47 protein-coding genes and 2 tRNA genes (1 of these 49 running past the window's edge) are annotated in these 57,671 nt (G+C 60.2%); 31 read left to right on the top strand and 18 right to left on the bottom strand.

Going from position 1 to position 57,671, the window contains the following annotated elements; translation table 11 throughout:
• Together ABNT42_RS03640 and ABNT42_RS03635 are read right to left on the bottom strand one after the other, a co-directional pair.
• Positions 1 to 206, bottom strand: the 5' end (the start) of a protein-coding gene (locus ABNT42_RS03640; RefSeq protein WP_348694145.1) for an ROK family protein. 736 nt of this gene lie to the left of the window's left edge; only the first 206 of its 942 coding nucleotides appear in the window; it begins with the start codon at positions 204 to 206; the stop codon falls past the left edge of the window.
• Positions 193 to 1,329: an SIS domain-containing protein gene (locus ABNT42_RS03635; RefSeq protein WP_348694143.1), complete on the bottom strand. Its 1,137-nt coding sequence runs from the start codon at positions 1,327 to 1,329 to the stop codon at positions 193 to 195. Before ABNT42_RS03635 ends, ABNT42_RS03640 begins: the two co-directional genes overlap by 14 nt.
• 270 nt (positions 1,330 to 1,599) lie before the next feature.
• On the opposite strand from ABNT42_RS03635, the gene ABNT42_RS03630 reads away from it, so the two are divergent.
• The 12 genes from ABNT42_RS03630 (at position 1,600) to ABNT42_RS03575 (ending at position 20,181) form a co-directional block, all read left to right on the top strand.
• Positions 1,600 to 4,956: a TIM-barrel domain-containing protein gene (locus ABNT42_RS03630; RefSeq protein ID WP_348694140.1), complete on the top strand. Its 3,357-nt coding sequence runs from the start codon at positions 1,600 to 1,602 to the stop codon at positions 4,954 to 4,956.
• A 101-nt stretch (positions 4,957 to 5,057) separates the two neighbouring features.
• Positions 5,058 to 8,039 carry a TonB-dependent receptor gene (locus ABNT42_RS03625; RefSeq protein WP_348694137.1) on the top strand — a complete coding sequence of 994 codons (2,982 nt, stop codon included), beginning with the start codon at positions 5,058 to 5,060 and terminating at the stop codon, positions 8,037 to 8,039.
• Between the two features lie 77 nt (positions 8,040 to 8,116).
• The gene (locus ABNT42_RS03620; protein WP_348694134.1) at positions 8,117 to 9,418 is read left to right on the top strand and encodes a DUF5077 domain-containing protein; all 1,302 of its coding nucleotides are present in this window, start codon (positions 8,117 to 8,119) and stop codon (positions 9,416 to 9,418) included.
• Between the two features lie 22 nt (positions 9,419 to 9,440).
• On the top strand, positions 9,441 to 10,736 hold the full coding sequence (locus ABNT42_RS03615) for a DUF5077 domain-containing protein (protein ID WP_348694131.1): 1,296 nt from the start codon (positions 9,441 to 9,443) through the stop codon (positions 10,734 to 10,736).
• Positions 10,737 to 10,753: 17 nt separating this feature from the next.
• Positions 10,754 to 12,115: a Gfo/Idh/MocA family oxidoreductase gene (locus ABNT42_RS03610; protein WP_348694128.1), complete on the top strand. Its 1,362-nt coding sequence runs from the start codon at positions 10,754 to 10,756 to the stop codon at positions 12,113 to 12,115.
• Between the two features lie 81 nt (positions 12,116 to 12,196).
• Positions 12,197 to 13,120, top strand: coding sequence for a patatin-like phospholipase family protein (locus ABNT42_RS03605; RefSeq protein ID WP_348694125.1), 924 nt, complete (start codon positions 12,197 to 12,199; stop codon positions 13,118 to 13,120).
• A 43-nt stretch (positions 13,121 to 13,163) separates the two neighbouring features.
• On the top strand, positions 13,164 to 13,574 hold the full coding sequence (locus ABNT42_RS03600) for a heme-binding protein (RefSeq protein WP_348694123.1): 411 nt from the start codon (positions 13,164 to 13,166) through the stop codon (positions 13,572 to 13,574).
• A 177-nt stretch (positions 13,575 to 13,751) separates the two neighbouring features.
• Positions 13,752 to 14,444, top strand: coding sequence for a LamG-like jellyroll fold domain-containing protein (locus ABNT42_RS03595; protein WP_348694120.1), 693 nt, complete (start codon positions 13,752 to 13,754; stop codon positions 14,442 to 14,444).
• Positions 14,445 to 14,702: 258 nt separating this feature from the next.
• Complete coding sequence (gene carA / locus ABNT42_RS03590) at positions 14,703 to 15,866, top strand: glutamine-hydrolyzing carbamoyl-phosphate synthase small subunit (protein ID WP_348694117.1); 1,164 nt, start codon at positions 14,703 to 14,705, stop codon at positions 15,864 to 15,866.
• On the top strand, positions 15,867 to 19,097 hold the full coding sequence (gene carB / locus ABNT42_RS03585) for a carbamoyl-phosphate synthase large subunit (protein ID WP_348694114.1): 3,231 nt from the start codon (positions 15,867 to 15,869) through the stop codon (positions 19,095 to 19,097). It abuts the gene before it with no gap.
• A 125-nt stretch (positions 19,098 to 19,222) separates the two neighbouring features.
• Entirely contained in the window at positions 19,223 to 19,699 is a 477-nt protein-coding gene (greA, locus tag ABNT42_RS03580; protein ID WP_155433667.1) for a transcription elongation factor GreA, read from the top strand.
• Positions 19,699 to 20,181 carry a DUF4149 domain-containing protein gene (locus ABNT42_RS03575; RefSeq protein WP_348694110.1) on the top strand — a complete coding sequence of 161 codons (483 nt, stop codon included), beginning with the start codon at positions 19,699 to 19,701 and terminating at the stop codon, positions 20,179 to 20,181. The genes greA and ABNT42_RS03575 overlap by 1 nt, the downstream gene beginning before the upstream one ends.
• Positions 20,182 to 20,375: 194 nt before the next feature.
• Here ABNT42_RS03575 and yhbY read toward each other — a convergent pair whose 3' ends face one another.
• A complete protein-coding gene (yhbY, locus tag ABNT42_RS03570) occupies positions 20,376 to 20,840 on the bottom strand; it encodes a ribosome assembly RNA-binding protein YhbY (RefSeq protein ID WP_348694107.1) in 465 nt (154 codons plus the stop codon).
• 45 nt (positions 20,841 to 20,885) lie between these two features.
• Here yhbY and ABNT42_RS03565 point away from each other — a divergent pair, with 45 nt between their 5' ends.
• The 6 genes from ABNT42_RS03565 to ABNT42_RS03540 all read left to right on the top strand — a co-directional run bounded on the left by ABNT42_RS03565 (position 20,886) and on the right by ABNT42_RS03540 (position 26,264).
• Entirely contained in the window at positions 20,886 to 21,587 is a 702-nt protein-coding gene (locus tag ABNT42_RS03565; protein ID WP_348694104.1) for an RlmE family RNA methyltransferase, read from the top strand.
• A 200-nt stretch (positions 21,588 to 21,787) separates the two neighbouring features.
• Entirely contained in the window at positions 21,788 to 23,671 is a 1,884-nt protein-coding gene (gene ftsH / locus ABNT42_RS03560) for an ATP-dependent zinc metalloprotease FtsH (RefSeq protein WP_348694101.1), read from the top strand.
• 84 nt (positions 23,672 to 23,755) lie between these two features.
• Positions 23,756 to 24,601, top strand: coding sequence for a dihydropteroate synthase (gene folP, locus ABNT42_RS03555; protein WP_348694099.1), 846 nt, complete (start codon positions 23,756 to 23,758; stop codon positions 24,599 to 24,601).
• Positions 24,602 to 24,618: 17 nt separating this feature from the next.
• On the top strand, positions 24,619 to 25,956 hold the full coding sequence (gene glmM, locus ABNT42_RS03550) for a phosphoglucosamine mutase (RefSeq protein ID WP_348694097.1): 1,338 nt from the start codon (positions 24,619 to 24,621) through the stop codon (positions 25,954 to 25,956).
• An 82-nt stretch (positions 25,957 to 26,038) separates the two neighbouring features.
• Positions 26,039 to 26,115: transfer RNA gene (locus ABNT42_RS03545), tRNA-Pro, on the top strand.
• Between the two features lie 72 nt (positions 26,116 to 26,187).
• Positions 26,188 to 26,264: transfer RNA gene (locus ABNT42_RS03540), tRNA-Arg, on the top strand.
• Positions 26,265 to 26,429: 165 nt separating this feature from the next.
• Here the strand turns inward: ABNT42_RS03540 and ABNT42_RS03535 are convergent.
• Positions 26,430 to 26,960 carry a hypothetical protein gene (locus ABNT42_RS03535; protein ID WP_348694095.1) on the bottom strand — a complete coding sequence of 177 codons (531 nt, stop codon included), beginning with the start codon at positions 26,958 to 26,960 and terminating at the stop codon, positions 26,430 to 26,432.
• A gap of 598 nt (positions 26,961 to 27,558) precedes the next feature.
• On the opposite strand from ABNT42_RS03535, the gene galA reads away from it, so the two are divergent.
• The 3 genes from galA to ABNT42_RS03520 all read left to right on the top strand — a co-directional run bounded on the left by galA (position 27,559) and on the right by ABNT42_RS03520 (position 32,128).
• Positions 27,559 to 30,396 (top strand): beta-galactosidase GalA, encoded by a 2,838-nt coding sequence (galA, locus tag ABNT42_RS03530; RefSeq protein ID WP_348694094.1) that lies wholly within the window; start codon positions 27,559 to 27,561, stop codon positions 30,394 to 30,396.
• 119 nt (positions 30,397 to 30,515) lie between these two features.
• Positions 30,516 to 31,142, top strand: a complete 627-nt coding sequence (locus ABNT42_RS03525) for a hypothetical protein (RefSeq protein ID WP_348694091.1) — start codon at positions 30,516 to 30,518, stop codon at positions 31,140 to 31,142.
• A gap of 17 nt (positions 31,143 to 31,159) precedes the next feature.
• Positions 31,160 to 32,128 (top strand): hypothetical protein, encoded by a 969-nt coding sequence (locus tag ABNT42_RS03520; RefSeq protein WP_348694088.1) that lies wholly within the window; start codon positions 31,160 to 31,162, stop codon positions 32,126 to 32,128.
• An 84-nt stretch (positions 32,129 to 32,212) separates the two neighbouring features.
• Here the strand turns inward: ABNT42_RS03520 and ABNT42_RS03515 are convergent, their stop codons facing one another.
• The 5 genes from ABNT42_RS03515 to ABNT42_RS03495 form a co-directional block, all read right to left on the bottom strand.
• Positions 32,213 to 33,430, bottom strand: coding sequence for a YncE family protein (locus tag ABNT42_RS03515; RefSeq protein ID WP_348694438.1), 1,218 nt, complete (start codon positions 33,428 to 33,430; stop codon positions 32,213 to 32,215).
• Positions 33,431 to 33,473: 43 nt separating this feature from the next.
• Positions 33,474 to 34,541, bottom strand: a complete 1,068-nt coding sequence (locus ABNT42_RS03510; protein WP_348694085.1) for a creatininase family protein — start codon at positions 34,539 to 34,541, stop codon at positions 33,474 to 33,476.
• A 245-nt stretch (positions 34,542 to 34,786) separates the two neighbouring features.
• Positions 34,787 to 36,739, bottom strand: coding sequence for a CocE/NonD family hydrolase (locus tag ABNT42_RS03505; protein ID WP_348694082.1), 1,953 nt, complete (start codon positions 36,737 to 36,739; stop codon positions 34,787 to 34,789).
• A gap of 169 nt (positions 36,740 to 36,908) precedes the next feature.
• Complete coding sequence (locus ABNT42_RS03500) at positions 36,909 to 38,375, bottom strand: aldehyde dehydrogenase family protein (protein WP_348694079.1); 1,467 nt, start codon at positions 38,373 to 38,375, stop codon at positions 36,909 to 36,911.
• Positions 38,376 to 38,458: 83 nt separating this feature from the next.
• Positions 38,459 to 39,202 (bottom strand): transporter substrate-binding domain-containing protein, encoded by a 744-nt coding sequence (locus tag ABNT42_RS03495; protein ID WP_348694077.1) that lies wholly within the window; start codon positions 39,200 to 39,202, stop codon positions 38,459 to 38,461.
• A 78-nt stretch (positions 39,203 to 39,280) separates the two neighbouring features.
• Here ABNT42_RS03495 and ABNT42_RS03490 point away from each other — a divergent pair, with 78 nt between their 5' ends.
• Positions 39,281 to 39,913 (top strand): flavin reductase family protein, encoded by a 633-nt coding sequence (locus ABNT42_RS03490; protein ID WP_348694075.1) that lies wholly within the window; start codon positions 39,281 to 39,283, stop codon positions 39,911 to 39,913.
• A 33-nt stretch (positions 39,914 to 39,946) separates the two neighbouring features.
• Here the strand turns inward: ABNT42_RS03490 and ABNT42_RS03485 are convergent, their stop codons facing one another.
• A complete protein-coding gene (locus ABNT42_RS03485; protein WP_348694435.1) occupies positions 39,947 to 40,972 on the bottom strand; it encodes a type II asparaginase in 1,026 nt (341 codons plus the stop codon).
• Between the two features lie 193 nt (positions 40,973 to 41,165).
• Between ABNT42_RS03485 and ABNT42_RS03480 the strand changes: the two genes are divergently transcribed.
• On the top strand, positions 41,166 to 41,516 hold the full coding sequence (locus ABNT42_RS03480) for a hypothetical protein (RefSeq protein WP_348694074.1): 351 nt from the start codon (positions 41,166 to 41,168) through the stop codon (positions 41,514 to 41,516).
• A gap of 22 nt (positions 41,517 to 41,538) precedes the next feature.
• Here the strand turns inward: ABNT42_RS03480 and ABNT42_RS03475 are convergent, their stop codons facing one another.
• Complete coding sequence (locus ABNT42_RS03475; protein WP_348694071.1) at positions 41,539 to 42,681, bottom strand: patatin-like phospholipase family protein; 1,143 nt, start codon at positions 42,679 to 42,681, stop codon at positions 41,539 to 41,541.
• A 247-nt stretch (positions 42,682 to 42,928) separates the two neighbouring features.
• Between ABNT42_RS03475 and ABNT42_RS03470 the strand changes: the two genes are divergently transcribed.
• The 7 genes from ABNT42_RS03470 to ABNT42_RS03440 all read left to right on the top strand — a co-directional run bounded on the left by ABNT42_RS03470 (position 42,929) and on the right by ABNT42_RS03440 (position 47,747).
• Positions 42,929 to 43,546, top strand: a complete 618-nt coding sequence (locus ABNT42_RS03470) for a hemolysin III family protein (protein ID WP_348694068.1) — start codon at positions 42,929 to 42,931, stop codon at positions 43,544 to 43,546.
• A gap of 40 nt (positions 43,547 to 43,586) precedes the next feature.
• On the top strand, positions 43,587 to 44,468 hold the full coding sequence (locus ABNT42_RS03465; RefSeq protein WP_348694066.1) for a LysR family transcriptional regulator: 882 nt from the start codon (positions 43,587 to 43,589) through the stop codon (positions 44,466 to 44,468).
• Between the two features lie 102 nt (positions 44,469 to 44,570).
• Positions 44,571 to 44,948, top strand: coding sequence for a DUF5668 domain-containing protein (locus tag ABNT42_RS03460; RefSeq protein WP_348694064.1), 378 nt, complete (start codon positions 44,571 to 44,573; stop codon positions 44,946 to 44,948).
• Positions 44,945 to 45,652, top strand: coding sequence for a DUF5668 domain-containing protein (locus ABNT42_RS03455; protein ID WP_348694063.1), 708 nt, complete (start codon positions 44,945 to 44,947; stop codon positions 45,650 to 45,652). Before ABNT42_RS03460 ends, ABNT42_RS03455 begins: the two co-directional genes overlap by 4 nt.
• A 2-nt stretch (positions 45,653 to 45,654) precedes the next feature.
• On the top strand, positions 45,655 to 46,731 hold the full coding sequence (locus tag ABNT42_RS03450) for a histidine kinase (protein ID WP_348694061.1): 1,077 nt from the start codon (positions 45,655 to 45,657) through the stop codon (positions 46,729 to 46,731).
• A 6-nt stretch (positions 46,732 to 46,737) separates the two neighbouring features.
• The gene (locus ABNT42_RS03445) at positions 46,738 to 47,481 is read left to right on the top strand and encodes a LytTR family DNA-binding domain-containing protein (RefSeq protein WP_348694058.1); all 744 of its coding nucleotides are present in this window, start codon (positions 46,738 to 46,740) and stop codon (positions 47,479 to 47,481) included.
• A 35-nt stretch (positions 47,482 to 47,516) separates the two neighbouring features.
• The gene (locus ABNT42_RS03440) at positions 47,517 to 47,747 is read left to right on the top strand and encodes a hypothetical protein (RefSeq protein ID WP_348694055.1); all 231 of its coding nucleotides are present in this window, start codon (positions 47,517 to 47,519) and stop codon (positions 47,745 to 47,747) included.
• A gap of 11 nt (positions 47,748 to 47,758) precedes the next feature.
• On the opposite strand, the gene ABNT42_RS03435 is transcribed toward ABNT42_RS03440, so the two are convergent.
• From ABNT42_RS03435 to ABNT42_RS03405, 7 genes are all read right to left on the bottom strand, one after another.
• Positions 47,759 to 50,050 (bottom strand): ATP-dependent DNA helicase, encoded by a 2,292-nt coding sequence (locus ABNT42_RS03435; protein ID WP_348694053.1) that lies wholly within the window; start codon positions 50,048 to 50,050, stop codon positions 47,759 to 47,761.
• Positions 50,047 to 51,687, bottom strand: a complete 1,641-nt coding sequence (locus ABNT42_RS03430; protein WP_348694051.1) for a VRR-NUC domain-containing protein — start codon at positions 51,685 to 51,687, stop codon at positions 50,047 to 50,049. The genes ABNT42_RS03435 and ABNT42_RS03430 overlap by 4 nt, the downstream gene beginning before the upstream one ends.
• A 128-nt stretch (positions 51,688 to 51,815) precedes the next feature.
• Positions 51,816 to 52,394, bottom strand: a complete 579-nt coding sequence (locus ABNT42_RS03425; RefSeq protein WP_348694049.1) for a phasin family protein — start codon at positions 52,392 to 52,394, stop codon at positions 51,816 to 51,818.
• 108 nt (positions 52,395 to 52,502) lie between these two features.
• On the bottom strand, positions 52,503 to 52,712 hold the full coding sequence (locus tag ABNT42_RS03420) for a hypothetical protein (protein ID WP_348694046.1): 210 nt from the start codon (positions 52,710 to 52,712) through the stop codon (positions 52,503 to 52,505).
• Positions 52,713 to 52,715: 3 nt separating this feature from the next.
• Positions 52,716 to 53,870 (bottom strand): GGDEF domain-containing protein, encoded by a 1,155-nt coding sequence (locus ABNT42_RS03415; RefSeq protein ID WP_348694043.1) that lies wholly within the window; start codon positions 53,868 to 53,870, stop codon positions 52,716 to 52,718.
• 97 nt (positions 53,871 to 53,967) lie between these two features.
• The gene (locus ABNT42_RS03410) at positions 53,968 to 56,082 is read right to left on the bottom strand and encodes an ATP-binding protein (RefSeq protein WP_348694040.1); all 2,115 of its coding nucleotides are present in this window, start codon (positions 56,080 to 56,082) and stop codon (positions 53,968 to 53,970) included.
• 68 nt (positions 56,083 to 56,150) lie between these two features.
• On the bottom strand, positions 56,151 to 56,570 hold the full coding sequence (locus ABNT42_RS03405; protein ID WP_348694037.1) for a helix-turn-helix domain-containing protein: 420 nt from the start codon (positions 56,568 to 56,570) through the stop codon (positions 56,151 to 56,153).
• Positions 56,571 to 56,706: 136 nt separating this feature from the next.
• Here ABNT42_RS03405 and ABNT42_RS03400 point away from each other — a divergent pair, with 136 nt between their 5' ends.
• Entirely contained in the window at positions 56,707 to 57,558 is an 852-nt protein-coding gene (locus ABNT42_RS03400; RefSeq protein WP_348694034.1) for an NAD(P)H-binding protein, read from the top strand.
• Positions 57,559 to 57,671: the final 113 nt, after the last annotated feature.

Raw genomic sequence — 57,671 nt, 5'->3', positions numbered from 1 at the left:
GCGGCGCGCATATCCAGCTCCACATCGGCGCGTGCTACCAGCGCCTGCATAGACTCGACGAATTCCGCAAAGTCGGTGCCGGGCGTGGGGATGCGCTCGCGGTGTACTTCGCGCAGACCCTGCTCGTCATCGAGAAAGGCCACCAGCTCGATCTTGGTGCCGCCGATATCGATGCCGTGGTAGCCGCGTATCTTAGAACGCATCATGACGGTAGATGGTCACGCCCTGTACCACACGGTTGACGGTGCCACTGGCGAAAGGATTATCGGGACGCAGCTGCAGACGGGCCGACTGGTGCAGCGCAAACTGCTGCGCCATCAGCAGCCACAGGGGCGCCAGCCATGCGTCAGCCCAGGCCGGCGCGTCGATGCCAAAATCGCCACCGCTGCCTATCGTCAGACAGCCCGCGGCAATCTGATCGCGCTGCAGTTCGGCCAGCAGATCGCCTTCGTAGCGGCGCGCTACCGGATCGGAGCTACGGAACATCAGCACCAGCGTTTCGCTGTTGACCATGGCTTTCGGGCCGTGGCGGAAACCCAGTGCGCTGTTGGCCACTGCCAGCACATCGCCCGCCGTCAGTTCGAGAATTTTCAGTGCGGCTTCCTTGGCCAGCGATTCCAGCGGGCCGCTGCCCAGATACACCACGCGTTTGACCGGTTTTGCGGCCAGTGCGGCCACTGGCGCCGACCAGCTGGCCAGTGCCTGCTCGCCCAGTTGCGCCAGCGTTTCGATCTGCGCCGTCTGGAAGTCTGGATCGAGCACGGACAGTGCGGCCAGCAGCATGCAGGTAAAGCTGCTGGTCATGGCGAATGCGCGGTCGCAACTGGCGGCCGGCATCAGCAGGTTGTAGGTGGCCTTATCCCCAGCGCCCTGTCTGGCCAGATCGCCTTCGGCATTGCAGGTGATATTCAGGAAGCGTGCGTGCGGCACCATGTCGCGCACCAACTGGACGGCGGCCGTGCTTTCCGGGCTGTTGCCACTGCGGGCAAACGAGATCACCAGCGTAGGGCGTTCGCGGCGCAGATACAGGGCCGGATGGGTCAGCAGGCTGGTGGTGGAAATGGCGCGTACCTGACAAGGCCAGGCCGCATTGATTTCATCGGCAATGATTTCGCCCGCGTAGGCCGAGCTGCCGGCGCCCGTGAGGATGATGCGGGCTTCGGGCGTGCTCAGTACGTCGCCCAGAAAATCGGCCAGTGCAGCACGCTGGCTATCGAGCAGGCGCGCAAGTTCGCGCCATAGGGCAGGTTGCTGGGCGATTTCTTCGGCAGTATCAAGGCCGCCTAGTTCGCGCCAGGCTTCGGTTGTGCGTTGGAATAGCGTAGTCATCGAAAGAATTCTCAGGTTAGGTGGGATAAAGAATAAAGTTTAATTTTCGTTTTGTCAAAGTCGAAAGTAAAACGAAAGCTAATTAGTAAAGTTGTTTCGCGTCAATGTGGACAAATTGCTACATATTCGAAAGTTGCATTTCCTTGTTTGATCGTAAACGAAAGATATGAACGATTAATTGAAAATTTTTCTTTTCTTTTCATTGACCGGCTTAGTTTTTATTTCTAGAGTAAATACATCGCAATACCGTATTTACGAATTTCTGACGACATGAAACAGATACTGCACCCTGCTGCGCACCGCAGCGCTCCCGTCGCCCGCCCCATGGCGCTGGCCATCGCCGCCGTGCTGGCTTTCGGTTCCGCCGCGCAGGCCGCACCTATCGGCAACCTGCGTTCCATCCAGCCTGCCAGCGGCGCGCAATGGCAGTTGCAGACCGATACCGGTGCGCAGATCGAACTGAGTCTGCCGCGCGCCGACGTGCTGCATATCTGGGCCGGCCCGAAAAAGACCGGCCTGACGGGGGCGGGCAATCAGGCTGCCCCCATCGTGGTAGCGCAGGCGGCAGACAAAGTCGATTACAGCATCAGCGAACAGCCTGACCATATTCTGATCCGTACCGCAGCGCTGACGCTGAAAGTGGAACGCAAGCCGCTGCGTTTCAGCCTGTTCCGCACGGGCGAAGCACAGCCACTGTGGCGCGAAGTGCAGCCGCTGGAACTGGGCGACAAGCAGAGCGTGCAGATACTTTCCAGCGACAAGGCCGAGCGTTTCTTTGGCGGCGGCCAGCAGAATGGTCGTTACGAATTCAAAGGCAAGCAATTACCCGTATCCTACTCCGGTGGCTGGGAAGAAGGCGATCGGCCTAGCCCGGCGCCATTTTTAATGAGTTCGCGCGGCTGGGGCATGCTGCGCAATACCTGGTCGGACGGGAATTACGATCTGCGCCAGAACGAGCAGATCGCGTTGGCCCATGACGAAGCGCGCTTCGATGCCTATTACTTCGTCGGCAAGGATGTGAAAGATGTACTGGCCCGCTACACCGAGTGGACGGGACGGGCGCGCATGCTGCCGCGCTGGGCGCTCGAATATGGCGACGCCGATTGCTACAACGATGGCGACAATGTGAAAAAGCCCGGCACCGTGCCGAAGGGCTGGAGTGATGGCCCCACCGGTACCACGCCGGATGTGATCGAAACGGTGGCGCGCAAATACCGCGAACACGATATGCCGGGCGGCTGGATACTGCCGAACGATGGCTATGGCTGCGGCTATACGGCGCTGCCGGAAACCGTGCAGGGACTGGCCAAGTATGGCTTCCGCACGGGGCTATGGACGGAAAACGGCGTCGAGAAAATGGCGTGGGAAGTGGGCACGGCCGGCACCCGCGTGCAGAAGCTGGACGTGGCGTGGACCGGCAAGGGCTATCAGTTCTCGCTCGACGCCAATAAATCGGCCTATGACGGCATACTGAATAATTCCGATGGCCGTCCTTTCATCTGGACCGTTATGGGCTGGGCGGGCACCCAGCGCTATGCCGTAACGTGGACGGGCGATCAGAGCGCCAGCTGGGACTATATCCGCTGGCATGTGCCGACCCTGATCGGTTCCGGTTTGTCGGGGCAGGCCTATGCCACCGGTGACGTGGACGCGATTTTTGGCGGCAGTCCGGAAACCTATACGCGCGACCTGCAGTGGAAGAGTTTTACGCCCGTGCTGATGGGGATGTCCGGCTGGGCCGCGGCGGAGCGCAAGCATCCGTGGTGGTTTGCCGAGCCGTATGTCAGCATCAACCGGCGCTATCTGAAGCTGAAGATGCGTCTGACGCCGTATATGTACACGCTGATGCACGAGGCCGAGCAGAGCGGCGCGCCGCTGGTACGTGGCCTGATGTGGGATTATGCCGATGATCCGGCCGCGCTGACGGAAGCCCATAAATACCAGTTCATGCTGGGACGTGATCTGCTGGTGGCACCGGTGTACCGCAGTCAGGCTGTCAGCGGCGGCTGGCGCCGTGCCATTCACCTGCCGCAAGGCCAGTGGTTCGATTACTGGGATGGTCGTCAGGCGACCGCTGATAAGGGCGGGCGCGATATCGATCTGGCTGTAACGCTGGACAAGCTGCCCGTGTTCGTGCGCGCCGGAGCGATACTGCCCATGTATCCGGAGATGCTGTATGACGGCGAGAAGCCGAAAGATGTGCTGACGCTGGACCTGTATCCGCAGGCTGGCAGCGCGACATCGGAATACACACTGTACGAAGACGATGGCAATACCCGCCGCTATCAGCAGGGCGCTTATAGCCAGCAGACCTTCCGTCTGCACAGCAGCGCCGATGGCTACCGCGTCGAACTGGCGCCGGTGGTGGGCAGCTATGAAGGCCAGCTGACGCAGCGCGCCTATGCGCTGCGCGTGCTGAGCCGCCAGCGTCCGGCCAGTGTCAGCAACGGCGACCGCCTGCTGGCAGCGCAGGCTGACCGTGCCGCCTTCGATGCGGCTAGCGAAGGCTGGTACTTCGATGCCGGCGATCGCCTCGGTACGCTGTATGTAAAGCTGGGCAAACAGGATATCCGCCAGCCGCTGCAAGTGAAGGTGCAGGCGCAGCAGGCTGCCCAGCCTGTGCTGGCCGACGATGCCTTCCCCGCTGCACCAGCCATGGGCCGTGCGATTCCCGCAGACGGCATGATGGTCCTGAATCGTCCTTCGGAAGAAGCGGGCAACCCGCTGGAAAATGCATTTGACGATAATCCGGCCAGCTGGTTCCGCACCACCCGCAGTCCGGCCGTGCAGGGCGGCCCGCATGAATGGGTGATCGGCTTTACCGAGCGCCGCCTGATCGACGGCATTGAACTGGCACCGCGCAATGACCAGCACTGGCAGCATGGCCAGATCCGCGACTATGAAGTCTACCTTGGTGATAACAACGGCGACTGGGGCGCGCCCGTCAAACGGGGGCAATTGAAACTGGCCGAAGGGCTTCAGAGCATCAGCTTCCCTGCCACGGCAGGGCGCTTGCTGCGCTTCCGCGTACTCAGTACCCACAACCCCGATGGTGATGGCGCGGCAGCGACCGATCCGATGGTGACGGCTGCGGCCACGCCGGTGGCGCGTGCCTATAACGCCGTGGTGGCCAGCGAAGTAGCGCCTATTGTGCTGTCGACTTTCCATGTGATGGGTTACCAGCCCAAGGAAGGGCCGGAGATTCAGCAATATCTGTCCGATCTGTCTATGCCGAAAAGCGTCAAGCGCGATCAGCCGCTGCAAGGCAAGGAGATGCGCATGAACGGCCTGTGGTTCCGCAAGGGGCTGGGTGTAGGCGCTAGCAGCCGCATCGATCTGCAACTGACGGGCAACTGGAATCTGCTGCGCGCCGACCTCGGTGTGGACGATAGCTGCCGCAGCGCCGGTGGCCTGCAGTTCCAGATCTGGACGGGCGAACGCCTGCTGTACGACAGTGGCCTGATTAGCGCGCCCGCTGTCGTCAAGCCGGAGATCGATGTGCGCGGGCTGACCCAGCTTAGCCTGCGTACGCTGGGTGCACAGGGCAGCAAGCCGGCGCAAGTCTGCGGCAACTGGGCCAATGCGGCCCTGATCGGCACCGAGGGAAGTACCGTCCGGCCACGCTGATCTAATCCGATTTTTTTCACAAGTAGGAACCCCTCCACGGACCGGGGAGGGGTAGTTGCATCTTGACGTTTCACGACACCACGCAATACAGGGAGATAAAAATGCAGATAAAAAAACTGGTAGCGGCAATGATGGCAGTAGGACTGGCATCTGGCGCACTGGCAGCCGACGAGCAGGAAGAGCAGAAGCAGCAGAAGCAGAACAAGGATGAAAAGATCACGCGGGTGGAGATTACCGGCTCCAGCCTGAAACGCATCAACGCCGAAACCGCCTCGCCGGTGCAGGTGGTCGACGCCAAGCAGATCGAGAACATGGGCGCCCGCACGCTGCTGCAGGTGCTCGACAACCTGCCCGCTGCGCGTCCTTCGCAGCAGGATTTCCGTTCCATGTTCACGGGTTCGGACGGCGCCTCGCAGGCTAACCTGCGCGGCCTCGGTGCGCAGGGCACGCTGGTGCTGCTGAACGGTCGTCGTCTGTCGTTCTATGGCGCACCGGCTGGCTTCCAGACCATGTTCGTCAACATCGATGCGATTCCCGCTGCCGCCATCGAGCGCATGGAGATCCTGACTGACGGCGCCTCCGCTGTGTATGGTTCCGATGCCGTGGCCGGTGTGATCAACGTGATTACCAAGAAGAACTACCAGGGTCTGGAACTGCGCGCCAATGGCGACTTCTCGCCTAGCGTGAAGTCTTATGGCGAGCGTCAGGGTAGCCTGATCTATGGTCTGGGTGACCTGAATAACGACGGCTACAACGTCTATGGTTCGATCAACGTGTATCAGCGCGACCGGATTGCGCTGGAAGATACTTATCTGAAGCGTCCGGCCGGCTTCTATGAAAACAATCCTACTTTCGTGCCGGGCTTCCGCGTCGGCGTGGGGAGCGAGCCGGGCGTGGTCAATCCCGGCACTTTCTTCGTATTCGACAAAGCTGCCAACAATGCCCGTACCCAGCGCGCCGTCAAAGGCTGCAACACTTCGATTACGGAAGCGTCGGGCACGCGCTGCGTGTGGAACTCGCTGCCGTACGCGCTCGATACTGGTCCGACCTCGGACCGTGCTACCGGCTACCTGAATGGCCGCATTAAACTGGGCGGCGATCTGGAAGCGTTTGCCGAAACCGCCTACACCCACATCAAGCTGCGTGGCGAAAACGGCCCGCGTAGTTTCAACAGCGGCAGCACCAGCAACTGGTTCTCGCGTAACACGGGCACCAATCTGAATACCTTTGTCACGCCATATCTGGGGCCGAATAACGTCTATCTGAAAGGCAAGCTGGATGCCGACATGGCCGCCAAGATGGGTGGCGCGGCTGGTTTGAACTATCTGCTGACGGATGCGGTTGGCCACTTCGGCCAGACCAATATCGATAATAGCTACCGTGCGCTGGCCGGTCTGCGCGGCAGCTTTGCCAATGGCTGGGACTTTGAAACGGCGCTCAGCGTGGCGGGCAGCCATTCGACGCTGTACCAGACTATCAACATCAACACCAAAGGCTTTGAAGCAGCGTTTGGCCCGTTCACCAAAGATCCGGTCAGCGGCCGTACCTATATTGCCGACAATCCGGCCTACAAATTTGGCGAAATTAGCGACGCCAATGCCGCACTGCTGCGCGCTGCCTATCCGACCTTCGATATTCAATCGTGGACCAAGCTGATTACGTGGGATGGCAAGGTGGAAGGCACGGTCGCCAAGATCGGCGAGCGCGAAGTGCGTGCTGCCGTGGGTGCCAGCTTGATGCGCGAGAGCTTCTACACCCCCGGTAATGCTGACGCGGCCAATGGTCTGATCACCCAGCAGGGTGGCTCGTGGTTCGATGGCCAGCGCAATATCGCTGCCGTATTTGGCGAGGTAGTGGTGCCGGTAACGGACACGCTGGAAATCAATGCGGCGGCACGTCTGGATAAATACCCTAACTTTGCTGCCAATCTGGCGCCCAAGCTGGGCGTGCAGTGGCGCGCTATGCCGCAAGTGCTGGTACGCGGCACCTACTCGGAAGGCTTCCGTGCGCCGAATCTGGCCGAATCCGGCAGCGGCGGTGTGTTTGCGCAGGTGGGCGGCATCCGCGATACGGTACGTTGCGACCAGACCAATGCCATGGCCAATCTGCTTAAAAAATCGGTGGTGCCGACCGACGTCGAACTGGGCAAGACTCTGCTCAACTCCAACTGCTCGACCACCGTGGGTGGCCTGACCCCGCCGAATCCTGATCTGCATCCGGAAAAGGCCAAGATCTCCACGGCCGGTCTGGTACTGCAGCCGGCCAAGGATGTCAGCGTGTCGATCGACTACTGGTTCGCCTACCGCCGCAACGAGATCGTGCGTCAGGACTTCAACGAACTGTTCACCCAGCTGGTGGAGAAGTTCGGTCCGACGCTGGCCGGCACCTCGGCAGCAATCCGTAATCCGATCAGCGATGCCGACCGTGGCAACATGGCCGCCGTGGCCACCATGTGCAAGAACCCCGCCAATGCGGCTGCTTGTGCCGGCACGCTGCCGACCTACACCGTGGGTAATATCGGTGGTCTGATCAACTCCTATTCCAACCGTGGCCGCACCCTGATCGACGGTATCGATCTGGATGCACGTACCCGCTTCAATCTGGGTGCCTACGGCAAGCTGAATACGGGCGTTTCCACCACCTTCCGCCGGCGCGAAACCTATAACAGCGACGACGGCAGCGGCTTCGGTGGTAACAACGTGGGCTACTACGATTCGCCACGCATGCGCGCTACCTTCAACGCTGACTGGTCGTACCGCGATTTCGTCACCAGCCTGTTCGTGAACTACACGGGCAAGACCAAGTGGGCTTACGGCCCATGGGATACCGACAACGCGCCGGGTACCTGCAGCGCTGCCGGTGTGCAGATGCCAAGCGAACTGTGTGATGGCGCACCGTCCTACACCACCGTCAATCTGGGCCTGAACTGGAAGCCGATGAAGAACCTCGATCTGGGTCTGAACATCAAGAACCTGTTCAACAAGCAGCCTTACTACGATCCGAACGGCTGGGAAGGCTACAACCATAGCCAGAATCTGTTCGGCCGTCAGTACGCATTCTCGCTGAACTACAAGTTCTTCTGATCGCGTCTGGGGGAGGGCAGGCCCGCGCTGCTGGCGGGTCTGCCTGTCCGACGCTACAACTATAAGAGGAGGCCAAGATGCAACGACGTAGTTTTTTGTATTCCGCTCTGATGTTACTGACTGCCTGTGGTGGCGATCTGGCCAGCACGGGCGAACAGCGTGCCGTGCAGGGCGCTGCGGCTGCACCCGTGCCCGTGGCTGTTACGTCCACAGTGGCGCTGGCCGGTAATGCGTTTATCACCACGGCGGCACGGCGCGGTGAAGAAGAAATCGGCGATGGTGGCCTTGCTAACTGGAGTAGCTCCGCTGCGATTACCAGCGTGTACTTCCATGTGGCGTCGGCAGGTGCCGTAACGCTGGAGCTGGATGCCAGTCTGGCCGGCAGCAAGAAAAGCAGTATCCGCGTCACGGCGAACAATACGCCGTTCACCGTCAATCTGGCTGGTAGCGCGAGCAAGACCTATGCGGTCGGCGTCATCAATGTGGCCGCACCCGGCTATGTCCGGGTCGATCTGCAGGGCATCAGCAAGGACGGTGGCTATTTCGGCGACGTGTCGGCACTCAAGGTAACCAGTACGGCCAAGGTGAGCTACGCTAACGATGCTGCCAACTATTACTGGTCGCGCCGTGGGCCTTCCGTGCACATGACCTATACCACGCCAGCCAATACCGAATACTTCTATAACGAAGTGACGGTGCCGGTGGGGCAGGACCCTATCGGTTCCTACTACATGGCCAACGGCTTCGATGGCGGCTATTTCGGCATGCAGGTGAAATCGGCAGCTGAGCGCTGGATCCTGTTCTCCGTGTGGGACGCCGATAATGGCGAGCACACCACGCTGGTCAGCAAAGGCGCGGGCGTGGTCGATAACGGTTTTGGCGGCGAAGGCACGGGTGGCCAGAGCTATCTGGTGTACAACTGGATAGCGGGGAATACCTACCGCTTCATCACGCAAGCGCGGCCAGATGGTGCTGGTGGCACCAATTTCTCGGCGTGGTTCTTCGCACCGGAGACGGGTAGCTGGCTCTATATCGCGACCTGGAACCGTCCCGCTACGGTGACTAACCTGACCGGTAACTACTCCTTCCTCGAGAACTTCGAAGATACCAAAGGCTATCTGGGACGGCGCGTACAGTTCGGGAACCAGTGGGCGCGCAATACCGCCGGTGCGTGGACGGAAGTGCGCACGGCGCGTTTCAGTGGCGATGACACGGCCAGCAACGCCCAGCGTCTGGACTATGCGGGTGGACTGGATAGCGGCCGCTTCTATCTGCGCAATGGTGGTTTTGTGGCGGGCGATGTAGCGCTCAATCAGGACTTTGTACGTCGCGCAACAGGGCAGCAGCCAGTGGTCGATGTGGATAGACTGCCGCGCTAATTTTTGGAGTAGAGTCCTGTTAATGAATGAGGTGATGATGCCGGATTTACGATCTTTCTCTATCGTTTTGCTTTGGTTGGGCAGCTGTGCGCTAGCGCAGGCTGCGACGCCTGCCAGCAAGACCAGCACGACCGGTACGACTAGCACCACCGTGGCGCTGGCGGGCAATGCCTTTGTCGTACAGGCGCCGGAAGGCGCGCAGGAAAGCATAGAAGCGCAGGGGCTGACGCACTGGAACCATCCTGCAGCCGTCATCAGCACCTATTTCCGCATGCAGCAGGCCGGCACGCTGGATCTGGCGCTGGACGCTCGCCTGCGCGGTAGTAAGCGCAGCACCATCCGGGTCAGCGTGAACGGCCAGCCCCACACCGTGGCGCTGGCCGGTAGTGCCAGCCGTAGTTATGCGGTGGGCAGCATCGCCGTGGCTGCCCCCGGCTATGTGCGCGTCGATCTGCAGGGCGTCAGCAAGGATGGCAGTTCCTTCGGCGAGGTTCGTGCGCTGAAGGTCAGCACGGCCAGTCCGCTCAGCTATGCCGGCGATGCCCAGAACTATTACTGGTCGCGCCGAGGCCCCTCGGTGCACCTGAATTACAGCACGCCGGAGGCCACCGAGTACTTCTACAACGAGATGACTATCCCTGCCGGCGAGGACAAGCTGGGTTCCTACTTCATGGCCAACGGCTTCAGAGGTGGTTATTTCGGCATACAGGTCAACGCACCCACCGAGCGCTGGATATTGTTCTCGGTGTGGGATGCTCAGAACGGCGAGCGGACCACGCTGGTGCGCAAAGGCGAGGGCGTGGTAGACAACACCTTTGGCGGCGAAGGTACGGGTGGGCAGAGCTATCTGGTATTTAACTGGAAGGCTGGCACCACCTACCGCTTCATCACCCGCGGCCATCCGGATGGCCATGGTGCCACGCTGTATTCGGCATGGTTCTATGCGCCGGAGCTGGGACGCTGGCGCTTCATCGCCACATGGAAGCGGCCAGCCACCATCAGCTATCTGGCCGGTAACCATTCCTTCCTCGAGAATTTTGAGGATACGCTGGGCTACACGGAGCGCCGTGTGTTGTATGGCAATCAGTGGGCGCGCGACAGTAGCGGTGTATGGAGCGAAGTCACCAGTGCAAAGCTGACCGGCGATATGACGGCCCGTAAGGCGCAGCGCATGGACTATGCGGGTGGACTGGAGGCGGGCCGCTTCTATCTGCGCAATGGCGGATTCTTTAACGATTATGTAGAACTGGACCAGAGCTTTACCCGTCCTGCTGCCGGCCAGTTGCCGCAAGTGGACGTGTCTAGCCTGCCGCAATGATATTTTGAGGGAGTAGCATGAAATCTGTATTCAATCGACGTGAGTTTCTGGCGGCCGGTGCCGCGCTGGCCGGTAGTCTGCTGCTGCCGAGTGCTTATGCAGCGGTGCGTCCGCGTGTACGGCTAGGCATGATAGGTACGGGCATGCGCGGGCAGGTGCTGCTGCAGGAACTGCTGCGCCGTGATGATGTAGAAGTGGTGGCGCTGTGCGATATCGAACCTATTATGCTGGGCAAGGCGCTCAAGCAGGTAGAGAAGTTCGGCAAGGCGCGGCCGCAGACCTTTGGCGAAGACCGCGACCCGCAAGCCTACAAGCGCATGCTCGATGCGGGCAAGCTCGATGGCGTGATCATTGCCACGCCCTGGGAATGGCACGCGCCGATGGCGATAGCAGCCATGCAGGCCAAGGTGCCGGTGGGTTGCGAAGTGGTGGCCGGTATCACCCTGCAGGATCACTGGGATGTGCTGAACACCCAGCTGAAGACGGGCACGCCGTATATGCTACTGGAGAATGTCTGCTACCGGCGCGATGTGATGGCTGTGCTGCAGATGGTGCGCGCCGGTGTGTTCGGCGAACTGGTGCACCTGCAGGGCGGCTACCAGCACGATCTGCGCGCTGTGAAGTTCAATAACGGCGATCCCGCCAAGCCGTATGGCAGCGGCGTGGAATTCGGCAGCAAGGGCTGGTCCGAGGCGCGCTGGCGCACCGAGCATTCCGTGCAGCGTAACGGCGAGCTGTATCCTAGCCACGGCATCGGCCCGTGCGCGATGTACACCAACATCAATCGCGGTAACCGCTTCACCCGCATCAATACGTTTGCCAGCAAGGCGCGCGGCCTGCATGACTACATCGTCAAGCAGGGCGGGGCGGAGCACCCGAATGCCGGTGTGAAGTTCAAGCTGGGCGATGTGGTGACCACCACGCTGTCCTGCGAGAATGGCGAAACCATCCTGCTGCAGCACGATACTTCGCTGCCGCGCCCGTATTCGCTGGGCTTCCGCGTGCAGGGTACGGACGGGCTGTGGATGGATGTGAACCATGCCATCCATATCGAAGGCAAGAGCAAACCGCACCAGTGGGACGATTTCCAGCAGTGGCAGGATCGTTACGAGCATCCGCTGTGGAAGAAGTACGCCAAGACGGCCGAAGGGGCAGGCCACGGCGGCATGGACTTCTTCGTGATCCATGCCTTCGTCGAAGCGCTCAAGGCCGAGGCGCCTATGCCTATCGATATCTACGATGCGGTGACGTGGAGCGCCATCACGCCGCTGTCGGAGCAGTCGATTGCGCAGAACTTCCAGACGCTGGACTTCCCGGACTTCACCGCAGGGCAGTGGAAGTCGCGCAAACCTATCTTTGCCTTGAATGATGGGTATTAATCTGCAGCACTGAAGGAATAAGGCAGGCGGTGTACAATCTGGGCGCTTGAATTTAACTCAACGTTCCATCCAACCCCGTCCATGTTCGCACGCCGCCTCGCCCTCCTGACTCTCGCCTCGCTGACTGCCGCCACCCTGATCGGCTGCAAAACCACGCCAGTGGCAGAAACCCCTGTACTGCAGCCGCCCGTAGCGGAGCCGCTGCCACCCAAGAAAGTCCGTATCGGTCTGGCGCTGGGCGGCGGTGCCGCGCGCGGCTTTGCCCACATCGGCGTGATCAAGGCGCTGGAAGCGCAGGGCATCCATCCCGATGTAGTGGTAGGGACGAGTGCCGGCAGTGTCGTCGGTGCGATGTACGCGGCCGGTAATACCGGCTTCCAGTTGCAGAAGATGGCACTGGAAATGGATGAAGCCTCGATTTCCGACTGGGCGCTGCCCCTGTTCCGCAAGAGCACCGGTGTGCTCAAAGGCGAGGCGCTGCAAGCCTACGTCAACAAGGCAGTCAACAACCAGCCCATGGAAAAGCTGAAGATACCGTTCGGTGCGGTAGCGGCTGATCTGAAAGATGGACAGCCTATCCTGTTCCAGCGCGGTAATACCGGCATGGCCGTGCGTGCCTCGTCCGCTGTGCCGGGCGTGTTCCAGCCTGTGACCATCAATGGCCGCACCTATGTGGATGGTGGTCTGGTGGCGCCGGTGCCGGTGCGCTTCACGCGTGATATGGGCGCGGATTTTGTCATTGCGGTGAATATTTCCACGCAGGCCGACGTGCAGGCCACCGTCAGCTCGCTCGATGTGATTATGCAGACCTTCAGTATCATGGGCCAGCGCATCAACCAGTATGAACTCAAGGATGCCGATATCGTCATCGTGCCGGCACTGGGCAAAATGGCCAGCAACGACTTCGCCGGCCGCAATCAGGCTATTCTCGCCGGCGAGCAGGCCGCTGCGCAGGTAATGGCGCAGATCAAACAGAAACTGGAAGCGAAGCGCCGCCCTCAATAAGGCAGCGCTGCGCGATTACTCACTCCCTGAAAGAGGAAGCATCATGCAAAGCAAACCATATTTGTCGCTCGCCGACGTGAAGAAGATCGCTGCCGCCGCTGAAGCGGAAGCCGTGGCCAATAACTGGCCGGTGGTGATCGCCATCGTCGACGACGGCGGCCATCTGCTGTGGTTGCAGCGTCAGGATGGCGCCGCGCCGCTGTCGTCGCACATTGCGCCGGCCAAGGCGCGCGTCTCGGCACTGGGTCGCCGCGAGTCGAAGATCTATGAAGACATGATCAACAACGGCCGCACTTCCTTCCTGAGCGCTCCAGCACCGCAGACCGACGGCATGCTGGAAGGCGGCGTGCCTATCGTGGTCGATGGCCATGTGATCGGCGCGGTGGGCGTATCGGGCGTGAAATCGGCCGAAGACGCGCAGATCGCCAAAGCCGGTATCGCCGCACTGGGCTAAGCGTTTCGCCCGGTCGCCAGATCAAGCCGCCCGGCTCAGTCCTGGCGGCTTTTGTCTTTCTGGCGCTACTGGCGTAGTACTTCCAGTTGTATTTGCGCTGAGTCGGATGCTAATTCATTGACAACAATGCATTCCTTGATAATACTTTCGTAATGTTTTTACCATCAAGGATGCAGCATGAACAAAATTAAGGCACTGGCTTGTGCAGCCATGCTGGCATTGGGCGGCAGCGCTGCTGCGGCCAATCACCTCTACACCTTTAATGGAACCTATGCCGATGCACTGGGCGGTGCCGACATGGTGGGCGGGGGCGGTACGCTGGGGGCGACTAGCTATACTTTCGGCATCAACGAAGGACTGTCGCTGGGCGAGCAACTGGGGAGTGTCTACACCATCGATATGGTGATGACCTTCGATACGCACAGCGGCTGGCAGAAGATTATCGATTTCAAGGATCGCACTTCGGACAGCGGCTTGTATACCAGTGATGGTAACTGGAACTTCTATCGCACCTTGCTCTCGGCGCCAGCGCCAGCGGACGGTGTGGCAGCACGCGTGACGCTGACCCGCGATGCAGGCAGCCTGGTATCGCTCTATGTGAACGGTGCGCTGACTGGTACTTTCCTCGATAGCGGCAACATCGCTACCTTCGAAGGCAAGGGCGCTTTCTTCTTTATGGATGATATGACCAATGCTCGGCCGGAAGCAGCGGCGGGCAATGTTGATTATATTGCTACCTTTGACCGCGCACTGACGGCGAGTGAAGTGGCGGCCGGGGTTTCGCCGGTGCCGGAACCGGCTAGCGGCGCCATGCTGGCGGCCGGTCTGGGGATGCTGGCGCTGGTGCGCCGCCGTACTCGCAAGGCCTGATCCGGCCACAGCGTGCAGTGTTTATTGCCCGGCACGGGAGACCGTGACCGGGCTTTCGGCGCAAAAAACTCCCGCCACGCCATTGCCAAGCAGGGTAGATTTGGTTATAATTCAAAGGTTTAGCCAATCTCACATCTACCGTAGCGACTACCACTCATCCATCTTCAATCTGACTATCCTTTCCAGCCTGAGATGGCTGAGATAGCACGACGGTCGTCTGACGTGGCGCAGCTACGGTAACTTTATCAGGAGTTGCCCTTGCCGCCATTTTTTTCTGGCCCCACCGTTCCAGCCATACTGGCCCTCGCTGACGGAACTATCTTCAAAGGTTTTTCGATCGGCGCTGCCGGCCACACTACCGGTGAAGTGGTCTTCAATACTTCCATGACGGGTTATCAGGAAATCCTGACCGATCCATCGTATAGCCGCCAGATGGTCACGCTGACCTATCCCCACATCGGCAACTACGGCATCAATCCTGAAGACGTCGAATCCTCCAAAGTTCATGCCGCTGGCCTGATCATCCGTGACCTGCCACTGGTAGCCTCGAATTTCCGCTCCACCCAGACCCTGTCCGAATACCTGAAGGCCGAGAACATCGTTGCCATCGCCGGTATCGACACCCGTAAGTTGACCCGTATTCTGCGCGAGAAGGGTGCCCAGTCCGGCGCCATCCTCGTGGGTACGCAAGGTAACGAGCCGTCGGAATCGCAGGCACTGGATCTGGCCCGTTCCTTCCCCGGCCTGTCCGGCATGGATCTGGCCAAAGTGGTGACCGTGCAGTCGACCTACGAATTTACCGAAACCGAATGGGCACTGGGCGAAGGCTACGGCAAACTGGCCGATCCTAAGTTCCACGTGGTGGCCTACGACTTCGGCGTCAAGCGCAACATCCTGCGCATGCTGACCTCGCGCGGCTGTAAAGTCACCGTGGTGCCAGCCCAGACCAGTGCAGCCGACGTGCTGGCGCTGAATCCGGATGGCGTGTTCCTGTCGAATGGTCCTGGCGACCCGCAGCCTTGCGATTACGCGATCGCTGCCGCCAAGGTGTTCATGGAGAAGAAGATTCCCCTGTTCGGCATCTGCCTCGGTCACCAGATCATGGGTCTGGCCTCCGGCGCCACCACCCTGAAAATGAAGTTCGGCCACCACGGCGCCAACCATCCGGTACAGGATCTGGACAGCAAAAAAGTCATGATCACGTCCCAGAACCACGGTTTCGCGGTGGACCCTAACACCCTGCCAGCCAACTGCCGCGTCACCCACGTGTCGCTGTTCGACGGTTCGCTGCAAGGCTTCGCCCGCACCGATACGCCAGCGTTCTGCTTCCAGGGTCACCCTGAAGCATCGCCCGGCCCGACTGACGTCGCTTACCTGTTTGACCGCTTCATCGGCCTGATGGAAGCTACGGAGAAAAAATAAATGCCAAAACGTTCTGATATTAAAAGCATCCTGATTATTGGTGCCGGCCCGATCATCATCGGTCAGGCTTGCGAATTCGACTATTCCGGCGCACAGGCCTGCAAGGCTCTGCGCGAAGAAGGTTACAAAGTCATTCTGGTCAACAGCAACCCTGCGACCATCATGACCGATCCGGAAATGGCCGACGTGACCTACATCGAGCCGATTACGTGGCAGGTGGTCGAGAAGATCATCGCCAAGGAAAAACCGGACGCGATTCTGCCGACCATGGGCGGCCAGACCGCGCTGAACTGCGCGCTCGACCTGCACCGCAACGGCGTGCTGGACAAGTACAAGGTAGAGCTGATCGGCGCCACGCCGGAAGCCATCGACAAGGCCGAAGACCGCGCCAAGTTCAAGGACGCCATGACCAAGATCGGTCTGGGTTCGGCCCGTTCCGGCATCGCCCACTCGATGGACGAAGCCTGGGCGGTGCAGCGCGATGTGGGCTTCCCGACCATCATCCGTCCATCCTTCACCATGGGCGGTAGCGGCGGCGGTATCGCCTACAACGAAGAAGAATTCGAAGCCATCTGCAAACGCGGTCTGGAAGCTTCGCCAACCAACGAGCTGCTGATCGAAGAATCGCTGCTGGGCTGGAAAGAGTACGAGATGGAAGTGGTGCGCGACAAGGCGGACAACTGCATCATCATCTGCTCGATCGAAAATCTGGACCCGATGGGTGTGCACACGGGTGACTCGATCACCGTGGCGCCAGCCCAGACGCTGACCGACAAGGAATACCAGATCATGCGTAACGCCTCGCTGGCGGTACTGCGCGAAATCGGTGTGGACACGGGCGGCTCGAACGTGCAGTTCTCGATCAATCCGAAAGACGGCCGCATGATCGTCATCGAGATGAACCCGCGCGTATCGCGTTCCTCGGCACTGGCCTCGAAAGCCACCGGCTTCCCGATCGCCAAAGTGGCAGCCAAGCTGGCCGTGGGCTTCACGCTGGACGAACTGCGCAACGAGATCACCGGCGGTGCCACCCCGGCCTCGTTCGAGCCTTCGATCGACTACGTCGTGACCAAGATCCCGCGCTTCACCTTCGAGAAGTTCCCGACTGCCGACCACCACCTGACCACCCAGATGAAATCCGTGGGCGAAGTGATGGCGATCGGCCGCACCTTCCAGGAATCGTTCCAGAAAGCCCTGCGCGGTCTGGAAGTGGGCGTGGATGGTCTGAACGAAAAAACCAAAGACCGCGAGAAGATCGAAGAGGAACTGGGCGAGCCAGGTCCTGAGCGTATCTGGTACGTGGGCGACGCGTTCGCCCAAGGCTTCACGCTGGAAGAAGTGCACCAGCTGACCAAGATCGATCCGTGGTTCCTGATCCAGATTAAAGAGATCGTCGATCTGGAACTGTGGATGGACACCCAGAAGCTGGAACAGCTGGACAAGAACACCCTGTACAAGCTGAAACAGAAGGGCTTCTCGGACCGTCGTCTGGCCTTCCTGCTGCAGACCACGCAGGCTGCCGTGCGCGCCCGTCGCCATGAGCTGAACATCCGTCCGGTCTACAAGCGCGTCGATACCTGTGCGGCAGAATTCGCCACCAACACGGCGTATATGTACTCGACCTACGATGAAGAGTGCGAATCGAATCCGACCGATAAGAAGAAGATCATGGTGCTGGGCGGTGGCCCTAACCGTATCGGTCAGGGTATCGAGTTCGACTACTGCTGCGTCCACGCGGCACTGGCGATGCGCGAAGATGGCTATGAAACCATCATGGTCAACTGCAACCCGGAAACCGTATCGACCGACTACGACACTTCCGACCGTCTGTACTTCGAATCGCTGACGCTGGAAGACGTGCTGGAAATCGTCGAACTGGAAAAACCGCTGGGCGTGATCGTCCAGTACGGCGGCCAGACCCCGTTGAAACTGGCGCTGGATCTGGAAAAGAACGGCGTGCCTATCATCGGTACTTCGCCAGACATGATCGACGCTGCGGAAGACCGCGAGCGCTTCCAGCAACTGCTGCACAAACTGGATCTGCGTCAGCCGCCTAACCGTACCGCCCGTACCGAAGCCGACGCGCTGGCACTGGCACAGGAAATCGGCTACCCGCTGGTGGTGCGTCCTTCCTATGTGCTGGGCGGCCGTGCGATGGAAATCGTGCACGAGCAGCGCGATCTGGAACGCTACATGCGCGAAGCTGTGAAGGTGTCGCATGATTCGCCAGTGCTGCTGGACCGCTTCCTGAACGACGCTATCGAGTGCGACGTGGACTGCATCAGCGACGGTGAAACCACCTTCATCGGTGGCGTGATGGAACACATCGAACAGGCTGGCGTGCACTCGGGCGACTCGGCCTGCTCGTTGCCACCGTACTCGCTGGCGCAAGCTACCATCGACGAACTGAAACGCCAGACCGCGCTGATGGCCAAAGGCCTCAACGTGGTAGGTCTGATGAACGTGCAGTTCGCGATCCAGAAGCAGGAAATCAACGGCGCGCTGCAGGATGTAGTGTATGTGCTGGAAGTGAATCCGCGTGCTTCGCGTACCGTGCCTTACGTGTCCAAAGCGACCGGCCTGCAACTGGCCAAGATTGCAGCACGCTGCATGGTTGGCCAGACGCTGGCACAGCAAGGCATTACGCAGGAAGTAGTACCGCCTTACTACAGCGTCAAAGAAGCCGTGTTCCCGTTCGTGAAATTCCCTGGCGTGGATACCATTCTGGGCCCAGAGATGAAATCGACCGGTGAAGTGATGGGCGTGGGTAAAACCTTCGGTGAAGCCTTCGTCAAATCGCAGCTGGGTGCCGGCATCAAGCTGCCGAAGTCGGGCAAGGTATTCCTGTCGGTGAAATCGTCGGACAAGCCGCGCGCCGTGAAAGTGGCCCGTGATCTGGTGGAAATCGGCTTCACGCTGGTAGCGACCAAAGGTACGGCTGCCGTGATCGCCGCTGCCGGTATTCCTGTCACTCCGGTCAACAAGGTGGTGGAAGGCCGTCCGCACGTGGTCGATATGATCAAAAACCACGAAATCGTGCTCGTGATCAATACGGTGGAAGAGAAGCGCAGCGCCATTACGGACTCGCGCGCCATCCGTACCTCGTCGCTGGCCTCGCGCGTGACCACCTATACCACCATCGCCGGTGCCGAAGCGGCGGTGGAAGGTATCCGTCATCTGGATCAGTTGCAAGTGTACGATTTACAAGGGCTGCATAAAACCTTACACTAAGGTTCTTGAGTCAGCGTGGTGAGTCACCGCGCTGACGGCAAGCAGGACTTCCTAACCACAGAGCTCGCGCAGCAGGTAGGCGCGGCCTCTGTGGTTTTCCATTGTTACAACAGAGTAAATACAAGATGACTTCAGTTCCACTTACCAAGTTCGGCGCAGAGCTGCTCCGCGAAGAGTTGCACCAGTTGAAGCACGTAGAGCGCCGTGTCGTGATCGACGCCATCGCCGAAGCCCGTTCGCATGGCGACCTGTCGGAAAACGCCGAATACGATGCCGCCAAAGAGCGTCAAGCCTTTGTCGAAGGCCGTATTGCTGAACTGGAAGGCAAGCTGAGCACGGCCCAGATTATCGATCCGACCACCCTCGACGCCGAAGGCCGCGTGGTGTTCGCCTCGACCGTGGATCTGGAAGATCTGGAATCGGGCGCCAAAGTGACCTACCAGATCGTCGGCATTGACGAAGCTGACCTGAAACTGAGCAAGGTTTCCGTGACCTCGCCTATCGCCCGTGCCCTGATCGGCAAATCGGCTGGCGACGTGGTCGAAGTGCAGGCTCCGTCCGGCCCGCGCGAATACGAAATTCTGGAAGTGCGTTACGTCTGATGTTACTCGCACGTACACGGCTACTGGTTGCAACGCTGTGGGCGGGCAGTATCTGGACGGTCGGCTATCTGGCCGCGCCGACCCTGTTTGCCACGCTGAGTGACCGTGTGCTGGCTGGCAATATTGCCGCCAATTTATTCGCCCATCAGGCCTGGCTGTCGATGGCCTGTGCACTGGTGATGCTGGCTTTGCTGTGGGTAGGGCGGGGTAGCGAGACGGGCGGCATTTTTGCCGGATCGGCCGCAAATTCCGCTGCCCGCACCCGTCGCGTGCTGCTGATTATCGTCGCCATCATGCTGGCCTGCACCCTGATCATGCACTTCGGCCTGCAGCCGATAATGGCTGGACTGCGTGCCACTGCCGGTCCCGGCGGCGTGATGGAAGGCGCTGCTCACAACGAATTCGGCATCCTGCACGGCATTTCCAGCAGCCTGTATCTGGTCCAGAGCCTGCTGGCCGCCTGGCTAGTTATTAAACAATAAACTAGGGGTCAGGTCGGGCAAAGTGCAGGTGTCAGGTCGGGCATCGGGGCAGAATTTAGAGTGCCCCATTGCCCGACCTGTCACCGACACTTTGCCCGACCTGACCCCATATAAAAAAGCGTATAAAAAAGCGGGGCCAGAGCATGCGGCATGCTCTGGCCCCGAATTTCTCGCAAAAACGCAGTCTGAAGGACTTAGCCCAGACTCTTTTTGGTCGATTTCTGACGCACTTTGGCGCGTTTGATGTTGCCGCCCTGAGTGACGCGCTCGTTGCCTTTCAGCAGAACTTTAGTCACGGATGGACGTTTGGTGCCGCTTGGGCTAGGCTTGACGATGGTGACTTCGCGCAGACCGCGGCCAGCTGTGGCGCTACGCTCGCTGGTGGCTTCCTTCTTCGGCCGGTAGAGTACCAGCAGTTTGCCGATATGTTGCACTGGAGCAGCATCGAGCTGTTCGCAAATGCTTTCATACATGGCAATACGGGCTTCGCGGTCGTCGCCGAACACGCGCACCTTGATCAGACCATGGGAGTCGAGGCCCAGTGAGATTTCCTTGAGGACGTTGGCGGTTAATCCCGCCTCGCCGATCAGGACGATAGGCTTCAGACCATGCGCTTCGGCGCGCAGTGCGCTGCGCTCAACGGGTGTAAGTTTTTGCATAATAATATTTTTTAGTAGTTCCCTTAAAGGCAGTATTCTACGCGAATGGCAAAGAACAAAATCAACAAAAACTGGATTCACGACCACATTAACGATCCTTACGTGAAATTAGCGCAAAAAGAGGGCTTCCGCGCCCGTGCTGCGTTCAAACTCAAGGAGATTGATGAGGACGAGAAACTGATCAAACCGGGTCAGGTCATTGTCGATCTGGGCTGTACGCCCGGAAGCTGGGGCCAGTACACGCGTCGCAAACTGGCCGGCAAGGAGGGCGGCGGCATCAATGGCACGCTGATCGGGCTGGATATCCTGCCGATGGAGCCGATTGCCGATTTCCACTTCATTCAGGGCGATTTCCGCGAGCCGGAAGTGCTGCAGCAGCTGGAAAATGTGGTGCAAGGTCAAAAAGTCGATCTGGTGCTGTCCGATATGGCGCCCAATCTGTCGGGCATTGCCGCTTCCGATGCGGCGCGGATGGAACACTTGATCGATCTGGCCATCGAATTTTCGCAGGCCCATCTGAAGCCGGGCGGGGCCCTGCTGGTGAAATGTTTTAAAGACATGGGTTTCAATGACATCGTGCTGAAATTCCGTCAGGAATTCAAAACCGTGATCCAGAAAAAGCCCAAGGCTAGCCGCGACAAGTCCTCGGAAATCTTTTTGCTGGGCCGTGGTCTGAAAAACCCGACCGATGGCATGCTTTCTTCGCAACCTTACGATGATGGTGATTTCCCTCCCGTCCGCCCTTGATATTTGCCTGAAGGGCCGCACATAGCCACCGTGAAGATCAGTTTTGACTTGATCGCACCCGTGTTTTGGTCAAATAATGTGTTTTAGGCGAGAAATCTGCACGCACCCCTGAATGGCCTTCTGGCAGTGGTTGTTTATTGCAGGTAAAATCGGATTTCAAGCTATAGGTTACAGATGCGCCCCGCATCCAAGGAGTTTTCGTGAATAACATGTTTTCCAAATCCGCCATCTGGGTAGTTGTGGTGTTGCTGCTGCTGATGTTGTACAAGCAGTTCGACAGCCATAGCGTATCCGGTGGTCCTAAAACGATCGCTTATTCCGATTTGCTGGATGAGGTTAAAGCCAAGCGCATCAAGGATGTGGTGATTGAAGGCGCCAACATCACTGCTACCCGCAGCGATGACACCAAGGTGCGCTCGACGGCCACCATGCTGGACCGCGGTCTGGTGGGTGATCTGCGCGATGCCGGCATCCATTTCGATATCAAACCACCTGAAGAGCCTGGCTTCCTGCAGCAGGTCTTCGTGTCGTGGTTCCCGATGTTGCTGCTGATCGGCGTGTGGATTTTCTTCATGCGCCAGATGCAGGGCGGCGGCAAGGGCGGTGCGTTCTCCTTCGGTAAATCGAAGGCACGCATGATGGACGAAACCAATAACACCGTGACTTTTGCCGACGTGGCCGGTTGCGATGAAGCCAAGGAAGAAGTCAACGAGATCGTCGATTTCCTGAAAGACCCGAGCAAATTCCAGAAACTGGGTGGCCGGATTCCCCGCGGCGTGCTGATGGTCGGTCCTCCGGGCACGGGTAAAACCCTGCTGGCGCGCGCCATTGCCGGTGAAGCCAAAGTACCGTTCTTCTCGATTTCCGGTTCGGACTTCGTGGAAATGTTTGTCGGCGTGGGTGCTAGCCGTGTACGCGACATGTTCGAAAACGCGAAAAAGCATTCGCCTTGCATCATCTTCATCGACGAGATCGATGCCGTGGGTCGTCATCGTGGCGCCGGTATGGGCGGCGGTAATGACGAACGCGAACAGACGCTGAATCAGCTGCTGGTGGAAATGGACGGCTTCGAAGCTTCGTCCGGCGTGATCGTGGTGGCGGCAACCAACCGTGCCGACGTGCTGGATAAAGCGCTGCTGCGTCCGGGCCGTTTCGACCGTCAGGTCTCCGTCGGTCTGCCAGATATCCGCGGCCGCGAACAGATTCTGAACGTGCACATGCGTAAAGTGCCTATCGGTACCGATGTGAAGGCCGACATTCTGGCCCGTGGTACGCCAGGCTTCTCGGGTGCCGATCTGGCCAATCTGGTCAACGAAGCAGCGCTGTTTGCTGCCCGTCGTAGCAAGCGTCTGGTCGATATGATCGACTTTGAAGATGCCAAGGACAAGATCTTCATGGGCCCGGAACGCAAGTCCATGATTATCCGCGAGGAAGAGCGTCGCAATACGGCTTACCACGAGTCCGGTCATGCGGTAGTGGCCAAGCTGCTGCCTAAGGCTGATCCGGTGCACAAAGTGACGATCATGCCGCGTGGCTGGGCACTGGGTCTGACCTGGCAGCTGCCTGAGCACGACAATATTTCGGGCTACAAGGACAAGATGCTGGAAGAGATTTCCATCCTGTTTGGTGGCCGTATCGCTGAAGAAATTTTCGTCGGCCAGATGTCGACCGGCGCCTCCAACGACTTCGCCCGAGCCACCAAACTGGCCCGTTCGATGGTGACCCGCTTCGGTATGTCCGACAGCATGGGTGTGATGGTGTACGAAGACAGCCAGAACGATGGTTTCTTTGGCGGCGCTTCCAAAACGATTTCGGAAGCGACCCAGCAACTGGTCGATGCGGAAATTCGCCGCATTCTGGATACCCAGTATCAACTGGCGCGCAAGCTGCTGGAAGAGAACCGCGACAAGGTCGAAGTAATGACCAAAGCGCTGCTGGAATGGGAAACCATCGATGCCGACCAGATCAACGACATCATGGCTGGTCTGGAACCACGCGCACCGAAAGCTGGTGTGACCATCCGCAAGCAGCCGCCTAGCGATGGCGGTTCGGGTGTGGCGCCTAGCGTGACGGCACCAGCCTAAGCACTGTCTGGCCAGTTCTAGCCGCAAGTAACAACGGGGTGAGGAGTGATCCTCGCCCCTTTTTCATTGTATCGACCGTCTTCCATGCATAGCACTTTACAGTTTGGCCGCTTTAACTACCCATTGACCGGTGAGCATGCCCGCGCCCGCGTGATGGGTATCCTGAACGTCACCCCGGATTCCTTCTCTGATGGTGGTCAGCACCACTCGCTGGAATTTGCCATTTCCCATGCCGAGGAAATGATACGGGATGGTGTCGATATCATCGATGTGGGCGGCGAATCGAGTCGTCCCGGTGCCGACCCGCTGCCGCTCGAACAGGAGTTGCAACGCGTGATGCCCGTGCTGTACGCGCTGCGCGATCAGGGCCCCGCGATTTCGGTAGATACCTACAAGCCGCAGGTGATGCGCGAAGCCATCATCGCGGGTGTCGATATGATCAACGATATCAATGGCTTCCGTGCCCCGGGCGCGATCGAAGCCGTGCGCGACAGCGACTGCGCGCTGTGCATCATGCACATGCAGAAAGACCCGCAGCAGATGCAACTGGCGCCCCAGTACGGCGATGTGGTGGCCGAAGTGATTGCCTTTCTGCGCGAGCGTATCGAGACTCTGACGGCCGCAGGCATCGACCCGCGCCGCATCTGTGTCGATCCGGGCTTTGGTTTTGGCAAGACATTAGAGCATAATTATGTTTTGCTAAGATCCACAGCACGCATCATTACCGAATTGCAGATGCCGCTGCTGGCTGGCCTGTCGCGCAAGTCCATGGTGGGCGGTATTACCGGCAAACCTGTCGAACAGCGTATGGCAGGTAGCTTGGGTGGCGCGCTGGCTGCGGTAGCGCAAGGCGCGGCTATTGTGCGCGTGCATGATGTGGCGGAAACTGTGGATGCCTTGAAAGTCTGGCAGGCTGGAATTAACCGATAACGATAGAGAGAAACGCAATGTCCCGTAAATATTTTGGCACCGATGGTATCCGTGGTCTGGTAGGCGAAGCACCGATCACGCCGGACTTCGTCATGCGTCTCGGTTACGCCGCCGGTAAAGTGCTGGTCAGTGGCCGCAGCGGCAGCTCGCGCCCGACCGTGCTGATCGGCAAAGACACCCGTATCTCCGGCTATATGCTGGAAGCGGCACTGGAAGCGGGTTTCTCCGCCGCCGGTGTGGATGTGATGCTGGCCGGCCCCATGCCGACGCCGGCCATTGCCTACCTGACCCGCGCGCTACGTCTGTCGGCTGGCGTGGTCATCTCGGCATCGCACAATCCGTTCCAGGACAACGGCATTAAATTCTTCTCTGAACACGGCACCAAGCTGCCGGATGCGGTAGAACTGGAAATCGAAGCTGCGCTGGATCAACCTATGTCTTGCGTACCATCGGAAAAACTGGGCCGTGCCAAGCGCCTGGACGACGCCAACGGCCGTTATGTGGAATTCTGCAAGAGCACCTTCCCCAACGAGCTCGATCTGCATGGCATGAAGCTGGTGGTCGATTGCGCCCACGGTGCAGCCTACAATATCGCGCCGCACGTGTTCCACGAACTGGGTGCGGAAGTGATCGCCATCGGTAACAAACCGGATGGCTTCAACATCAACTTGAAGCACGGCGCCACCGCACCGGCCGCCATGGCAGAAGCCGTGCGCGCCCACGGCGCCGATCTCGGCATCGCGCTCGATGGCGATGCCGACCGCTTGATCATGTGCGATGCCAACGGCCGCCTGTATAACGGCGATGAACTGCTGTATCTGATGGTCATGGATCGTCTGGCCACCGGCCCTGTGGCGGGCGCGGTCGGTACGCTGATGACCAATATGGCCGTGGAAGTGGCGCTGAAAGAGAAGGGCATCGGCTTTGCCCGCGCTAAAGTAGGTGACCGCTACGTGCTGGAGGTAATGAAAGAAAATGGCTGGATGCTGGGCGGCGAGGGCTCTGGCCACCTGCTGTGCCTCGACAAGCACACCACGGGCGACGGCATCATCTCGGCGCTGCAAGTGCTGTCCGCGCTCAAGCGTGCTGGCAAGTCGCTGGCTGACTGCACCAAGGATCTGGTGATCTTCCCGCAAGCGCTGATCAATGTTCGCGTCACGCCGGGCTTTGACTGGACCAAGAATGCAGCCATGGTGGCCGAGAAGGAAGCCGTGGAGCGCGAACTGGGCGATAGTGGCCGCGTACTGATCCGCGCCTCGGGCACGGAACCATTGATCCGTGTGATGGTCGAAGCACGGGAAGAGGAAGCTGCACAAAGCATGGCACGCCGGATTGCCGACAAAATGGCGGCCTAAATTCAGGCTGAACCTTTTGATAATGAAAGAAAATGCTTGTGCACATTGACGTTATAGAGCGCAAGCATTAGAATGATGTCTTCGGAGTGTGGCGCAGCCCGGTAGCGCACCTGGTTTGGGACCAGGGGGTCCAAGGTTCGAATCCTTGTACTCCGACCAAAAACACTAAGCGGGTTGTCGTCAAGACAGCCCGTTTTTCATTTCCGGCGGCATTTCCCGTCGCGACACAAACTGCCCATAGCTCAGTTGGATAGAGCATCAGCCTTCTAAGCTGAGGGTCGCAGGTTCGATTCCTGCTGGGCAGGCCAATCAAAGCTGGTATCTATGCGGGTTTCAGGGTTTTGGTGCTTACGGCTCTCAACCGATCATTATTGCCTTGTAAGCGCTCTGTAATGATGCCAATGTTACTTCCTCCTCAACCATTGCCCTTCGCAGTCCCGCGTCCAATCTCGCGCCCCGATCCCAGAACTTTTTTAGGTTTTTCGGCCCCGGACCGCTTCGTCCTTGGCAAGTCGCCGGGTAACGAAATCGAACGCGGCCAGCTTCACTTCATCCATTGTCTTGTATGGCATCTTTGAGTGCTCCACGAACGCGCCAACTGTTGCGGCAATCGTAGCGGCCCAGTGCTTCCCCTTCGGGTACACAGTGATCCGGTAGCCGTCTGCGACGATATAGCGCTTCCCGGTTGCCGAAGTCTTCCACGCTCGCGTTAGCCAGCGCTTGCGCTTTCCCGCCCGGCTTTTCATTGACGATTCACGGGCGCGGGACGCTGCCAAGTTGCCTTCCATGTGACCGGCGCAGATGCACCCGACGCCAAGCGTTTCTTCATAGTCCGGGTGTTCCATCCGATGCACGTAGCGCACCATGCTTGTTTCGCACATCCCGCATTCTTGCGACGGCTCGCCCATGTCCACAATGTCCACGCACTCCCAGCCCTTATGCGGCACCCCAGCAACAGACCATTTGCCACGGCGGGCGGATACAAGGTCTTCTTCATTTTGCAAATCGTTCTCCTTGCTGCCGCCATGACTACCGGATGCAGTGCAATTGGCTAGGCAATGCACTAAGTGTGGGGGCAGAAGTAGACTTTTCAAAGAGAATTATTTGCCGTTTCAGCAAGTATTTTTCTTGCTTGATCGTATCTGATACACCGCTTCGTGACACATTCTGGTACCCGTAGTTGTTCGCGATGACCAGGGGAATGAGCTTACTGGCAACTTCCAGAGTGGTTCAAAAGTCCCGTAAGCCAAAACCGAAAATCTGTAAGGCTTTGTGTTGTACTGGAATTTTGGCCTGCCTTGCAGGAATCGAACCTGCGACCCTCAGCTTAGAAGGCTGATGCTCCATTCAGCTGAGTTCGGCACAGTTTGTGTCGCGACGGAAAATGCGGGCGGGCCGGTTATCTAAAATTTTCCTAATAGGCAGTGCGTGTGCGCGAAATTGTCTATTCCGGAATCGTATAGTTGGAATCGTTAAAGTCATTGGTGAGCCTGAGTACGATTGCGTAACATCGCAGCGATCTGTGATAACTATTCCGTGAGTCGTACCCCGATGATTCCCACTCTGCTTTTTGTCCTGCGCCGTCGCCGTGCAGCGATGGCTATGCTGCTGACGTTTTGCTTTTCCGTGGCAGCGCTTGCAGCTCCTGACCTCACTTCAATATCCGCATCAGCCACCCAAGGTCGCGAACGTCTGTCGCTCGATCGCGGCTGGTTGTTCCATCTGGGCGATATCGTCTCGCCCGAAGTCAAAGGCCATGGCGCCAGCTATGGCTACGGCAAGGCTGGTTTCGCGTGGGGGCCGGCTGGTACGACTTACGATGACGGTGACTGGCGTGCGCTCAGCCTGCCGCATGACTGGGCGGTCGAGGGACCGTTCGATGCGCAGGAAAATCTGGCACAAGGCTACCGTCCGCGTGGGGTGGGCTGGTATCGGCGCTATCTGCGCATTGAAGCGCACGAGCGTGGCCGTCAGTTCGAGCTGCAGTTCGATGCGATCGCGACCCACGCGACGGTATGGGTCAACGGTATCCTGGTGCATCGCAACTGGTCCGGCTACAACGGCAGCAACATCAATATCACCCCCTACCTGCGCTATGGCGACGAGATGAATACCATCGCCGTGCGGGCCGATGCCGTGCCGATGGAAGGCTGGTGGTACGAAGGCGCAGGTATCTATCGCCACGCATGGCTGGTCAAGCGCGCGCCTTTGCATATTGTGACGGACGGCCTGCATGCAACGCCGCGCCTTAGCCCGCAAGGGCAGTGGAGTATTCCTGTTGCCGTGACGCTGAAAAATGGCGGCAAGGCTGCGACTAGCGCCGTAGTCGAAGTGGCGCTGCGCGATCCATCCGGTGCACTGGTGGCGACTCGCCGCAGCAAGGTGCAGGTGCCTGTGCTGGCGCAGGAAGTAGTGCGCTTGCCGCTGCAGATCGCCAAGCCGGCATTGTGGTCGCTGCAGCAGCCACAACTCTATCAGGTCAGCGCACGGGTGATACAGAATGGCACTGCGGTGGATGAAACCAGCCTGCACACCGGTCTGCGCGAGATCCGCTTCGATCCTGAGCATGGCGCTTTCCTCAACGGCCAGCACGTTAAACTGCAGGGCGTGAGTATCCATCAGGACCATGCCGGTGTGGGTGTGGCCGTACCCGATGCAATCTGGGCGTATCGTCTGCGCCGTCTGAAAGAGCTGGGTGCCAATGCAATCCGCTTTACCCACGGTGCCCCGGCGGCCGAAATACTCGATATGGCAGACCGTATGGGGTTCCTCGTCATGGACGAGAACCGCAATTTCAATATCTCGCCGGATTATATGCAGCAGCTGGAGTGGCTGGTGCGGCGTGATCGTCACCATCCGAGTGTGGTGCTGTGGTCACTGTTTAACGAGGAGCCCATGCAGTCCACCGAGGCGGGCTACCAGATGGCACGTACCATGGCGGCGGCCGTCAAGGCGCTTGACGATACGCGGCCGGTAACGGCGGCCATGAACGGCGGCTTCTTTGCGCCCTTTAACGTGGGGCAGGCGCTCGATGTAGTGGGGGCCAATTATCAGGTGGACGCCTACGACAAGTTCCATCTGCAGTTCCCCAAGGTGCCCTTCACCAGCTCGGAAGATACCTCGGCCTTCATGACACGCGGTGTCTACACTACCGACCAGAGCACCAATGTGTTTGCCAGTTATGACGACGATTACGCCAGCTGGGGCAATAGCCATCGCGATGCATGGGAGGCGATTGCGCGTCGTCCGTTTGTGGCGGGTGGCTTCGTCTGGACCGGCTTTGATTATCGCGGCGAGCCTACGCCGAATCAGTGGCCGGCCGTGAACTCGGTGTTCGGCATCATGGATCTGAACGGTTTCGCCAAGAATGCCTACTACATTCATCAGGTACAGTGGATCAAGGACCAGCCGCTGGTGCATATCGCGCCGCACTGGAACTGGGCTGGCCGTGAGGGGCAGGCGATCCGCGTGATGGTGATGTCGAATGCGGAGAAGGTGGCGCTGCGGCTGAATGGACAGCCACTAGGCGAACAGCAGGTGGACCCATATCGCATGAATTATTTCAAGGTGCCTTATGCTGCCGGCAAGCTGGAAGCGCTGGCCTACCGTGGCGGCAAGCTGGTCGCGCAGACTGCTGTCGAGACCACGGGCGCGCCCGTGCGCATCGAGCTGGTGCCTGATCGCGCCGAACTGCGCGGCGATGGTCGCGATGCGATGCCGATTACGGTGCGGGCGCTGGATGCGCAGGGCCGCGCTGTGCCGCTGGCCGATGCGGAAATCCGCTTCAGCGTGCAGGGGGCAGGGCAGTCGCTCGGCCATGGTAATGGCGATCCCACTTCGCACGAAGACGAAAAAGGCCCGACCCGCAAACTGTTCCACGGTCTGGCGCAGTTGATCGTGCAATCGCTCGATAACAGCGCAGGTGAGCTGGTGGTGGAGGCCAGTGCTGCAGGGCTGGCGCCGGCGCGGCTGGTGCTGCCGGTGCGCGCGGTCACGCCGCTGCCATCGCAGCCGGCATCGGCAGCGCCCTTCAACACGGTCAACTACTGGCGCATTTCACCTTTCAGTACCACGCGGCCTGACCCGAATCAGGTACTGGCGGACTTCGATATGAATACGTGGGAGTATGGTGACCCGCCTATGCTGCGCGCAGCGGAGGCGGAAAAATCAGGCTACCGGATTTACCGTGCCAGTTTCACGCCCCGCAAAAAACTGGCCGATGGCAGCGGCGTGCTGCACTTCCTGCGTGTGGCCGGACGTGCCGAAGTCTGGCTCGATGGTCAGCTGATAGGCCGCAAGGACGATGACGCTGCCGCACCGCTGCGCGTTACGCTGCCTGCGGGTGCGGGGGCGCGTCAGCTGAACGTGCTGATCGAAGGACGGCAGGGGCAGGCTAGCGGGATCGAAGGTGTCGTGCGGGTTGAGCCGGCACTCCCTTGAACATCCATACTACCGGCGTTGGAACTCGATGCCGCGCGGTGACATTTGGCGTATTTTCATGGAATGTCTGATGGTAAGCTGCACCATCTTTTCGCATAACCATGGGAGTACATCAGGGCATGGCCAAGTTTTTTCTGCTGTTCTTCTCTTTGCTAGCCAGCGCGGCAGCCAGTGCGGCCGCAGAGCGTGCTGACGATCCGTTACGGCCTCTAACGGAGTGCGTCAACCGTGATGGCTTCCAGTTTCGTCAGCGTGACCGCTTGCCCGCCAGCGCGACGGGGCGTATGGTCCGTACCCGTCAGGGCGAACTATCCGTTTCGACTGCGGATGGCTACCGCCTGATGATGTTCCGCAACAGTAGTGCCGCGCTGGTCAACCTGAAGCTGGAGCGTTCGTTCCGCGGGCGCTTTGCCGATGACCGCCTGGCCATTACGACGCAGGTGCAGGATATTGCTGCGGCAAGCAAGCCGCCCAACGAGATCGTGCTGGAACGTAGTACACAGCAGGGAGTCGAGATACTGGGTCTGAACTTCAAAGTGTTTGGCTTGGCCGCAGGTGTGCTCGGCCACTATACCCTGTTCGATGAACGCAGCGGCACCACCGCCACTGCCTACCTGCTGAATCAGCGTGAGGAAGTGCGCGAGTTTGCGAGTGAGGCGGAATACTTCGCCTTGCGCACGCGGTTTGTTGCGCTGCTTGCGGATTGTCTTGCCACTGGCGGGCAGTCAAGCGGACAGCAGCAATAGATCGGGGAGTAAGAGATATGTGGCGCTGGACTGTTTTACTGGGCGGTTTGCTGGCAATCGCCGGTGCGCAAGCCTGCCCGCTAGCCGATGATCTGGTGCGCCGCTATGGCATCTCCGCTACCGGTTTCGAACGCGAGATTCCTGCCGAAGAAGCGCATTTCGGCGGTGGCGACGAGCAGGTGGTGCAGGTTCCTTTGAACGGGCGCGGTGCGATACTCGATGGTTACAGCCATCTGGCGTTTGTGCATACGCTGAGCAAGCAGGCTTGGATACTGCGTTCCGGTGGCTATGCCGGGGTGCGTGAATGGTATGGTCCGGTCAGTGTGGACATGGATCTACTGGCCGGTTGCACTGGTTCCCAAGCTCCGGTGCCTCGCGAGGTGCTGGCGCCAGTACGCTGCGCTTCTACCGGGCCGGATGCGCAGCAGCGCGATCTGAAGCTGGCCGAGATACTGGGCGAGACGGGCGAGCGGGTGTATTTCTATCGTGGCTGGGATGGTTGTCCCGAACGTGGCACGGCCTGCCGCGAGAACAGCTACCTCGTACCCGGTGATCAGGTGGTGGTGGGCCAGAGGCAGGGGGAGTGGAGCTGCGTCTGGTATCAAGGGCGCAAGCGGCAGTTTATCGAATGGGTGCCGACCAATAAGCTGAAGCTCCTGCCTGCGCCGCCCATACCAACGCAGGATGACTGGATCGGGCTATGGGTGGATGATCCGCAGCGCATCAAGATTAGGCGTGACAGCAGTGGCCAGTTGCAGATGGATTCGAAGCTGCGCTGGGACGGCGGCCTATCCATGAGTGGCGAACCGTATAGTAATTTTGGCGGTATGACCGCGCCCTTGCGCACCGCCGGAGCAACGGCCAGCGCTGCCGATGATTATTGCAAGGTCGGTATGACCTTGCTGGGCCGGATATTGGTCGTCAACGACAATTTCAGCTGCGGCGGCATGAACGTGCGCCATAGCGGTATGTATTTACGCAAGTAGCATACGGCTGGACCCCGCAGCGGGCGGCGACCAGCCGGTATCTGCAGCGGCTGGCGCCGCCGCAGTAAGGCTGAGCAACGCTGCTTAGCGCAGATTGCCCGTATGGCCTACCGAGTAGCGGCCCGGTTGCGGCCAGACGACGAGGCCGTGCGGTTCCTGTCCCACTTTGATCTGCTTGACGCTGCCATCGGTGGTGTCGAAACGGTACACCACGTCGTCGAAGCGGCCGGACAGCCACAGTGCTTTGCCATCGGCGCTGACGTTGCCCATGTCGGGGCTACCGCCACCTGGAATCTGCCACTGTGCCACCACTTTTTCGGTGGCGAAGTCCACTACCGTCACGCTACCGCGTACTTTGCGGCGGCCATGAATGCTGTGGGTGCCCCGGTTAGCTACGTAGAACTGTTTGCCGTCGCGGCTAGGGTAGATGCCGTGCGCGCCCAGTCCGGTGGAGATGAAGCCGACTTCCTTGAAGGCGTCACCATCGACGATGTGCACACCGTCGGCATCCATGTCGGCGATGTAGAAGCGCTTGCCGTCCGGCGAAATGCGTATGTCCTGCGGCATACCTTTCTTGGAGCTGCAGATTTCGCTGGCGAACGGACCATCTGATGGCGGCACGTCCTTGAAGCGGGTGCTCGGCATCGTCAGCTTCAGATAGCCCAGTACCTTGCGTTCGACCAGATCGATCTTGGCCACGCTGCCGGCGAATTCGCAGGTGAACAAGGCGTAGCGGCCATCGATGGAAAAGTCGGCATGGTTGATACCGCCGCACTTGGGCACTTCGATCGAGTACTGCATGGCCATCGTCTGCGGATCGCGGAAGTCCAGACGGTGCTTGGCTTCGGCCACCACAATGGCGGATTTGCCATCCGGCGTGAAGTACAGATTGTAAGGGTCATCGACGGCGACTTCCTTGCCCGGCTTGCCCGTACGGGGATCGATAGGCGTCAGGCTGCCGATGTTGGTGCGTTCGGCATTGTTGGCCACCCACAGGGTGCGCAGGTCCCACGAAGGGATTACGTGCTGGGGTGCTTTGCCGACCTTGAATTTGTCCACCACCTTGAGCGTCACAGGATCGATCACGGAGACATCGTTGGAGCGCAGATTCGGCACGTACACGCGTTCCAGATCGCCTTTCACGGCCGCGGCAATATAGGCCGGACCATTGGTTTCGCTGTAGATGTTATTGCGGTTCACCACCGGCGGCATACCCGGCACGGTAGCGATCGGTGCGGCGGCCGGGGCTGCCGCTTTGTCGCTGACTTTATCGGCGGCGACAACGGCGCCGGCAGCAGCCAGCGCAACGATGATGGCGGCACGCAGTGTAGTTGGAGTGTTCACATTAGTTCCTATGGCTGGAGGTGGAGGCGCGAGGTTCGCGCTCGTTTAAATAATGACGTAATCGGGTGACCGAGCTATCGACGATACGCTGCAGGCCCAGTTGCCCCAGTTCGGCGCTGGCACGGCGTGGATCGCCCTGTACGCCATCGGCCGGCCCCGGCTTGGGCTGGCGTGCCATGGCTGCGCTGCGCACCAGCGACGGATCGACGGCTAGCGTCAGTGCCGTATCGGCCAGTCCCGCATGGGTGCCGATTTCGGCTTCGCTATAGCCGCGGCTTTTCAGTTCGGCCACATAGCTGGACTGGGCGGCCTGATAGTAGTCGAGCAGGGCATAGGCGCGGCATTGCTCGTCGGCAGCCCAGCTCTGGTTGAGTTTCTGTGCCACTTTGGCGAGGTTCTTCTGGTAGCCACCATGGTCGCCGATGAAGATGACATCGCGGAAGCCGTGCTGGCGCAGGCTGCGTGCAGTCGCTTCCAGCAGCGCTTCGAAGGTGGCCTCCGGTATCGAGATGGTGCCGCTAAAGCGCATGTGGCCACTAGCCGGCTTGATCTCGCCCTCCGGCACGTAGGCCACTACAGGGGCGACCAAGGTGTGACCAAGACGCAGGGCAATGTGCTGCGCCAGATACAGCGCACGCACGTTGTGCTTGCCCAGCGCCAGATAGGGGCCGCTCTGTTCGGTGCCGCCCACGGGGACGATGATGGTGCGGCTGCCGGCGGCAATCCGTTCACGCAGTTCGCTACTGCTCAGCTGTTCCAGTGTGACGCTGGCCAGCATGGCAGGCGTGGCAGTGGTGAGTGCCGGTGCGGCTGCGGCGTCGCCGGCGGCTTTGATGTTACTGGCAGGCTGGTTCTGGGCGGCAGTGCCGGCCGGTGTGGCGAGTACCAGCGTGGCAGCCAGCAGCAGGCCCAGGCCGACACCCAAGCCAGCGTCGCGGCTAGGGGGGCGCTGCTCGCTGCGGTCGGCCTGCCCCGTGCGGTGGCAAACGCTGACAGCCTGCCGGCCGCCGAGGGCGGGCAGGGGGAAATTCAGGACGTGACGAGCTTGCTGCTTCAAGCGTTGTTTCATGGTGCGGTGGTGGTTGGGGAACTGCCCCCGTGTTGCGCTACTGTTTTCTCACTGCGCCGTGTGCGTCAGACGGTGTCCAGTGTCGCTGTTTTGGGGCCTACAGTTCATTGATGTGGATCAAATATTTCTGCATTGCTGCAGCATACAGCGAGTCCTGCCGGCGCGGTAGCGGCAACTCTAAGGTGTGGCGGGGAACGGCGCGGCCGGAGCAGGCAGGTTGCCGCTCCGGCGCGGATGGGGCAGGCTTACTGGCCCAGCACTTGCACTTCGATGCCGGAATACATGGCCGGCGCGTGATAGATGCGCTGGGTGGCTTTGCGGAAGTCTTCCCGCTTGGCTTGCGGAATATCGACAAACGTCTGCGGGTTCAGGTCCACCAGCGGGAACCATGAACTCTGGATCTGCACCATGATGCGATGGCCATGGCGGAAGGTGTGGTGGACGTCGCTCATGCTGAAGTTGATGGCCTCCACTTTGCCGGGCGTGAAAGGCTGGGGCGTTTCGAAACCATTGCGGAACTTGCCGCGCAGGGGATCACCGCGCACCAGCTGCTGGTAACCGGCCATGGTCAGCGTGGGCTTGGGCACGTCGTTGACGCGCGCAGCGCCATCGTCGCTGTGCGGATATTCGGCCGGATACACATCGATCAGTTTGACGATCCAGTCGGCATCGGTGCCTGTGGTGGAAACGAACAGGCGCGGCTTGATGGGGCCAGCCAGCGTCACGTCTTCTTCCAGCACTTCGCTGCGGTAGGTCAGCACATCGGGCCGCGAGGCGGCGAAGCGCTGGTCGCCTACCATGTATTCCTTGGGCACGCCCTGGGCCGGATAGGCGGTATAGGGCACCGGCTTGAGCGGATCGGCCACGTATTCGTCAAACTCGGCGCCGGCGCCCGGCTGTGTCCAGCCCAGCTTGCCATCAGGCGCCAGATACAGTGTGCGCGTTCTGGCCTGTTGCGGCGGCCATGCGGGATAGGTGCGCCACACATTGCTGCCCGTCTCGAACGCATAAACCTGCGCCGCACCCTTGTTGCTCTTGCCTTTCAGGTGCTGCTCGAAGAAGGGATACAGGATGTTGCTGCGGAAGTAGGCACCCGTCTTGGCATCGAATTTCACATGGCCCAGACTCTGGCCATCGGCCCGGTTCCATGCACCATGCGACCAAGGCCCCATCACCAGACCGCTGTAGATGGTGGGGTTGTTGCGCTTGATGGCGGCGTAAGTGCTGAGTGGCCCTTGCAAGTCTTCCGCGTCATACCAGCCGCCTACCGTGAGCACGGCTGCCTTGATGTTTTTCAGGTGCGGCACGATGTCGCGCTGTTTCCAGAAATCGTCATAGGTGCTGTGCTGGATGGTCGGCATCAGCAGGGCACGCTGGTTGGCGCTCAGCTTGGCCGTGATGTTGGACAGCGTCAGATGCTTGAGGAAGAAGTCGTAGCCATCTGCCTCGCCATAATCGAAGCGCTCCCACGTTTTGGGCAGCGGAGTAGGGTTGGGTGCCTCGACGAAGGCGGAATAGAAATCGAAATTGGCCGCCAGCATGAAGGCGCCACCGTGGTAGGAGTCGTCATTCATGAACAGATTGGTGACGGGCGCCTGCGGCGATGCGGCTTTGATGGCCGGATGCGAATCGATGATGCTGGCCGAAGTGTAGAAGCCGGGGTAGGAAGTGCCCAGTATGCCGACTTTGCCATTGTTGTTGGCAACGTTCTTCAGCAGCCATTCCACTGTGTCGTGCATGTCCTGACTTTCGTTGCCCTGACCGGCTGCGCGCTGGCTGGCCGCGTGCGGCGTCATTTCCACCCACTTACCTTCCGACATGTAGCGACCGCGCACATCCTGTTTGACGAAGATGTAGCCGCTATCCTCGAACTCCTGCGCCGGCCCGATGTGTTCGGGATAGTAGTCCACCCCGTAATGCAGCTGGCCATCGGCCTGTACACCGGCGCTGTAGGGCGTGCGCTGGATCAGGAAGGGATAGCTCTTGCTTGCATCCTTGGGCACGTAGACGGCCGTGAACAGGCGCACGCCGTCGCGCATGGGGATGCGGAACTCATACTTGGTGTAGTGCTCGCGCAGGCTGTAGCGGGGGGCGGCGGTATCGGCCGCCATGGCGGGAGCAGGCGGCACCGCCAGTGTCAGGGCCAGCGTAACGGCCAGTGTCAGGGCGGAGAGCGGGGTGCTGGAGCGCAGTGTCATGGGTTCCTTGCGTAAAGTAAGGCAAACCCGACTAGTGTAATCGCAGTGGATAACTTTGGCTGCGAAATTTTTACGCAGCGATATTTTTCCTTTTTAAAACAGCGAGTTAATCTGGTCGGGCTGGCTTTGTTAACAGCCTTATCCACAGAATTTGTTAACAACCGTCCTCTTAAAGTTTGGGCAGGCGTAGGGAATCCACCACCAGACGGATCAGGCGCTGGCGCGCTGCCGTATAGGGCGGGAAGAACAGCTTGATCAGCATCAGCGGGGTGGCGCGCAGCACGGCGCGTTCGTGCGACATGGCTCTGAAGCCGTATTCGCCATGTGCATTGCCGATGCCGGAATTGTTGACGCCGCCGAAGGGCAGGTTGCCGTGGGCAAAATGCGCGACGCAGTGATTGACGCACACGCCGCCCGAACTGGTTTGTTCGACGATCTGGCGGATCTGCTCGTTACTGCTGCTCCACACATACAGCGCCAGCGGCTTGGGCGCAGCATTGATGCTGGCGATGACCTGATCGATATCGTCGTAGGCGATGATGGGCAGCAGCGGGCCGAAGATCTCTTCCGACATGATGGCGGCGTCAGGCGGAATATCTTCCAGCAGAGTAGGTGCCACATAGCACTGCTCCAGATCGGTCAGACCGCCTGTGCTCAGTACCGCGCCGCGCTGCAAGGCATCGGTCAGCAGGCCGGCCACCCGTTCCGTGTGGCGCCGGTTGACGATGCGGGTCAGGTCAGGATTGCTCAGGCGTGCGCTGCCGTCCGCACCATAGCGCTGATCGAGCACGCGACGGCAGGCTGCGACGAAGGCGCTTTTCACGCTGCGGTGGACGTAGACATGGTCGGGCGCCACGCAGGTCTGGCCGTTGTTGAGGAATTTGCCCCACATCAGGGTTTCGGCGGCCAGCGTCAGGTTGGCGCTGGCATCGACGATGGTGGGCGATTTGCCGCCCAGTTCCAGCGTCACGCTGCTCAGGTGGCGCGCGGCGGCGGCCATCACCAGTTTGCCCACGGCAGGGGAACCGGTGAAGAAGATGTGGTCGAACGGCAGATCGAGCAGGGCCTGTGCGGTGGGCTGGCTGCCTTCGAACAGCGCGACCTGCTCGGGCGGGAAGATGTCGGCAATGATGCGCGCCATCAGGGCCGAGACGGCTGGCGTCATTTCCGATGGTTTGATCATGGCCGTGTTGCCGGCCGCCAGAGCGGAAACCAGCGGGCCGAAACACAGACTGAGCGGGTAGTTCCACGGTGCGATGATCAGCACCCGGCCGCGGGGCTGGTACTGCACCGAGGCGCGCGTCCCCAGCATTGTGCTGGTGGGCCAGTGGCCGCGCGGTTTCATCCAGCGCTTGAGCGAACCCAGCGCATGGCGGATTTCATCCATCACGGGCAGGAATTCCGAAGCTTCCACTTCGGCCGGCGCTTTGCGGTAGTCGGCGGCGAAAGCGGTGTAGAACGCTTCACGCTGGGCCATCATGGCGTCGCGCAGGCGCAGCAAACGCTGTTTGCGCTCGGCGGCGCTGGACTGGCGCCAGCGCAGGGCGGTGGCCTGTTGTGCTGCAAAAGTGCGCTGGATCAAACTTACATCGGCTTCCGTCATGCTGGCAGTCTCCCTATTTTTTATGGAGGCCATTATTGCTGCATTTTTATAACCGAGCAAGCGCTTGATTTTTTTCTGGGAAGCAGCAACGGCTTCTTTCCCGCTACGTCGAGAGATTACTGGGCGCTGCCGCGCGGGGGACGGAAATGATCGAGGATGGCCTGCATCCGGCCACGCCGTTTGAGCGACTGGATAGCATGATCGAGGCTGGCCAGGCTGAGTTTTCCCTGTGCCGGCAAGGCACAATAGGTGTCGAAGGTCCACACGGTGTACGTGACGGGATTCAACGTGGCACGCTCCGGATGTACCTTGCGCTGGTAGTCGTAATACAGGCTGTTGGTAATGATGTAGGTGAAGCGTTTGTGCAACAGTTTGGCCACATTCTGGTCATTATTGGCCGCATCGTCGCGGGTAAATTCATCATCGAGCGGCTGTTCCACATGGGGATAGTGGTAGCCGAGGATGGTGCCCACGCGCTGGCGACGCAGTTCGTAGACGCTGCGGATGGCCGCCGTATCGCGCCGTGTGGCGACGATTTCATGGTTGGCGAAAATCGCTTCCGACCACAGCCAGTCCTTGCTATCCAGCCATTCGGGGCGCATATCGCATACTACGTCGGCCGTGCCGTTGCGTAGCGGCGCCTCCAGCCGTTTGCGCGGCACCAGCAGGTAGCGGGCGCTGTAGCCCAGTTCCTGTGCCAGCGCATCGCCGAACGCCTTGATCAGGCCGCCGGTGAGCTGGCCTTGCTGGAATTCCGTGTGGGGCATGGCGGTACCGGTGGAAACGGCGAACACCAGCTCCTCGCCGTACGCGGGCGCGAGGCAGCAGATGGTGACAATTAGTGAGAATAGCCGTTTCATATGGGTATCATACCCGTAGTCGTAACGGATGCCGGTTTCCGTTATGCATAGAGTTTATTTGCCTGAAAGGATGAGTGCATGCACGACAGCTACTTTTACCAGCCTGCGCACGGTCACGGCCTGCCCCATGATCCGTTCAACGCCATCATCGGCCCCCGTCCGATCGGCTGGATTTCCACGCTGGGGGCAGACGGTGTGCGCAATCTGGCGCCCTACAGTTTTTTCAATGCCTTCAACTACACGCCACCACTGATCGGTTTTTCCAGTCTGGGGCGCAAGGACACGCTGCGCAATATCGAGCATAGCGGCGAATTCGTCTGGAATCTGGCGACCCGCCCGCTGGCCGAGGCCATGAACCTCAGCTGTGCGCCAGCGCCGCCGGAAGTCGACGAGTTTGCACTGGCCGGCGTCACACCGCAGTCCTCGCAACTGGTACAGCCGCCGCGCGTGGCCGAAAGTCCGGTGGCGTTCGAGTGCCGCTGCAGCCAGATCGTGCGGCTGAAAACCGCCGCCGGTGCAGAGACCGATGCGTGGCTGATACTGGGGGAGGTGGTGGGCGTGCACATTGCCCGTAGTCTGCTCAAGGACGGGGTGTACGACACGGCAGGCTCGCAGACCATATTGCGCGCTGGCGGGCCGGCCGATTACTTCGAAATCCAGCCCGATAGTCTGTTCCGCATGGCGCGGCCAGAGTATCCGCCGCGCGGCTAGCAGCGGCGGAGCGGGCTGGAAAGCGCTACCTGATCAGTAGCGGTAGAACATGCGCTGGATTTCCTTGCTGTCCGTGCTGCGGGTCAGGGCCAGCATCAGCAGAATGCGGGCTTTCTGGGGATTGAGCGTATCGGCGGCCACGAAGTCCAGTTCATCGTCATTGGCTTCACCGTTGCGTGCAACGATGCCCTGACCAACGCGGCTGGCGCGCACGATCAGCACGCCCTGCTGGCGTGCCGATTTCAGTGCCGGCACCACTTTGCCCGCCAGACTGCCGTCGCCCACGCCGGCGTGGATTACGCCTTTGGCGCCGCTGGCGACCACGGCATTCAGCGCTGCCGGGCCCATGTTGGCATAGCCGTAGACGATGTCTACCTGTGGGAGGGCATCCAGTTTGCTGATATCAAATTCCGTATCGACCGTGTGCTTGCGTGCCGACACATGGTAGAAATAAGGCTTGTTGCCCTGAATATAGCCCAGCATGCCCAGTTCCGGCGTCTTGAAGCTATCCAGCGTCGAGGTATTGGTTTTGGTGACATCACGGGCAGCGTGGATCTGGTCATTCAGTGCGACCAGCACGCCTTTGCCGATCGCGTCCTGACTGGCCGCCAGCAGCACGGCGTTGTACAGATTGATCGGGCCGTCGGCCGAGAGTGCCGTGCCGGGACGCATGGCGCCTACCAGTACCACCGGCTTTTTGCTCTTGACCACCAGATCGAGGAAGTAGGCAGTTTCTTCCAGCGTGTCGGTGCCGTGGGTGATGACGATGCCATCCACATCGGGCTGGGCCAGCAGGGTGTTGACGCGCTTGGCCAGCGTCAGCCAGTGTTCGTTGCTCATGTTTTCGCTGGCGATCTGGAACACCTGTTCGCCTTTGACCTGTGCCACTTTGGCCAGTTCCGGCACGGCCTGGATCAGACGGTCGACGCCCACCGTGGCAGCCGTGTAGCCCACCGTGGTCGTGCTGGTGGCACCGCTACCGGCGATGGTGCCGCCCGTGGCGAGGATGGTGACATGGGCCAGTTTTTCAGCCGCCTGGGCAGCATTAGTTAGCAGCATGGCGCAAGCAAACAGCGCCTGTAGCAGGCGGGCGGGTAGCGGATGGGACATGGGTTCTCCTGAGCGGGCTGTAAAGCAGGTGATAGTAACAAATACCCGGCCTGTCAACAATGCAAGCCGCTGGTGCGTTATGTCTGGCGGGACACAGTGTTTTGGTGGATAATTTTCCTGAAAATGTTATAAAAGAGAAAATATGATGATGTTTCTAAACGTCATGCGGGTGCTCAGTCTGTGCGCTCTGATGCTGGCGCTGGCAGCCTGCGGCAAGAGCGCGGCCCAGCAGCATCAGGAAGACGTGGCCACGCTCACCAGTCAGGGTGAAAAATATGTGAAGGAAAAGGTGCTGGAGCCCGGCGCGGCCCAGTTCCGCAACCAGTTCATCGGCAAGGGCGGTGCGCCCTGCGGTGAAGTCAATACCAAGGATGCGTTCGGCGGCTATATCGGCTACCAGCGCTATATCGCCGTGGCGCGCGATCTGACGCTGCTGGCGCAGGATGTGGCGCCTGAGGAATTCGAGCAGAGCTGGCGCCAGCTGTGCCGTTAGGGCAGCGTCGCTCGCCGCGACCTTAGCCCCGTACGCTGCGCAGCGGCTTGCTATGACGGGTCAGGCGGCGGATGCGCGGTGGATGCTGGCCGCGCGGATGCTGCAAGGCTTCCTGCGCGCGTTCGTAGCCGAAGCGCCACTGGTCATCCATAAAACGGACAAACTCTTCATAAGTAGGCGGCATAGCCAGTTCGATGCGGTTGCGGCGCCAGTGCAGTTTCTGCTGCAGTTGCTGGCGAGCCAGCGTGTGCGACACATCCGAACTATCGATGCGGATGTCGGCCAGATGGGTATTCGCATAGCGTAGCCGTGCATTGCCGTTCACGCCCAGTACGGCACGCCATGCCGGGATGGCAAAGAACTGGTCGAAGGCTTCTTTGAACTCCATTACCACTTCGCGTCCCAGCCGGCGCGCAATTTCAACGGGGAACAGATCCAGCACGCCTCCAATGTATTCATGGCCCTGATAGGGCTGGCAGCGGAAGTAGTACATATCGGCTATCGAGATGCGGGCAGCCTGTTCCAGCGGCACGCCTTGTTCCAGCAGCAGCTGGTCGGCAATGGCGTGCTGGCCCCAGCGCGGCGCGCTCAGCGGCGCTTTTAAATGCGCCAGCAGCGCGGCGCTGCGGGCGTCGCAGAACACGGTCTGGGCAAACAGCTTGCGCTGGCCCCGTGGCAGGCCCACTTCGCTGGCATCGAACAGCAGCTTGCCGCCGATGATGGCCACCGCGACTTCTGCCTTGCCGCTAGCGGGCGGGGGCGGGAAGGGCAGTTGCGGCGGAATCTCGAACAGATAATCACCGAACAGGTCGGGAATCACGGGGGCATTTCCACCCGATAGCTTGCGCCTTGCCGCGGCCAGCAGGGTGCCGGTCAGATTGGCCTGCGGAGTCGAGCGCAGACTGCACCAGAACTGGTACATGGCGGGCGACGATAGCCAGGCGCGCTGCGCGTCCGGATCGGGCAGATGGTGAATGATGGTGGCGGCTATCGCGCCACCGCAACTGGCCAGCAGCACGTCCGGTGCCTGTCCGGCCGCGCGCAGCGCCGCATACATGCCGATATAGATGCCGAAACGGAAGCCGCCGCCACCTAGCACCATACAGCGCTGATAGGGGCGGGCGGCCAGCGAGGTCTGTGGTTCTTGCTGGGAAGACGAATTCATGGCAACCACCTTACCACATCCGTCACCGAGGCCGCATGCTTGCGCGCCACGCAAGGAAAACCACCAGGTCTTTGTATAAAAATTTGTAACATTGTTTAATTTCAATTTTTATTATGCTATCCTTAGTTTTTTACTAAGTATTGAGCGTGGTCGCAGTTTAGAAGAGGGATTCGAGGCGCAACTGGTGTGGTGCAATACAATGGGATAGCGACAGCAATCTGGCTGGCGCGCTCACATTGGAAACAGCATGTATCACGGCGAACGGTTTAACAGCATCACTCACACGGTCGGCGCAGCGCTGGCCGCCATAGGCGGTACTCTGCTGGTCGTCATGGCAGCGCGCAGCGGCGATGCGTGGAAGGTGGTGAGCTTTAGCGTGTATGCCGTCACGCTGCTGACGCTGTATCTGGTGTCAACGCTGTATCACAGCCTGCGCGGGCGGGCCAAGCAGATCCTGCGCAAGCTTGATCACTGCGCCATCTACCTGCTGATTGCGGGCAGCTACACGCCGTTCACGCTGGTCAGCCTGCGTGGTCCGTGGGGCTGGTGGCTGTTCGGTGTGGTGTGGACGCTGGCTGTGGTGGGCATCGTGCAGGAAGTGCTGTTTGCGCGCGGCGCAAGGGTGCTGTCACTGGTGATCTACGTGGCCATGGGCTGGGTCGCCTTGATCGGTGCCAGTCCGCTGGTGCAGGCACTGGGGTGGGACGGCTTTGGCTGGCTGGCCGCCGGTGGGCTGGTGTACACGGCGGGTATCGCCTTCTTCGTGACCGACCACAAATGGTCATATGGCCATGGGGTCTGGCATTTGTTTGTGCTGGGCGGCAGTGCATGCCACTTTGGTGCGGTGCTACTGTATGTCGCCTGAGCGTATCCGGTAACAGTAGCATTTCAAGGGTAGAGTGCACGTGGAAATCAATTCCGATGATCTGAAAACGTTTATTACCGTAATCGACAGCGGCACTCTCAGCGCCGCCTCCGTTCATCTGGGCCAGACCACTTCTGGCGTGAGCCGTGCGCTATCGCGGCTGGAAGACAAGCTAGCCACGTCGCTACTCACCCGTACTACCCGCCGCATGGAACTGACCGAGGAAGGCCAGCTGTTCCTTGAACAGGCGCGCGCCATTCTGGGCGCCATGGAAGAGGCGGAAGAATCGATCCGCATCCGCCAGCAGAAACCGGCTGGACGGCTGTGCCTGTCGGCCGATTCGGCCTTCATGCTGCATTGTGTCGTGCCCCATCTGGCCGAGTTCCGCCAGCGCTATCCCGACATCCGGCTGGAACTGAACAGCAACGAGCAGCTCAGCGAAGTGCTGGAACAGCGCACCGACATCGCGATCCGCATCGGTCTGCCGGAAGATCCGGCCCAGCACGCGCAGGTACTGGCCAGTTCGCCCCTGCAGATACTGGCCAGCCCCGAATACCTGCTGGAACATGGCACGCCGCAAGTGCCGGAAGATCTGGCCGGCCATACCCTGATTGGAGTGGGCCAGCAGGGCGCGGAACAGCCATGGCCGCTGCGCCATGGCGGTGGCAACAGCCTGCCCATTGTGGCGGCGCTGGTCGCCTCCAGCGACGAAACCCGGCGCCAGCTGGCGCTGCGCGGGCAGGGCATCGTCTGTCTGGCCGACTATCTGACGGCAGCCGATGTGGCAGCCGGGCGGCTGGTGCCGCTGCTGGCCGAGGCCAATAACGGCCAGACCCAGCAGATCTGCGCGGTGTACTTCCGTAACACCCAATTAGCCCAGCGCATCCAGTGTTTCCTTGGTTTTTTGCGGGAAAAACTGTAAGTCTGCGGCATTCACCGGCCGCTTTCCGTCATTCGCCGAATAGCTGTTTCCCCGCCAATGGCGGCGCGGTATCGTACACACATACCGCAACGGGAGACTGACATGACTGTACAAACTGCTTATCGCTGGCGCAAACAGATGGTCTGGGGCATCGTAATGATCGCCGCCGGCGGCGCACTGCTGCTGGACCAGATCGAACTGATTCAGCTGGAATTCAATATCGCCAAGCTCTGGCGCTACTGGCCATGGCTGCTGGTGATCAGCGGCGTGATCAAGATGATCCCGCCTACCACCGCCAAGCATTTTTCCAATGGCTTGTGGGAGATCTTCTTCGCTGGCTGGTGGTATGTTTCGTTCAACCGCATCTGGGGTGTGGGCTTCGGTGAAACCTGGCCGGCACTGCTGATTGCCTGGGGCGTATGCCTGATGGTGCGCCCACTGCTGGACAATATTCACGCATCGATCAAGGAGCAAGCATGAAAACCCCGCGTCCACGTAATCCGGCCTCGCAAATGGTGGTAGGTCTGTTCGTTATCGTGATCGGCCTGATCTTCCTGCTCGACAATATCGGCCTGCTCGATCTGGATTTCACGCTGCACCTGTGGCCGACGGCGCTGATCTTCTTCGGCATCCTGAAAATGCTGCAGACCCGTAGCGCTGGTGGCGCCATCGTTGGCGGCGGCCTGATCCTGTTCGGCGGGGTGATCTTCCTGCACGATCTGGGCATCATCCAGCTGAGTTGGCGCGCTTTCTGGCCGCTCATGCTGATCCTGGCGGGGCTGTCGGTGGTGTTTAAATCGGGCACCGGCAAATCGCTGTTCGAGGATGGCCGCATCAGTCTGGACAAGGGCAGCGATGATGCGCTGCTGAATATCACCGCCATCATGGGGGGCTTCCAGCGCCGTGTGACGACGCCGGATTTCCGCGGCGGTGAAGTGACGGCCGTGTTTGGCGGCTGCGAACTGGATCTGCGCCAGAGTTCGATTTCCAGCGTGGCCGTGCTGAATGTGTTTGCCATGTTCGGCGGCATCACCATCAAGGTGCCGGCCGACTGGGTGGTGGAACTGGAAGGTACGCCCATCATGGGCGGCTTCGAGGAAAAAACCATCGCTCCGGCCACGCAGGATAAGCGCCTGATCGTACGCGGTTACGCCATCATGGGCGGTCTGGAAGTGCGTAACTGACCATGCAGGGTCTGAACCTGAACTGGCGCGGCAGCCAGATCTATCTACTGGTCTGGCTGTCGCTTGGCATCGCTTTCGCTAGCGTGCTGGTGCTGGCTAAGGTGGCGCCGCTGGCCAACGCGCTGCTGTTCGCCATCCCCATGCATCTGCTGTATGCGTTTGTGGCCGGTTATTCGGCGCACTATCTGTGCCGCGCCTATCCGCTCGGTGGTCGCAGCGCCGGCGCCATCGTGCTGGTGCTGCTGATGGCAGCCATGGTGTCCGGCTTGCTGTGGCTGGTGGCAGGGCAGTTGTGGAATAGCGCCTGTGCGGCACTGGGCGTGACGTGGGCCGGTATCGGACTGGGACCGCAATTGTCGGCCACTGTGGTGGGGCTGGGTGTGCTGCTGTATGGCTTTGCCGCGGCGCTGCACTATCTGGTGATCGAGTTTGTCCGCGCTAAACAGGCCGAACAGCGCGAACTGGAATCGCTGCTGATGGCGCAGGAAGCGGAATTGCGCATGCTGCGCACCCAGATCGATCCGCACTTCCTGTTCAATAGCTTGAATTCGATCAGTGCGCTGACGTCGCAGGATGCCAAGGCAGCGCGCCGCATGACGCTGGAACTGGCCAGCTTCTTCCGCCAGAGTCTGGGCATGGAAGCGCACAAAAAGGTCACGCTGGGCGAGGAATTGCGGTTGATCCGCCACTTCCTCGCCATCGAGCAGGTGCGCTTTGGCGAGCGACTGCAAATCAGCGAGCAGGTGGGCGAGCAGGCCGATGCCTGTCTGGTGCCACCGATGATTATCCAGCCGCTGGTGGAGAACGCAGTCAAGCATGGCATCTGCAATCTGCCGGAAGGTGGCGAGATTGTGCTGACGGCGCGCCGTTCCGGTTCCATGCTGCAGATACGGGTGGAGAATCCCGTCGATCCCGATGCGGCTGCCGTGCAGCGCGAGGGTCATGGCATAGGTCTGAGCAATGTGCGCCAGCGCTTGGCGGGTGCCTATAAACATGAAGCCAGCATCCACTGGGGACAGCAGGGCGAACGCTTTGCAGTGGAAATTACGATGCCTGCACAGACAGGCGAGGGAGATTAGAGAGCGATGCGTATCATTATTGTCGACGATGAAATGCTGGCGCGCGGCGTGGTGCGCGAGTATCTGGCCGAGCACCCCGATGTGGAGGTGGTGGCCGAATGCGCCAACGGCTTCGAGGCGGTGAAAGCGATCACGGAACTGGCGCCGGATCTGGTGTTCCTCGATATCCAGATGCCCAAGCTCGATGGCTTTGAAGTGGCCGAATTGGCGGGAAACAAGACGCGCTATATTTTTGCCACGGCGTTCGATCAGTATGCCATCAAGGCTTTCGATTTCCATGCGCTCGACTACCTGCTCAAGCCTTTCAGCCAGCAGCGCTTCGATCAGGCGCTGGCGCATGCGCGCAAGAATCTGGCCGCTAGCGCCGGCGCCGGTGATGCGGCGGTAGCGACGATGGTGAAGGAAGCGGTGGCGCGCCAGCGTCCGCTGGGGCGGGTGCTGATCCGCGATGGCGCCAGGGTGCATGTGATCACCTGCGACAAGATCGAAGTGATCGAAGCGCAGGACGACTATGTGCAGATCCGTTCGGAAGGGCGCAACTATCTGAAGAATCAGCGCATGGCGGAACTGGAAGAACAGCTCGATGGCGAGCAGTTCATGCGCATCCACCGTTCGTGGATCGTGAATATCGCCTGCGTGGAGCGGATCGAGCAAGCCACACGCGATAGCTATGTGGCGGTGCTGCGCGATGGCAGCAAGGTGCCCGTCAGCCGCAGCGGCTACCAGAAGATCCGCATGGTGCTGCAGTAGTCTATATTGGCTGATTAATCGACTTTTTTGAAATTATGAACTCTGCACTTGAACGCAAATGGTGGTTTGCTGGCCCCGTAACGGGGCTGTCCGCGATACTGGCAATTATGCTGGCTGGCGCTGCCGGATTGCAGCAGCCATTTAGCGCGGCCCAGTGGCTGCTGTATCTGCTGGCTTTTTTCGGCATACAGCGGAGTCTGTCGTTTGCCGGCTGGTTGCTGGCGCTCTGGCTGGCGCCAGCTTACGTCACGTCCCAGCGCTCTTGAACGGCTTCGCTCTAGCCGAACGATTCGACTTGCCACCACGCAGGCAGTAGGGCGCGCAGTTCGGCGCGGTCGAAGCGGTCGTCGATCAGATAGACGGTGCCGCGGTCGGTCTGGGTGCGGATCACGCGGCCTGCTGCCTGTACTACTTTCTGCATGCCGGGATAGGTGTAGGTGTAGTCATAGCCGGCGCCAAACAGGCTGTCCATGCGCTGGCGGATCTGCTCGTTGACGGGATTCACCTGCGGCAGACCCAGTGTGGCGACAAAGGCGCCGATCAGGCGGGCACCGGGTAAATCGACGCCTTCACCGAAGGCGCCACCAAGCACCGCGAAGCCGATGCCGCAGCTCTCTGGCGTGTAGCGGGCGAGGAAGTCGGCACGGGCCGCTTCGTCCATGCGGCGTGTCTGCGACCACTGGGGTATATCGGGATAAAGTTCGGCCAGTGTTTGCGCGGCCTTTTCCATGTAGTCGAAGCTGCTGAAAAACGCTAGATAGTTGCCGCGCTGCGCGGCGTATTGCTGCGCCATTAGTTGCGCGATGGGCAGCAGCGACTGCTGCCGGTGCTGGTAGCGGGTGGAGATGTGCGCGGCCACTTTGACGCGCAATTGCTCGGCCACGAAGGGCGATTCTACATCGACCCATGCGGTGTTGTCGGGCATACCCAGTAAATCATGGAAGTAGTTCCACGGACTGAGCGTGGCCGAAAATAGCGCGCTGGAGTGGCTAAGCTGGAAGCGTGGCGCCAGATACGGTGCCGGTACGATGTTGCGGATGCAGAGTATGCTGTCGCTGTGCGCGCTGCTGCGGCCGGCGCGCTTTTCGATATCGAACAGGGCGTGCGGGCCGAAGCTCTCCGCTAGCCGGGTAAATTGCAGGGCGTTGAAATAGAATTCCTGTAGCAGCGGCTCGATATAGGTGGGATGCTCGTTCTGGTAGTCGCTGATGGCGCTGGCCGCTGTCTGCAAAGCGCCCAGCCATTTTTCCGGCAGTTCGCTGTAGGCCTGATAGTCATCCTCCTGCTCCCTGACCAGTTGGTTCCACTGACGCTGCACGCGCTCCAGCGGTTTCTTCAGCGCTTCCGGCGCGATCTTGCGCAGCAGGCGCAAGCTGCTGTGGCTCATGTCGGCGCTATACATCTTGCGTGCGCGTGACACCATGTTGTGGGCTTCGTCCACCAGCACGCTGACCTTCCAGTCATTCATCACCGTGAGGCCGTATAGCATGGCGCTCTGGTCGAAATAGTAGTTGTAGTCGCCCACGATGACGTCGCACCAGCGCGCCAGTTCGCTGCCCAGATAGTAGGGGCAGACTTGATGGGCGAGCGCGATATCCTGTAGCGTCTGGCGGTCGAGCAGGCGCTGCTGCTGCGCCGGCAGACAGGTGTCGAGCGCAGCCTGTCGGGCCGCTGGCAGCCGGTCATAGAAACCGCGCGCCAGCGGGCAGGAGTCGCCGTGGCAGGCCAGTTCCGGATGCACGCAGGCGCTATCGCGCGCTACCAGTTCCAGTGTGCGCAATGGCAGCAGCGGCGCGCTGCGGCGGATTACGTGAACCGCATCCAGCGCCAGTTGGCGTCCCGGAGTTTTGGCCGCAAGGAAGAACACCTTGTCGGTCTGCTGCTGGGCCGCCGCCTTGAGCATGGGGAACAGGCTACCGACCGATTTGCCGATGCCGGTCGGCGCTTGCGCCAGCAGGCAGACGCCCCGTTTGCTGGCGGTGTACATGGCGGCGGCCAGTTCGCGCTGGCCTGGACGGAAACCCGCATACGGAAAGGCCAGTTGCTCCAGTTGGGCATCGCGCGCAGTGCGGTGTGCCAGTTCCTGCGCCGCCCATTGCAGGAATAGCTCGCACTGCTGTTCGAAATAGCGTTTGAGTTCCGCCGCACTGTGCTCATGCTGCAGCATGGTTTCCTTCTGGCTGCCCACATCGAAGTACACCAGTGCTAGCGTAATCTGCTCCAGTGCCTGCGTGGCGCACAGCAGATGCCCATACACCTTGGCTTGCGCCCAGTGGAGCTGGCGCTGGTTGTCCGGCATGCGCGCCAGATCGCCCCGATAGGTCTTGATCTCTTCCAGCCGGTTAGCCGCGCTGTCATAGCCATCGGCACGGCCACGCACATGCAGCGCGCCATAGTCGCCTGCCAGTGCCAGTTCGCGCTGATAGCTGCTGCCACGCCGCGCCGTGACAGTTGCGTGGCCGGCGATGCCTTCCTGTGCCGTGGGCGAGGGCGTGAAGCGCAGATCGAGATCGCCCGTCTTGGCGGTGAACTCGCACAGGGCGCGCACGGCGATGGTGTAGCGCTTCATTGCGCCCATTGCAGATAGCACACGGCGACCGGCATGCCATGCTCGGCACAGTAGGCTATCCAGCGCAGCTGGTTGTCCTGCAGGCGGTCACCGGGCCCTTTCACTTCGATCATGGTGTAGCGCTGTTCCGCTGGCCAGAACTGGATCAGATCGGGGAAGCCGCTGCGGTTGGCTTTGACATCGTCGAGGATGCGCTCGAAAGCGCGGCGCAGGTGCAGCGGTGGGATGCAGCTTAGTGCCAGTTGCAGCAGCTCTTCGTTCAGCGCTTCCCAGTAGACAAAGGGCGACTGTATGCCGGCCTTGGCGCTGTAGTTGGCGAGTATGGTGGCACGGTAGCGGCCATCTTCCAGCTGCCCCAGCGCTGCCTCGAACTGGCTGCTGCGGCGCTGGCGGAAATCGGCACTGTGCAGATCAGCCGGTGCGCGGTGGTAGGGATGGAAGAAAGCCCCGGCGATCGGGCTGAAAATGGCTTCCCAGCACAGCAGACCGAATAGCGAATTGATCAGCGCATTTTCCACGTAGTACACGGGGGCTTCATCCTGATGCAGATGGTCGCGCACCACCAGCTCCACATAGGTGGCTTCGGCGGGTGGCGACAACTGCAAGTCGACGCGCGCAGGCTGGGGCTGTGCCACCGGTGCCGGCTTGGGCTGGCCCACGGCACGGGCCAGTCGTGGTGCCATGCGCAATAACTGCTGGCGCTCGGCGGCGCTCTCCGGCGCCTGCATGGCCTGCTGTAGTAGCGCATAGGCAGGGCCGCTGCGGCCATCTTTTTCGAGCACGCGGATGGCACGGGCGCGGGCGCCCGGATACTGGCTATCGGCGTAGAGCTGGTAGGCGGCAGGCCAGTCCTGCTGCTTTTCCAAATGCTGGGCGATCTGGAACAGGAATTTGTGACGCCGGCTGCGTAGCCATTCGTGATCCTCGGCGCAGGTGGGCAGGTCGGCGATGACGCTGGCATAGTCTTCCCCCGCGTTGAAACGTTCGTAGCACTGGTGCAGGGCGAGAAAATCATCGATGTCGCGGCGGTTGCGGAAGCTGCGCGCGGCCGGCGAGAAGTCCACTTTCTCGTACTGGTAGATGCCCAGATCGGATAGTACGAATTCGGTCCAGTCCTGATAGAAATTACCGAAGAAGATAAGACGCAGGCGGTCGCACAGAGGCTGGATCAGGTTGCGGTAGCAATGGTCGGTGCTGCCGCCCCACCAGCTTGAATAATGCTGCGGGCTGTCGTATTGCGGCTGCAGGGCCGCTAGCTGCTCGGCCTTGCGTAACTGGCGCTGCGCGGGCGTGAGCTGGAACACTTCGGTGATTTCCGGCTTCTGCAGCAGTTCGAACAGTTCTTCCAGCGATAGCAGCGGATCGGCTGCGATCAGTCCCAGTTGCGCTAGCGGCAGCGCCGCTTCATGGGTATTGCCGATTTCGGCATACACCAGCTTGGAGGCGCGAAATAGCGTGCCTTTGCGCATCACCATGCGTACCAGCAGGGCACGCGAAGCTTGGGGCAGGGTCTGGTAGGCGGCGAGAAAATCCCGTTCGTCCTGCGCCAGCAGATCGTCGTAGCGCTCGCTGATCCAGCGCAGCACCAGTTCGAAGTTGTCGAGGTAATACAGGGGATTGTCGAGCACGCGGTTCATGACGGGCGCTAAAAGCGATAACTGTTTTTATATACAGTGTAACGCGTCCGGTCTGTTCCGGCAAACTCGTGGCACCGCCCCGCAGGTGCAGGGCGGTCAGAGGTGTGGCAAGCTTTACTTTGCCAGCTTTACTTGGCGGCTTTGCGGCTGCGCGGCGCTTTGGCAGGTTTGGCGGTGTTTTGCTCGACCATGGCACTGGCTTTGGCGATCTGTTCTTCCACCGAAGCGACGGCCTGCTTGGTGGCTTTGGTCACCTGCTCGTAACCGGCAAAGGCGTTGTCGATGGCCGTCTTGACGATCTGCACAGCATTTTCCGAACCGGGACGCACATTCTTGGTGACGTCGTAGATCAGTGCGCTCAAGGTACTCTTGGCTTCCGTCATGTGGGCATCGGCCGCGCGGGTGAATTCTTCGCGGATTTCGGCAATGATGGCACCCAGCTGTTCATTGTAGGCGGCAGCGCCTGCCATACCCGGTTGCATTTTTGCGGCGGCCAGCGACATGGCAGCTTTCGGATCGCTGCTCTGGCTCAGTTCTTTGCCGGCAGCCAGCTGCTCTTCCATCTGGGCTTTGGCGGTGGCCAGATTCAGCGCAACCACCTGTTCCACCCCTTGTACGGCTTTACTGGTGAGGGTGTTGAAGGTTTCCAGCTGGAATTCAAACAAGGCTTTGGTGGCGTTCGCAAATTGCTCTGGGTTGGTGAACATACAGTCTCCTCGGGAAGTTGGGATGTAGTGCGACGTGTTCTGTGCGACTTGTTCTGTGTGACTTGATACTTTGCTACGGGTTCTTTGCTACCGAAAACGGACGATCCATTATTTAACAAGCAGGGGCTTTTCGCAACGGCTATCTTTAAACGGGCCAGCATCCTGCACCCAGCCTGGGCCTAGCGGGGTCTGCGAACAGGCCAGCTGCCCGTCGATCTTGCTGCGCCACAAGTACCACGGGGCAGGGCCGGCCTGCACGCTGGTAGCACCCAGCAACGCGGCGAGCAGGAGTGTGAGCAGAGCTTTGATGTGGCGCATGTTCTATCCTAGCTGGCGGCTGCAGACACGGTTGCGGCCACTGTTTTTGGCAGCGTACAGCATGTCGTCCGCTGCCGTGATCATATTCGTGTGGGCGCTGCTGCTGCACTGGGCAAAATTGATGCTGGCCACGCCGAAACTGGCGGTTGCGCTAATTTCCTGATCGCCATAGGCAATGGGCTGAGCGCTCAGCGCCAGACGCAAGCGCTGGGCCAGCAGTTCGCCGCCGGCCAGATCGGTTTCCGGCAGAATCAGCAGAAATTCTTCGCCACCGTAGCGCACCACGCTATCGATGCCATCGCGCGTGAGTGCCTGCATCAGGCGGGCAAAGTGTTGCAATACCGCATCACCACCATGATGGCCGTAGCGGTCGTTGACCAGTTTGAAGTGGTCTAGATCACACATGATGACGGTCAGGCTGAGCTGGTAGCGCTGGGCGCGCGAGATTTCTGTCTCCAGCAACTGCTGGTGCAGATAGCGCCGGTTGTAGCAGCCCGTAAGCGGATCGCGTACGGACAGGTTTTTCAGCACGTTCTGCGCCGTGTATTCATGCCGCAGCAGCAACTGGTAGCGTGCTGCAGCCACATAGCCGAACAGATTGGTGAGCGCCAGCATGGTGGCAATCGTCCCCAGTTCCACAGGACGTAGATTACCGAGGCCGGCGGCCAGCAGCACGAAACCTAGCGTGCTGAGCGCCGCAATTGGCGCCGAATACAGTAGCCGGTTGGGGATGTAGATGTAGAACACAATGATGATGATGGCCATCGAGATGGCGTGCAGGGCAAACTCTTCCGAGCGCAACGCCGTAATCAGCAGGAAACCAGCGCCGCCCGCCAGTTCGGCCATGCTGGCCACCAGCTGGGTGGTGCCGATGGAATCGGGCCAGCGGCGCAGCATCAGGATGCCACCCATGGCAGCGATCGCTACCGCTACCCGTACACCCGCCAGTAGTGCAGTCTGGCTGGAATAGCCTAGCCAGACGATATCGGTGATGTTGAAGCCCAGATACACCAAGGTGCAGATGACCAGCGTGACGCGCAACTGTCCGTGGGTGGTGGCCAGATGATGGCGCAGGAAAGCCTGTTCGTCGGCACTGTGCTGGAATTCGCAGCGCCAGGCCGCGATGCCGGGGCTGGGTTTGGAGTCAGGTAGGGACACAGCGCATGGTTCTCCGGGCCGGTTAAGCGTAGGGCTAACTGCCTGAACTAATTATACGACTGCAACTTCCTTGCTGATAGGAATAATTCTTCTATTCCTAATTGGGCGCGGCCAGCGGCAGGTGGATGGTGAAACGCGTGCCCAGCGGGCTGCTCTGCACATCGATGCGGCCGCCCAGCAGACCGGTAATGATGTTGTGGGTGCGGTACAGGCCCAGCCCGGAACCGCCGGCGCCCAGTTGAGTAGTGAAGAAGGGATCGTAGATGCGCGGCAGGCTCGCTTCCGGTATACCGATGCCGTTATCCTCGATGGTCAGAACAATCTCGTCGTTGCCGTTGCGCTGGGCGCTGAACTGGATGGTACCTTCATTGCGGCCCTTGAAGGCGTGCACCACGCAGTTGTCCAGCAGGTTCTCCAGTGCCTGCCCGAGTGGCCCCGGATAGCCGTCGAGTATCAGGCCCGTTTCGATATTTTCGATCAGCGTTATGCCGTGTTGCTTCAGCTTGCATTCCACCACGGGGCGGATGTGCTTGAGTACATCGGCGAACAGATAGCGTTCGCGCTGGGCATTATCGCTATCGACGGCAATGCGTTTGAAGCTGGCCACCAGCTGGGCTGCGCGGTTGAGGTTGCGCAGCACCACAGCATCGGCATCGCTGGCCTGTTGCAGATAGGTATCCAGAGTGGAGCGGCGCAGGCCATTCACCAGTTCCGCACGCAGGTGGGCAGTGCGCTCGCTCATGCTGGACGCCATGATCAGACAATTGCCGATGGGTGTATTCAGTTCATGGGCCACTCCGGCCACCAGTGCGCCGAGTGCCGCCAGTTTGTCGCGCCGCACCAGTTCCTCCTGCGTCATGCTGAGGTTTTCCAGCGCGACGGTCAGTTCTTCATTGGCGTGTTCCGCTTCTTCCTTAGCATGCTGCAACTGTGCCGTGCGTTCCTGCACCAGCACTTCCAGATGCTCGCGGTGGCGCTGCAGTTCCGCTTCGCGCCGCGTGCTATTGATGGCGATGCGGGCGATCTGGGTGGCGGCAGCGATCAGGCTCTGGTCGGCCTCGGTAGGGCTGCGTGGCTCGCGGTAATACATGGCGAAGCTGCCCAGTACCGTATTCGGGCTGGCCATGATGGGCGTGGCCCAGCAAGCGCGCAGACCGAACTTGGCCGGTATCTCCTTGTAGGGGGCCCATAGCGGATCGGTCATGATATCGCTGACCACCACGTTCTGTTTGCGGAACACGGCTGTGCCGCAGGATCCCACGCCCGGGCCGGCCGCCAGTCCATCGATGCTGGCCATGTATTCGGCCGGCATGCTGGGGGCAGAAAAAGCCTGCAGCGTAACGCCATCCTCGCCGACCAGCATGATGGTACACAGCACCGGCGGCGCCTGTGATTCAATCAGCAGCATCAGGCGGTCCAGCGTGGTATTCAGCGGCACGCCGCTGGCGATCATTTCCAGTAACTGGTTCTTGCCCTCGCGTAGCTCCTCGGCCAGTCGTCCCGCGCTGATATCGACGATGCGCACATGGAGTAGGGCATGGCCATCAACCGTGACCGGCACCATGGCCACGTCGCAATCCAGCGGCTGGTTCTGGTTGCCTAGCATGGTGAGTTTGCAGCGCTGCGGCGTGCTGCCCGCATGCGTCTGCTGGCAGATCTTTAGCCGCTGCGCAGTGCTGACGCCGTCCGTCTGCACGCTAGGGCACAGCGCCGGGAAATGGCTCTGCAGCAGTTCCGTTTCCGTCATGCCGAACAGGCGGCGTGCATGCTGGTTGCTGTCGATGATGGCCAGTTCTTGCGCGTGCAGCAAGATCACCGGATCGGGCGAGTGGGACAGCATGTGGTGATAATTGATCTGTAGCGTGTCTTTGTCGGGCAGTCCCGGCCTGACGGGCGCCGCCGATAGTATGCGCAGATGCAGCAGAATCTTCTCTGCCAGCGAGTCAGGCGCTAGCGCCAGATCCCAGCGTACCACCTGCAGGATGCCGCTCTGCTCCCACGGCGCGCACAGGCTGGCATCTAGCGCAGGATCAAGCAGCAGCAGCGCCGTATGCTCGGCCGCGCCCTGAGTTGCCATGAGATCGCTGGCGGCGCGGCTGTCTGCCCACATACCATGCCTTACCAGCATGGTATTGAGCGGGGCAGCGGCATACACTGGATCACTGATGATCAGTATGCGGCGATGCTCGCTGGAGGGGAGAAGCGCGGCCATAGGCGTTATAAAAATTCAACTACCGGAAGTTTGATACGTGTCCAGTGTCACAGGATGGTGCACGCGGGTCAAGCCGCCTGTTGTTCTGCCGCCTCTTGCGCGGCGCGGATCTGGGGAAAGTTGTCTTCTATCCAATCCACCAGCACTTCCAGCCTTGTGGCGGCTTCTTGCCCCAGCGGGGTCAGGCTGTATTCGACGTGGGGCGGCACCACTTGCTGGGCCACCCGTAGCACCAGCCCGTCATAGGCCAGTGCATCCAGCGTCTGCGCCAGCATCTTCTCGCTTACGCCACCGATGGCGCGGCGTAGCTGGCTGAAACGGTGGGTGCCGTCGAGCAGCACCACCAGCACCAGTACGCCCCAGCGGCTGGTGATATGGCCGAGCACGGCACGGGATGGGCATTCGGCTGCCAGTAACTGGGCTGGTTGTTGTTGATTCAGGTGGGCGATGGCTTTGCGCAGGGAGCGGCTACTGCCGGAACGGTTCATGGTGGGTCCGATAAAGAGATTTACGTGATGCAGTGTACTAACCAAAATGTACGTACTTACATTTCGTAAGTATAGCATTTATGATGGCTGCATTCGCGCGGAAGGTTCCCTGCGATGTCACACAAAGGAAAAAGACATGATTATCGTAACTGCTGCAAGTGGCCAACTGGGTCGTCTGGTAATCGAGCAATTGCTCAAGCGCGTGCCTGCCTCGCAAATCGTCGCCGCCGTGCGCGATGTGAGCAAAGTGGCTGATCTGGCCGCGCAGGGGGTGCAAGTACGTCAGGCTGACTACACCGATCCGGCCTCGCTCGACCGCGCACTGATCGGTGCCAGTAAAGTGCTGCTGATTTCGTCCAATGATCTGGGGCAGCGCGTAGCCCAGCACCGCAATGTGATCGATGCCGCCGCGCGCGCCAAAGTAGGCCTGCTGGCCTACACCAGCGTGCTGCATGCTGACACCTCGACGCTGGGCCTGGCTGCCGAGCACCGCGAGACGGAAGCGGCGATTCTGGCATCCGGCCTGCCGTACACCCTGCTGCGTAATGGCTGGTACGTGGAAAACTATACGGGCAGTCTGGGTCCTGCAATCGCGCATGGTGCGCTAGCCGGTGCTGCCGGTGAAGGCCGTATCGCTGCCGCTGCCCGTGCTGATTACGCTGAAGCGGCGGCCATCGTACTGGCCAGCAGCGCTGCGCCACAGGCAATCTACGAACTGGCGGGCGATCTATCTTTCTCGCTGGCAGAGCTGGCGGCTGAAGTATCGCGCCAGACGGGTAAGCAGATTCCGTATGCGAACATGCCTAAGCAGGCTTATCTGGATTTGCTGTTGAGCGTGGGCTTGCCGCCAGCATTGGCAGAACTGGTGGCTGATTCGGATGCACAGGCAGCCAGCGGTGCGCTGGATGATAAGGGTGGTGTGCTGGGGCAACTGCTGGGCCGCCCGACCATGACGCTGGAACAGGCAGTGCGCGCTGCACTGGTTTGATAAAGCGATAGCCGGAAATGAAAAAAGCCTTCAATCGCTTACGCTCATGAAGGCTTTTTTGCGGAATTCTGTGGTGCCCACGGAGGGACTCGAACCCCCACACCTCGCGGCAC

The organism is Duganella fentianensis, from assembly GCF_964031615.1.
GTDB lineage: Bacteria > Pseudomonadota > Gammaproteobacteria > Burkholderiales > Burkholderiaceae_D > Rugamonas > Rugamonas fentianensis_A.
This window is presented reverse-complemented; position numbering and strand designations above follow the sequence as displayed.

Bases quoted from the DNA above. Each gene is read 5' to 3' on its own strand.
- ABNT42_RS03635 (WP_348694143.1), bottom strand. From the start codon at position 1,329: ATGACTACGCTATTCCAACGCACAACCGAAGCCTGGCGCGAACTAGGC.
- ABNT42_RS03630 (WP_348694140.1), top strand. From the start codon at position 1,600: ATGAAACAGATACTGCACCCTGCTGCGCACCGCAGCGCTCCCGTCGCC.
- ABNT42_RS03625 (WP_348694137.1), top strand. From the start codon at position 5,058: ATGCAGATAAAAAAACTGGTAGCGGCAATGATGGCAGTAGGACTGGCA.
- ABNT42_RS03620 (WP_348694134.1), top strand. From the start codon at position 8,117: ATGCAACGACGTAGTTTTTTGTATTCCGCTCTGATGTTACTGACTGCC.
- ABNT42_RS03615 (WP_348694131.1), top strand. From the start codon at position 9,441: ATGAATGAGGTGATGATGCCGGATTTACGATCTTTCTCTATCGTTTTG.
- ABNT42_RS03610 (WP_348694128.1), top strand. From the start codon at position 10,754: ATGAAATCTGTATTCAATCGACGTGAGTTTCTGGCGGCCGGTGCCGCG.
- ABNT42_RS03605 (WP_348694125.1), top strand. From the start codon at position 12,197: ATGTTCGCACGCCGCCTCGCCCTCCTGACTCTCGCCTCGCTGACTGCC.
- ABNT42_RS03600 (WP_348694123.1), top strand. From the start codon at position 13,164: ATGCAAAGCAAACCATATTTGTCGCTCGCCGACGTGAAGAAGATCGCT.
- ABNT42_RS03595 (WP_348694120.1), top strand. From the start codon at position 13,752: ATGAACAAAATTAAGGCACTGGCTTGTGCAGCCATGCTGGCATTGGGC.
- carB (WP_348694114.1), top strand. From the start codon at position 15,867: ATGCCAAAACGTTCTGATATTAAAAGCATCCTGATTATTGGTGCCGGC.
- greA (WP_155433667.1), top strand. From the start codon at position 19,223: ATGACTTCAGTTCCACTTACCAAGTTCGGCGCAGAGCTGCTCCGCGAA.
- ABNT42_RS03575 (WP_348694110.1), top strand. From the start codon at position 19,699: ATGTTACTCGCACGTACACGGCTACTGGTTGCAACGCTGTGGGCGGGC.
- yhbY (WP_348694107.1), bottom strand. From the start codon at position 20,840: ATGCAAAAACTTACACCCGTTGAGCGCAGCGCACTGCGCGCCGAAGCG.
- ABNT42_RS03565 (WP_348694104.1), top strand. From the start codon at position 20,886: ATGGCAAAGAACAAAATCAACAAAAACTGGATTCACGACCACATTAAC.
- folP (WP_348694099.1), top strand. From the start codon at position 23,756: ATGCATAGCACTTTACAGTTTGGCCGCTTTAACTACCCATTGACCGGT.
- glmM (WP_348694097.1), top strand. From the start codon at position 24,619: ATGTCCCGTAAATATTTTGGCACCGATGGTATCCGTGGTCTGGTAGGC.
- galA (WP_348694094.1), top strand. From the start codon at position 27,559: ATGCTGCTGACGTTTTGCTTTTCCGTGGCAGCGCTTGCAGCTCCTGAC.
- ABNT42_RS03525 (WP_348694091.1), top strand. From the start codon at position 30,516: ATGGCCAAGTTTTTTCTGCTGTTCTTCTCTTTGCTAGCCAGCGCGGCA.
- ABNT42_RS03520 (WP_348694088.1), top strand. From the start codon at position 31,160: ATGTGGCGCTGGACTGTTTTACTGGGCGGTTTGCTGGCAATCGCCGGT.
- ABNT42_RS03510 (WP_348694085.1), bottom strand. From the start codon at position 34,541: ATGAAACAACGCTTGAAGCAGCAAGCTCGTCACGTCCTGAATTTCCCC.
- ABNT42_RS03505 (WP_348694082.1), bottom strand. From the start codon at position 36,739: ATGACACTGCGCTCCAGCACCCCGCTCTCCGCCCTGACACTGGCCGTT.
- ABNT42_RS03500 (WP_348694079.1), bottom strand. From the start codon at position 38,375: ATGGCCTCCATAAAAAATAGGGAGACTGCCAGCATGACGGAAGCCGAT.
- ABNT42_RS03495 (WP_348694077.1), bottom strand. From the start codon at position 39,202: ATGAAACGGCTATTCTCACTAATTGTCACCATCTGCTGCCTCGCGCCC.
- ABNT42_RS03490 (WP_348694075.1), top strand. From the start codon at position 39,281: ATGCACGACAGCTACTTTTACCAGCCTGCGCACGGTCACGGCCTGCCC.
- ABNT42_RS03485 (WP_348694435.1), bottom strand. From the start codon at position 40,972: ATGCTGCTAACTAATGCTGCCCAGGCGGCTGAAAAACTGGCCCATGTC.
- ABNT42_RS03480 (WP_348694074.1), top strand. From the start codon at position 41,166: ATGATGATGTTTCTAAACGTCATGCGGGTGCTCAGTCTGTGCGCTCTG.
- ABNT42_RS03475 (WP_348694071.1), bottom strand. From the start codon at position 42,681: ATGAATTCGTCTTCCCAGCAAGAACCACAGACCTCGCTGGCCGCCCGC.
- ABNT42_RS03470 (WP_348694068.1), top strand. From the start codon at position 42,929: ATGTATCACGGCGAACGGTTTAACAGCATCACTCACACGGTCGGCGCA.
- ABNT42_RS03460 (WP_348694064.1), top strand. From the start codon at position 44,571: ATGACTGTACAAACTGCTTATCGCTGGCGCAAACAGATGGTCTGGGGC.
- ABNT42_RS03455 (WP_348694063.1), top strand. From the start codon at position 44,945: ATGAAAACCCCGCGTCCACGTAATCCGGCCTCGCAAATGGTGGTAGGT.
- ABNT42_RS03450 (WP_348694061.1), top strand. From the start codon at position 45,655: ATGCAGGGTCTGAACCTGAACTGGCGCGGCAGCCAGATCTATCTACTG.
- ABNT42_RS03445 (WP_348694058.1), top strand. From the start codon at position 46,738: ATGCGTATCATTATTGTCGACGATGAAATGCTGGCGCGCGGCGTGGTG.
- ABNT42_RS03440 (WP_348694055.1), top strand. From the start codon at position 47,517: ATGAACTCTGCACTTGAACGCAAATGGTGGTTTGCTGGCCCCGTAACG.
- ABNT42_RS03435 (WP_348694053.1), bottom strand. From the start codon at position 50,050: ATGAAGCGCTACACCATCGCCGTGCGCGCCCTGTGCGAGTTCACCGCC.
- ABNT42_RS03430 (WP_348694051.1), bottom strand. From the start codon at position 51,687: ATGAACCGCGTGCTCGACAATCCCCTGTATTACCTCGACAACTTCGAA.
- ABNT42_RS03425 (WP_348694049.1), bottom strand. From the start codon at position 52,394: ATGTTCACCAACCCAGAGCAATTTGCGAACGCCACCAAAGCCTTGTTT.
- ABNT42_RS03420 (WP_348694046.1), bottom strand. From the start codon at position 52,712: ATGCGCCACATCAAAGCTCTGCTCACACTCCTGCTCGCCGCGTTGCTG.
- ABNT42_RS03410 (WP_348694040.1), bottom strand. From the start codon at position 56,082: ATGGCCGCGCTTCTCCCCTCCAGCGAGCATCGCCGCATACTGATCATC.
- ABNT42_RS03405 (WP_348694037.1), bottom strand. From the start codon at position 56,570: ATGAACCGTTCCGGCAGTAGCCGCTCCCTGCGCAAAGCCATCGCCCAC.
- ABNT42_RS03400 (WP_348694034.1), top strand. From the start codon at position 56,707: ATGATTATCGTAACTGCTGCAAGTGGCCAACTGGGTCGTCTGGTAATC.